The following is a 55,734-nucleotide window of genomic DNA, read 5'->3' on the forward strand; positions in this document are numbered from 1 at the left end:
CCAGCTCGTGCGGCACAGACGGCGTTCGGATTCTCCCTGACGAAGAGTCACCCCGGGGTCTGCCTACCCAATACCGAATGGTTGGTAGGTATTCACAAATCTAAGATCGCCGGAAGGCCTTGTCAAGTCGTCCACGATCCCCGCCCACCGCCGGCCCGCCCACCGCCGGCCCGCCCACCGCCGGCCCGCCCACCGTCTGCTCTGCCACCGTCTGCTCTGCGGTCGTCTGCTCAGCGGTCGATGGCGTAGACGAGGGACTCCTGGACCATGCCGAGCCACTCGTAGATGCTGCTGAGCAGCGGGGCCTCGTCGGCGTCGAGGTGCTGTTCGCCGTCGGGGGAGATCTGCAGACGCTCGGCAAGCGTGAGCCGAAGGTCGGTGAGCGTGCGGAGCCAGGACTGCACGCCGACGTCGTCGAGGGCGATCGGCATCGGCGGAACCTCGAAGCGGTCGTCCAGGAAGGGCAGCGACGGTTCGTCGGCGATCTTATCGAGGGGTTCCTCGCCGAGTGAGGCGAGCAGGACGCGGGCGTTCGCGAGCTTGCCGTCGAGGAGATCCCCGGAGGTGAACCGGCGGAACTCTGCCGAGGCTTCGGCGTCGTCAGGGTAGGCGTCCGGCAGCAGGCGTCTCAGCGCGGGATCGGCGCTGGTCCCGAGGGCATGGGTCTCCGCGGCGAGCAGGAGCTCGATCAGCTGGCTCGCGGCGAGCCGGAGCAGCCCGAGCTCGACCGATTCGAAGCTCGCGGACACCGTTCCGGCCGGGTCACGGGTGAAGAGCATCAGGAGTCCTCGCGCGAGAGCGTCGCCCAGAGCCCGAAGCCGTGCATCGCCTCGACGTGGCGCTCCATCGACTCCCGGTTCCCGGTGGAGACAATGGCCTTGCCGGAGTTGTGCACCCGCAGCATCAGGCGTTCGGCCTCCTCGGGGGCGACCCCGAAGTAGCTGCGGAACACGTAGGACACATAGGACATCAGGTTGACCGGGTCGTCCCACACGATGGTGACCCAGGGGCGGTCGAGGGAGACGGCTTCACGCAGGTCCGATTTTTCAGAAGTCTTCGGCACCGGTTAAGCCTCACACGCCGGGGTCATTCCCGCCACCAAGACCGGAAACTCATGCACTCGCTCTGTTTTCCGGCGCATGGTGCGGGCGCCCGGCCGCATGCCCGAGCGACGCGACGACGAGGGTGATCACGGCAGAGAGGGCGACGCCCCAGCCGATGTGCACCGAGAGCAGCAGGGCCCCGACGGCGGCGCCGGCGCAGATCAGCAGGATCGCGGCCACCCGGCGGAACCAGGGCTGGCCCTTTCCTCCGCCGAGCCTCGAGTCGGCGGCCAGTCCCGTGATCGTCGACGTCACGACGACCGTCGTGACGTCCTTGACCCCGATGTGCCGGGCGACCCCGGCCTGGAGTCCCATCATCGCGGCGAGGAGGCTCGTGATCACCAGGTCGAAGGGCTGTGGCGGATGCCCGCCCCCGAGGAACAGGGCGATCGCCAGTCCCGCCATGATCACGCCCTGCACCGCGAACAGCACCGTCGCGTGGGTCGTCCAGCCGATCGCAACGGGCCGCAGCACCCGCCCGCCGACGGCGGCCCCGAGCATGAAGGTGAACAGGGCGAGCAGCGGGCCGAGCACAGGCAGGTTGCTCGCGCCGGCGAGGGCCATCCCGAGGATGACGACGTTCCCCGTCATGTTGCCGGTGAACACCTTGTCGAGCCCAAGGTACCCGACGGCATCCGCCAGGCCGGTGGAGAACGTCAGCGCGAGCATGAGGCCGAGGTGGAGGTTCGCGGGATGGCGGCGGAGCTTCTCGAGCACGGGTGATCCTTCGGGACGGGGACTGCTGCAATTGTTTCCTGGAGGTAAAACTCATGTCGATCGTGTCAACAGTGACCTGAAACGTACCGGCTGGTCGAATGGCACGCAAACGGGAGATAGCCTCGATCGCGAGGCACCAATAGTGTGAAGAACCACGTTCTTGTTTCCGTGTTCCTGGAAGGCGCTCCCATGTCGCACGTCGTATTGCAGCCCGGCATGGGGAGCATCGCGCCCGGGCACTACCTTCCGGCCACCCCCCAGACCGTGCTGTGGGGACGCCTGCCCTGCGCAGCGGATGCCGCGGTGTTCTCGATCGGATCCGGTGACACAGTCACGATCGACACTCTCAGCCACGAGGGACTGCTCGAGGACCAGGGTCGGGACCCGCTCGCCTTCTTCGGCGGCCACGGCATCGCAGCGGGCGATGTGCTGGCGGATGCCGTCGCGCTCGCCGCAAGCAACTACCCGCGGGATGCTGAGGCGGACGGCCCGCACGTCGTGACCGGGCCGATCGAGGTGCGCGGGGCGCTGCCGGGCGACCTGCTCCGGATGACCCTGCTCGAGGCGACTCCCCGGGTGCCGTACGGCGTCATCTCGAGTCGCCACGGTCGCGGGGCGCTCCCCGGCGAGTACCCCGTCGGACCGGGGACGGTCTCCGTGTTCACCGAGGTCGACACCGATCCCGACTTCGGGACGGAAGCCGGGGCGCTCTTCGGCACCCTCCCGCTCGTTCCCGGTGGCGACCGGGTCGTGCGCTTCCCGCTCGACCCGTTCCTCGGCATCATGGGCGTCGGCGTCGCGGGAGACGCCCGGCCGCACTCCGTCCCGCCGGGCGCGCACGGCGGCAACCTCGACATCAGCCTGCTCACCGTCGGCAGCGCGCTCTACCTGCCCGTGCAGGTGCCTGGCGCGCTCGCCTACGTCGGCGACCCGCACTTCGCCCAGGGCGATGGCGAGGTGGCGCTGACCGCACTCGAGGCCAGCCTGCGGGTGCGCATCCGCTTCGACGTCATTCCGGCGGTCGAGGCGGCTGCACTCTTCGGCGAACTGACCGGACCGCTCGCCGAGACGGGCGAGTTCCTCGTGCCGACCGGCCTCGACCCCGACCTCGACGAAGCGATGCGGGCCTGTGTGCGCGCCGCGATCGCCCTGCTCGGGGCGCGGTACGGCATGGACCCGACCCTCGCGTACGCCTACCTGAGCGCGGCGACCGACTTCAACATCTCCCAGGTCGTCGACCGTGTCACGGGCGTGCACGGCCGTATCCGGACGGCGGACTTCGGTGCCTGAGCGCACCCTCGCACCCCACCTCGTGCCGACCTCGGTCACGGGCGAGCTGCCGGCCGGCCTGCTCAGCGCATTCGAGGACTACGAGGCCGCGCTCGCCGCCAATGACCTCGGGGCCCTCGCCGGGTTCTTCGTGCCCGGACCGCACACGCTCCGCGGCGACGCGGCCGGCCTGCTCGTCGGGAGTGATGCGATCGCCGGGTTCCGCGCCGGCCGTCCCGGTGTCGTGCGGCGCAGCATCCGCTCGTTGCACGTGCGCGCCATCGGGACAGACCACGCCCTGATCGTCTCGGAGAACGAGCCGTTCGCCGGCGGGGCCGGGCTCGTGACCCAGCTGTGGAGCCGGACAGCCGCGGGCTGGCGGATCGAGACCGCGCAGGTCGCAGCGTCCGCTCCCGCGATCGACCGCAGCATCTGGCGGGTGGCCGGCACGCCGCTCGTCGCCGGCGAGGCCGGCGGGACCCTCGCGGGCGTTCGGGTCGCGGTCAAGGACCTCTTCGACGTGGCCGGGTTCGCGGTCGGGGCGGGGAACCCGTCCTACCTCGAGAGCGCGACACCCGCGACCGCGAGCGCGCCCTCGCTGACCGCACTCCTCCGGGCAGGGGCCAGCGTGATCGGCATCGCGCAGACCGACGAGTTCGCGTACAGCATCGCCGGGGCCAACGTGCATTCGGGCACGCCCCCGAATCCGCGCGTTCCGGGTGGGCTTCCGGGCGGTTCGTCAAGCGGGCCGGCCGCCGCCGTCGCTCTCGGCCAGGCCGACCTCGCCCTCGCCACCGACACCGCAGGGTCGATCAGGGTGCCGGCCTCGTACCAGGGGCTCTGGGGGCTGCGCACGAGCCATGGCGCCGTCAGCCGCGACGGGGTCCTGCCGCTCGCGCCCTCATTCGACACGGTCGGCTGGCTCGCGAGGGGCCAGGAGGTGCTCAGGACCGCCGCAGCGGCCTCGCTCGACACCGACCGGCAGCTGCCGGTGCTCGCCCGGTTCGCCGTGTGCGCCCAGACCGTCTTCGCCGCGGACGAGGGCGTCCAGGCCGCGTTCGTCGACGCGGTCGACCGCCTCGAGAGGAGCGGACACATGTCCGCGGTCGAGATCATCTCCCTCGACCCGCTCGCCGACCTGTTCGAGACCTTCCGCACCGTGCAGGCGGCCGAGGCCTGGCGGGCCCACGGCGACTGGGTCGACGCCCACCCCGGGACGCTCGGCCCCGACGTGCGCTCCCGTTTCGCGTTCGCCTCCCTCATCGACGAGGACGAAGCCGCCGGGCACCGGATCGACCTCGCCGAGGCCAGGGAACGGCTCGACGCGGCCCTCGACGGCCGGATCCTGCTGCTGCCCTCCGCCTCGTCGACCGCGCCGGCCCGCACCGCGTCAGGGGCCAGGATCGAAGCGATCCGCACCGCGACACTCTCACTGACCTGCCTCGCCGCGATCGGCGGATACCCCGCCGTGTCCCTTCCCGGCCTCTCCGTCGCAGGGGCGCCGCTCGGGCTCAGCCTCGTCGGGCCGCGGCACAGCGACCTCGCGCTGCTCGACCATGCCGCAGGCCTTTCCCAGGGGCTGGCCGCCGAAGTCGCGGCGGATGTCGGGACCGGCACGGCGGGGATCGTGGGTAACACCGTGGAAACGCTCCGTGCCTAAGCTGATGATGTGACGTATCCGCTGCAGTCGACCCCCGTTCCGAGCCTTCCGATCAACCCGCCGCAGCGCCTGCTGATGGGGCCGGGGCCGATCAACGCGGATCCCCGGGTGCTGCGCGCCATGTCCGCGCAGCTCGTCGGCCAGTACGACCCGGCGATGACGGGCTACATGACCGAAACGATGGGCCTGTACCGCGACGTATTCCGCACCGGTAATGAACAGACCCTCGTGATCGACGGCACCGCGCGCGCCGGGATCGAGGCCGCCCTCGTCTCGCTGATCCAGCCGGGCGACCGCGTGCTCGTGCCCATCTTCGGGCGCTTCGGGCACCTCCTCCGCGAGATCGCCGAACGCGTCGGCGCCGAGGTGCACGTGCGCGAGGTGCCGTGGGGCACCGTGTTCACGCCCGCCGCGATCGAACAGGCGATCATCGAGACCCGGCCGGCGCTGCTCGCGATCGTGCACGGCGACACCTCGACGACCCTCGCCCAGCCGCTCGACGAGCTCGGCGACATCTGCGCCAGGCACGGCGTGCTCTTCTACACCGACGCGACGGCCTCGCTCGGCGGCAACACCTTCGAAGCGGATGCCTGGGGCCTCGACGCCGTGACCGCCGGCCTGCAGAAGTGCCTCGCCGGGCCATCCGGTTCTGCGCCGGCAACGTTCTCGGCCCGCGCCGTCGACGTGATCGAATCCCGCCGGAGCATCGAGGCCGGGATCCGCGAACCCGGGGACGCGGTGCTGTCCAACCGGATCCGCTCGAACTACTTCGATCTCGCGATGCTCTTCGACTACTGGGGTCCCCGTCGGCTCAACCACCACACCGAGGCGACGACCGCCCTCTACGGCGCCCGGGAGTGCGCGCGCCTCCTGGTCGAGGAGGGGCTGGCGGACGCCGTCGCCCGGCACCGGCTGCACGGCTCGGCGATGCTCGCGGGAGTGCACGGGCTGGGGCTTTCCGTCTTCGGCGACCCGGCCCACCGGATGAACAACGTCGTCGCGGTCGAGATTCCGGACGGCGTCAACGGTGACGCGGTGCGCGGCTCCCTGCTCGAGGACTTCGGCATCGAGATCGGTACCTCCTTCGGTCCGCTGCACGGCAAGGTCTGGCGGATCGGCGTGATGGGCTACAACGCCCGCAAGGACACCGTGCTGACCACCCTTGCGGCGCTCGAACAGGTGCTCCGGCGCGCGGGGGCATCCGTCACGGGCGGCGGGGGAGTCGGCGCGGCCTGGGACCTGTACGCCGACGCGGACCGTGCCGGTGCCGACGCCTCCGGGGCCGCCGCCGACGCAGCTGCGGTGCTCTCATGACGGCGGCGGTGCCGACGGTGTCGGATGCCGACGCGGCCGTGATCCTCGCCCGGTGCGAGGAACTCGCCCGGCACTCGTCCCTCACCGACGGGATCGAGCGGACCTACCTCTCCGCGGAGCACGCCGCCGTCAACTACCGCGTCGCCGGCTGGATGGCCGCTGCCGGACTCACGACCTGGCAGGATGCCGCGGGCAACCAGTGCGCACGGCTCTCCGGCCGCACCCGCGGGCTTCCGGCCCTGATGCTCGGCTCCCACCTCGACACCGTGCGCGCGGCGGGCCGCTACGACGGCATCCTCGGCGTGCTCGTGGCCATCACGGTCGCCGGGCGGATCGCCGCCTCCGGCCGCCCGCTGCCGTTCGCCCTCGAGATCGCCGCATTCGGCGACGAGGAGGGCACCCGCTTCGGCACGACCCTGCTCGGCAGCCGGGCCGTCGCCGGCACCTGGCTCGAGTCCTGGTGGGACCTGCGCGACGCGAGCGGCACGAGCCTCCGCGAGGCATTCGCCGCCTTCGGGCTCGACCCCGCCAAGGTCGGCGACGCCGCCCGCGCCCCACAGGAACTCGTCGGCTACCTCGAGGCCCACATCGAGCAGGGGCCCGTGCTCGAGGAGGAGAACCGCGCCCTCGGCGTCGTGACCGGGATCGCAGGGGCCCGTCGTTTCCTGTTGACGGTCACCGGGTCCGCCGGGCACTCCGGGACCCCGTGGCCCCGCCGCCGCGACGCCCTCGCCGGGGCCGCGGAGTGCATCACCACGATCGAACGCATCGCCCGCGCCGAGGGTCTCACCGCCACCGTCGGCCACCTGAGGGTGTTTCCGGACGCCGTCAACGTCATCCCAGGGAAGGTCGAGTTCAGCCTCGACCTGCGTGCGCCGGACGACGCCGACCGCGACAGGGGCTGGACCCTGATCGAGGACACCCTCACCGACGTCTGCGCCACGCGCGCCCTGCACCTCGACAGCAACCAGGTTCACGAGGCGGCTGCCGTGGCCTGCTCGCCGCGGTTGCGTGCGGCGATTGCGGCGGGCATCCGCTCGACCGAAGCTGGCGCGGAGGCCCCGGCCGAGCCGGCCCCGCGCGAGCTGCCCTCGATCGCCGGTCACGACGCGATGGCGATCGCCGCGATCACCGACGTCGGCATGCTCTTCGTGCGCTGTGCCGGCGGCATCAGTCACCACCCGGACGAGTCGGTCACCGCGGCCGACGTCGCCCTCGCCGTTGACGCCCTCGAGGCCGCCGTCCGAGCCCTCGCCGCAGACTACCCGGCCCGGTAGTCACCTCGCCGCGGTCACGCCTCTGGCACGCCGGGGAGCGTGTCGACGTCGGCGCCCGTCGTGAGGTCGCCGCACTCGACCGGGAGCACGCCGTGGGCGAGCAGAAAGGGCCGCGCCCCGGTGTCGCCGGTGAGCTGCGCCCGCAGCGGTTCCCAGTGCGCGCGCCCGATCAGCACCGGATGCCCCGGCCGGCCGCCGAAAACGGCCTGCCTCAGGCTATCCGGGGTCACGCCCGCGTCAGCGTCGAGCACCCGCGCGACCGTTGCGGCGTCGAGGTCGGGGACGTCCACGGGAACGACCGCAACGGCGCCCACGGCTCCGGCGAGACCGAGGACCGTGTCGATCCCCGCGTGCAGTGAGGCCGACAGCCCTTCGGCCCAGTCGGCGGCATGAACGACGAGCGTCGCGCGGTCGGGGCCGGCAACCGCAGGGGCCGCCGCGTCGATCAGACCCGCCTCGGTGAGCAGCGCGGCGGCCGCGGCACCCTCGGCTCCGAGCACGACGACGACGGGGGAGCAACCCGCCGAGCGGAGCACGCGGACGGTCCGTACGAGCCACGGCACACCGTCGGCCCCGCGCACGAGCGCCTTCGGTTGCCCGAACCGGGAACCGGCCCCCGCTGCCAGCACAAGCCCCGCGACCGGGGCTTTCCCGGCATCCGCCCGGTCGCGCGCTGCGTCTGCATTCACCATGCCCGCCATCGTATGCGCTCTCGCCACGGGCACTCTAGGCTGGACCAGGACGAGGGGAACTGCCATGAAGAGGATGTCGACACCTGAGCTTCGCGAGGCGCTCCTGACCTGCCTGGCCGTACCCCGCTGGGTCGACGAGGTCGCGTCGCAGTCACCGTTCGATTCGGCAGCCGCCCTGCTCGCCGCCGCCCGCACGGCCGCGACACCGCTGAGCCGAAGCGAGATCGACGAAGCGCTGTCCGCGCACCCGCGGATCGGCGAGACCCCGCGGGGAGACTCGCAGGCCGCGCGGTTCTCCCGCAGCGAGCAGTCATCCGCCGACGCCGCAGACTCCACCCTCGCCGCGGCCATCGCCGAGGGCAACCGGGCGTACGAGGAGCGGTTCGGCCGGGTCTTCCTGATCCGCGCATCCGGCCGGTCGCGCACCGAGATCCTCGCCGAACTGCACCGGCGCCTCGCGCTCGACGACGCCGCCGAGTTGAAGATCGTCGGCACCGAACTGCGCGACATCGCCCTGCTCCGGCTGGCCACGCTCGCCGGAACCGTCGCAGAACGCCTCGCCGCCGAGCGGGCCGCCCGGAACGGCGCCGCCGACTCGCCGGACTCCGAGGATCTCGTCGCGAGCGTGGTCGCCGACGTCGTCGCCGCGACGGCGGCCGCCGGCACCACGACCGCTCCGGCGACCCCTTCCGCCGCCGCGACCGCCGCCGCGACCGCGACTCCCCGAAGCCGCATCACGACCCACGTCCTCGACGCCGTGTCCGGCCGGCCCGCAGCCGGGGTTCCCGTCGAGCTCGAGCGGAAGCTCGAGACCGGCTGGCACGTGCTCGCGAACGCCGGCACGGATGCCGACGGCCGGGTCTCCATGCTCGGTCCCGTCGATCTCCCCGCCGGTCGGTACCGCCTCACCTTCGACACCGGGCGCTACTTCGCCGGAACCGGCCAGCCGACCCTGTACCCGGAAGTCTCGGTGACCATCGACCTGACCGACCCGGCCGAGCACTATCACGTGCCGCTGTTGCTCAGCCCCTTCGCGTACTCGACGTACCGCGGCAGCTGACCCGAGCGGCTGACCGAGGCGTCTGCCCGCCCCTGACCGGCCAAAGTCATCCGGGACGACCGCCGGATGAGAGACTGGCGGGGTCGGTGTCCTCACTCGTTCGCACGTGCGGTGATGCGTGCCGAAGTTCGGCCCGACCAGTGTTTCAGGAGGTGCTCGTGTCCAGGATCCGGGAACGACTGCCGGTCTCACCGGCCAACACCCTCATCGCATGCGCCATACTGATCGGTGCCGTCATCGCTGCGCTTCAGGGCAACGTGGCCGGCGCGTTCGCCCTCCTCGGGGCCGCGGTGTTCTGGGTCGGCGTCGCCCGCTATGCCCGCCGGGCCACCGCACGGGACAGGGACCGGATCGGCACCTTCGAATACCGCGACGCTCGTGACCGGGCACTCGGGAGCCGGGCATTCGCAGGTGTCGGAGTGGTGGCGCTGGCCTGGTCCGGACTCGACGTGATCGGGATGGTCGCGACCGGCCACAACGACGGGACGGCGACCATTCGTTTCCTCGTGCTCATTGCCGCGTTCTCGATCGCGCTCGCGAATGCCCTCGAGAAGGAGCACCCCGAGCCCTGATCGGCGCCGGGAGCTCGGTGCCGCGGGGCGGGGCCGCGCTACTCGGGGGCGAGCACGCGGCGTCCACGCACGAACACTCCCGTGATCGCGGGCTGGCGGAGCGCGAGCAGCAGGGCGAAGAGGGTCTGGTCCGTGGCCATCCGCTCGTCGTCTGCCCGGATGCCACGGTTCAGGACGGTCGCAAGCGGCTCCCAGCGGTCCGGTTCGATGAGCAGGAAGTCGGCGTCCTTGCCCACGTCGAAGTTGCCGAACCTGGCCTCCATGTCGAGGGCGCGGGCGCCGGCAAGGGTGCCGGTGAAGAGCAGCGCGGCGGGGTCGAGCGAGAGACCGGCGTCGCCCGGCTCCGACAGGTGTACCTTGAAGCAGTCGTTGAGCACCCGCGAGACCAGCCACTCGTCGCCGGCGCCGATGTCCGAGCCGATCGCGACGTTCACGCCGAACGAGGTCGTACGCAGCCACGGCATCGTCCCGGAACCGAGGAACTGCTGCGAGGTCGGGCAGTGCGCCACCGAGGTGCCGGTCTCGGCGAGCCTGGCGAGCTCGGCATCCTCGCAGTGCACGGCATGGGCGAGGATGCTGCGCCGACCGAGCAGGCTCGACCCGCCCCGCTTCGACCCCGGCAGGAACAGCCCGTCGTAGGTGTCGAGGTAGGTGTCGACCCCGTACACCGCCTTCACGGCGTCGATCTCGCCGGTGCCGGGCCGGTTGTTCTCGTTGAGGTGCGAGTGGAAGTACACGCCGCGCTCGCGCGCGTCGTCGTAGAGTTCGCCGAGGCCGGCGAGGGTCTTCGGGGTCACCGAGAGGCTGAACCGGGGCACGACCGCGACCTGCAGCAGCGCCGTCGCGGGGTCGCCGGTGTCGACGGCGTGCCAGCGATCGATCTCGGCCCCGATCAGGTCGAGGGCCTCGGCCTCGCCGGTCAGGAGCGCGCCGGCAGGGCCCGACCCGACGGTCTGCACCCCGCGGCCGCTGACCAGGCGGAGCCCGGCGGCCTGGCTCTCGGCGAAAAGTGCATCCTGGGCGTGCGGGAACGCCGACCCGAAGACGAGGGCGCTCGTGGTGCCGGCCGCGACCCGTCGCCGGGTGAAGTCGCGGGCGATGCGCGCCGCGAACTCGGGGTCGCGCAGCCGGGTCTCGGCGGGGAACACGCAGTTGTCGAGCCACTCGAGCAGCTGGCCGCCGCCGTAGGCGTCGGTCGAGTAGGTCTGCGGGTAGTGCAGGTGGGTGTCGACGAAGCCGGGCAGGATGAACCCGCCGCGGTTGTCCGTCACCGGGTGGTCGCGGAACGCGGCCGGAAGAGCGGCGAATGGCCCGACCCAGGCGATTCTGCCGTCCGCACCGGTGACGAGGGCGCCGTCGGGCAGGGAGACGAGGTGCTCCCGGGCGTCGGCGACCACCGGGGATCCCGCGATGTGGAAGACGTGACCGCGATAGACGTGGGCGGTCGGCGCGGGAACGGCCGACGGATCGGGGGAGGCCGCAGACGCCGGCGCGGGGGTGCTCATCACAGCCATCGTACGGGCGGACCCGCAACGAAAATGACCACCTAGACGAGCCCCGTGTACGAGTCCCAGGCGGATCCTGCGTCCGCGGCGTCGTCGTGCAGCACGGTCGCCTGGATCAGCCCGTACGGGCGGTCGGCCGCGTGGTACACCTCGTTGTCGTTGGCCACGCCGAAGGGGGAGAGGTCGTAGAGGAAGTGGTGCTTGTTCGGGGCGGACAGGCGCACCTCGGCGACCACGGGAAAGGCCTCGAGCACGGCCCGGCCCATCTCGTAGAGGGTCTGCTGCAGGGCCAGGGAGTGCACGGTCGCGAACTGGGTGACGAGCACCTGCTTGATGCCGTCGTAGGTGGCCTCCCAGTCGACATCCGTCGTCGAAAAACGCCAGCCGGCCGTGAGCGAGGTCGCCATCACCCGGTCGGAGGTCGGCTGCAGGAGCGTGTACGGATCCTGCATGAAGCCGGCGAACTCGGAGCCCGTCGACTTGAGGATCACGAGGTCCTTGAGCCCGCCGACCACCCAGGTGCGCCGGTCAGCGCCCCTGCCCTCGACCGTGATCGCCGCCGTGCGCACCTCCTGGCCGCGCCGCACCCAGGTGTGGTCGTGCTCACTGCCGTCGATGAGAACCCGTTGCCAGGCGAACTCCTCGATCTCGACCCTGGCGGTGTGCACGGGCTCGACCGTGTCGACGAAGTGGGCGGCGAGGTCGAGGCCGTAGTTCTCGATCGAGAGCAGCCCCTTCTCTTTCGCGAAGGAGTATGCGGTCTGCTTCTGGGTGTCGGTCGGCAGCACGTTCAGCTGGTCGCCCGCGAGGTGCGCACTGGCGAAGTCGCCGCGGAGCGCGGTCGAGACGCTGATGTCGTGGATCTCGTGCCGGGGGGAGTCGCGGTAGATGCGCACAACCCGGTTTTCCGCTTTTCCGTACCGGTTGGGTCCGAGGATGATCGACATCGGGTGGTGCTCCTTCTGGTGGGTGGGGAAGGGTGGGGATTCAGAGCGTGGGGGCCGGGCGCGTGGGGGCCGGGCGCGTGGGGGCCGGGCGCGTGGGCGCCGGGCGGCGGAGCAGGGCGCCCCGGGGAGGGTGTTCCGGGCGGGCGGATGCCGCGGGCGACGTGATCCCGTTACCCGCCCCGGTGTCGTGCACGAGCGCGCCGGCGAGCCAGGTGCCGTGCACCCGTCCCCTGAGCGTCGCGCCGTCGAACGCGCTCACCGGGTTCTTGTGCTGCAGGGCGCCGACGTCGACCGTGAACGACTCCTCCGGCGCGAAGGAGACGAGGTCGGCATCCGCCCCCGGCCGGATGATCCCCTTGCCGGTGAGCCCCGCGAAGCGCGCCGTCGCGGTCGACATCCAGCCGATCACCCGGTCGAGGCCGATCCCGGCCGCGCCGGCGGCCGTCCAGACCGCGGGCAGGCTCAGCTCGAGGCCGGAGATCCCGCCCCAGGCGAGGCCGAAGTCGCCACCGTGGCCGAGCTTGAGCTCCCGGGTCGCTGGCGAGTGGTCGGAGGCGACGAGGTCGATCGTGCCGTCGAGCAGGCCGGCCCAGAGCAGCTCGCGGTTGGCGGCGTCCCGGATCGGCGGGCAGCACTTGAAGGCCGTCGCTCCGTCCGGGATCTGTTCCGCGGCGAAGGACAGGTAGTGCGGGCAGGTCTCGACCGTGATCGGCAGTCCCTCTGCCCGTGCCGCCCGCAGCCGCGGCAGCGCGGCGCCCGCCGAAAGGTGCAGGATGTGCGCGCTCACGCCCGTGCGGCGGACCGCGTCGATCACGCGGTCGATCGCGCTCGCTTCGGCCTGCGGCGGGCGGCTCGCGAGGAAGCCGGCGTAGGAGCGCCCGGTGGCCGGCGGGGCCGCGTCGAGTTCGGCGGGGTCTTCGGCGTGCACGAGCAGCAGGCCGCCGAATGCGGAGATCTCGGCGGCGGCCGCGAGGAGTTCCGCGGAGGAGAGCGCGGGGAACTCCTCGACGCCGGAGGGGGAGAGGAAGGCCTTGAACCCGAATACACCGGCTGAGTGCAGCTCGCGCAGGGTGCCGAGGTTGCCGGGGACCGCCCCGCCCCAGAAGCCGACGTTGACGCTCGCCTGCGGGCCGGCGGCCGCACGCTTGAGGTCGAGGCCGCTGACCGTCGTCGTCGGCGGGATGCTGTTGAGCGGCATGTCGATCACCGTCGTGACCCCGCCGGCCGCGGCGGCGCGGGTGGCGCTCGCGAAGCCCTCCCAGTCCGTGCGACCTGGCTCGTTGACGTGCACGTGGGTGTCGACGAGACCGGGCAGAAGCACGCGCCCGCTCGGCAGGCGGATGTCCGTGGCCGCCCCGTCGGACAGGCCGGAGTCAGCGATCGGCCGGGTCTCGACAGGTTCGTCGATCGGCAGGATCGCGGTGACGATCCCGCCCGTGATCGTCACCGCCCCGCGCACGAAGCCGGCAGGCGTGAGCACGGCGTCCGCCCGGATCACCCGGTCGACTCGTTCGCGCATCTGTCCTCCTGCCTGCTGGAATCTCAGGCCGTGACGCTGGCCAGATGGTCTAGCAAACACCCTGGTGAGGACCGCGGGGTGCCAATCGGGACTCTTGAAACGCGATCGTCACACGCCGGACGGTTGTCCGTAATACGGGCCCCGCCGCGCCTCCCTGGCAGGGTTCTGCGGGACCGGTTTCGCGGGCCGGACCGGCCTCCGGTCCCGGCTAGGCCGGGTTCGCCGCGAGGAAGGCGTCGATCTCGGAGAGGTACCCCTGTCGGTCGGCGTCGGACAACCAGCTCGCCTCGAAGGAGTTCCGGGCCAGCTGGACGAGCTCGTCCCTGCCGATGCCGGCCTGCCGGGCGAATGCCGTATAGGTGTCGGCGACATAAGCCCCGAAGTACGCGGGGTCGTCGGAGTTGAGGGTGACGAGCACGCCGAGGCCGAGCAGCTCGACGATCTCCCTCGCCTTCATGTCCGAGGTCACGAAACTGTTCGAGACCGGGCAGCAGGTCAGGCCGATCCGGCGTTCCCGGACGAGGGCGACGAGCGCCGGGTCCTCGAGGATGTTCGTGCCGTGGTCGATCCGGTCGACCCTGACCTCGCCGAGCACCTGGCGGATGTTCTCGATGCTGCCGACCTGGTCGATGTCGCAGTGCATCGTGAGCCTGAGGCCGGCCTCACGGGCGAGCCGGAAGACCTCGGCGAACTTCGCCGGGGGATTGCCGCGCTCGTCGGAGTCGAGCCCGACGCCGACGATCAGGTCGCGGTAGGGCAGGGCGGCCAGCAGGGTCTCGTGGGCGCTCTCGGCGGATGCGTCACGCAGGAAACAGAGGATCAGCTCGGCGGAGAGACCGTAACCGGCCGCATCCGCTGCAGCACGGTGCAGTCCGGTGATCACGGTCTCGAAGGGCACGCCGCGCGTCGTGTGCGCCTGCGGGTCGAAGAAGGCCTCGACGTGGCGGACCCCGTCTGCGGAGGCGCGACGGAAGTACGCGGTGGCGAGGTCGTAGAAGTCCTGCTCGGTGATCAGCACGTTCATCGCGGGGTAGTACACCGCGAGGAAGCTTGCGAGGGAGTCGAAGGCATAGCTCGCGCGCACCTCCTCGACCGTCGACTGGCCGATATCGACACCGTTGCGCGTGGCGAGGGCGAGTTTGAGGTCGGGTTCGAGGGTGCCTTCGAGGTGCACATGCAGCTCTGCTTTGGGCAATCCGGACACAAACGCGGCAGTAGGCTCAGTAACGGACGGCATCGGGGCTCCTTTTCGGGCGGACGCCGTGACCGTATCACGCGGCAGATGCACTTTTCCTCCCGCGACGGGTACCCAGCATGCTGCAACACGACGGAAACACTGTCGAGGTCGCAGCGTCATCTGCGGGGCCTAAATTCAGGGAACCCGCACGTGTGCCGCACAGCATTACACAGCAGCCGTCTTCCCTGACGGCACCCCCCCAACGGCACCCCACGAGCATCATCGAGAGGAACAGCTTCATGACCCGGACCCAAGGTTTAACAGCACACCGTTCACCGGCAGGGCGTCCCGCCCGTCGCATCCTGCAGGGAATCGCCGCTGCGGCAGCCGTGACCATCGCGCTCACCTCCTGCGCGACGAGTTCCACGCCGGCAGCCTCGGCTTCCGGTGCGCCCGCGTCCTTCGGCACCGCGAGCATCCAGCTGTCCTGGATCAAGAACACCGAGTTCATGGGTGAGTTCCTCGCCGACTCCAACGGCGACTTCACCAAGGCCGGCTTCGATTCCGTCGACCTCATCGCCGGCCCGGCATCCGCTGAAGCCGGCGTCATCTCCGGCACGGTCGACCTCGGCATCGGCAACGCGATCTCCACCGGAACCGTCATCGCGAACGAAGGCGCCCCGATCAAGATCATCGGCGCCACGTACCAGAAGAACCCGTTCTCGATCCTCTCGCTCGCCAAGGTGGGCAACATCAAGACCCTCGCCGACCTCAAGGGCAAGAAGATCGGCGTGCAGGCGAGCAACCAGAGCCTCTGGGACGCGTTCCTCAAGGTCAACAACATCGACCCGACCTCGCTGACCACCGTCCCCGTCGAGTACGACCCGACCCCGCTCTTCAACGGCGAGGTCGACGGCTGGTTCTCCTACCTCACCAACGAGGGCATCGACGCAGACCTCAAGGGCCTCGGCCCGGTCAACCTGCCGCTCGCCGACAACGGGCTCCCGTTCGTAGCGGAGACCTTCACGGCCTCCGACAAGGAGATCTCGGGTGACCGCGCGAAACTCAAGGGCCTCCTGATCGCCGAGATCAAGGGCTGGGCCGCCGCCATCAAGGACCCGGCCGCCTCCGCCAAGCTCACGATCGACAAGTATGGGGCAGACCTCGGCCTCACGATCGAGAAGGAGACGAAGCAGGCCACGATCCAGTCGACCGACCTCATCGTCAGCGACGACACCGTCAAGAACGGCCTCTTCACCATCAGCGATAAGCTGCAGCAGGAGAGCATCAAGACGCTCGCTGCCGCCGGTGTCACCATCACGGCCGACAAGCTCTTCGACATGAGCCTGCTGTCCGAGGTCTACGCGGAGAACCCCGACCTGGTCAACTACGCCAAGTAGGCGGTTCCTCTTCAAGCACGACAGCACCACCAGCAGTACGCAGGCACACCGAAACGAGGCCGCCCCGAAAGCGGCCGACGACGCCCAGTAAAGGAACGCACCCTGTGAGTACGACCGATGCCGGTGTCCAGAGCAACGCTCTGGGCACCGGCCTCCACATTTCCGGGCTCCACAAGGTCTTCACCGTGGGCCGGAAGGAAGTCTCCGCGCTCGAGGACGCGACCCTGCACACCGACAAGGGCAGTTTCCTGTCGCTGCTCGGCCCGTCCGGCTGCGGGAAGTCCACGATCCTGCGCATCCTCGCCGGCCTCGAGGAGCCCACGAGCGGCACCGCTAAGGTCGACGGCAAGACGCCCGCCGAGCTGCGCAGCGGCCACGAACTCGGCATCGCCTTCCAGGACGCCGCGCTGCTGCCCTGGCGCAGCGTGCGCGGCAACATCAAGCTTCCCTTCGAGGTCGCACGGATGCCCGTCGACGAGGACTACGTCTCCGAACTGATCAACCTGGTCGGCCTCAAGGCCTTCGAACACGCCAAACCCGCGCAGCTCTCCGGCGGAATGCGGCAGCGGGTGTCCATCGCCCGGTCGCTCGTGCTGAAGCCCTCCGTTCTGCTGCTCGACGAACCCTTCGGCGCCCTCGACGACATGACCCGCCAACGCCTCAACATCGAACTCCTCAGGATCTGGACCGAGAAGCCCGCGACCACGATGATGGTCACGCACGGCATCTCGGAGGCCATCTTCCTCTCGGACCAGGTCGCGGTGATGAGCCCCCGACCCGGCCGCATCAAGGAGGTCATCGACATCGACCTGCCCCGTCCGCGGCATCCGGACATGATGCGCTCCCACGAATTCCACGCCCTGCACGACCGCGCCTCCGAACTGCTCTTCAGCCCCGACGCCCTCTCCGTGGCGGAGACGGACTGATGCGCGGTCTCGCCTCGTTCCGCACGCTCCCGGCCTGGGCGACCGGGCTGATCGGCGTCGTCGTCGTCATCGTCCTGTGGTGGCTCGGCGCCGCCACGATTTTCCGCGGCATCGGCACCGTACCCGGCGGGGCGATCCCGACACCGGGCGCCGTCGTCGCCCAGCTCGTCTCGGACGGGTGGGCGTTCTACCTGTCCCACGTGTCGATCACCGTGGGTGAGGCGATCGTCGGCTTCCTCTGGGGCAATGCGGCCGCGCTCGTCCTCGCCGGCCTCGTGCTCGTCGTTCCCCGGATCGAGAAGGTCGCGCTGCAGATCGCGGTCATCACGTACTGCATCCCGATCGTCGCGATCGGCCCGATCGCCTACATCGTGATCGGCGCCCCGCGCGGCGGTGAGCTTTCCGGCACCGCGATCTTCCTCGCGGCCATGTCCGTGTTCTTCACGACCGTCGTCGGTTCCCTCGTCGGTCTCAAGGCCGCGACCCCCGCGAGTCTCGACCTCGTCACCGTCTACGGCGGCGGACGGTTCATGCAGCTCCGCAAGGTGCGGCTGATGGCCGGGCTGCCGAGCGTGCTCTCCGCCCTGCAGATCGCGGCCCCCGCCGCGCTGCTCGGCGCGATCCTCGGCGAATACCTCGGCGGCGTCGACCGTGGCCTCGGCATCGCGATGCTCGCGGCCGGGTCCGCGGCGAACGTCGACAGGGTCTGGGGGCTCGCGCTCGTCGCCGGTCTCCTCGCCGGTCTCGGCTACAGCCTCTTCGGACTGATCAGCAAGCTCGCGACACCCTGGCTGACTGGACGGAGCTCCTGATGGCCCTCGAGACCATGTCGGCGGCCCGCCCGCCGAGCGCAGCGAAGGTCGCCCGCGGCCTCGGCGCCGTCATCGGGCGCGCCGCGCTCACCGGCCTGATCACCCTCGTCATCGTCCTCGTCGCCTGGCAGGGCCTGATCCTGCTTCTCGGGGTGTCCCCGTTCATCGCCAAGGGACCCCTTGACGTCTGGAACTGGCTGTTCACCGTTCCGAACGCCGCCGTCAACCGCACGACGATCCTGACCAACCTCACCGTCACCCTCGGGGATGCCTTCCTCGGCTTCGTCGCTGGCCTCGTCGTCGCCCTCGTGCTTGCGATCGCGTTCACGCTCTCCCGCGGTATCGAGAGCGCGCTGATGCCGATCGCGCTGCTGTTGCGCTCGGTGCCTCTCGTCGCCCTCGTGCCGGTGATCAGCCTGATCACCGGGCGCGGACCGAGCCTCGTCGTCGTGATGGGCGCGATCGTGGTGCTGTTCCCCGCGCTCGTGAACATCGCGTTCGGGCTGCGGTCGTCGTCGCCGCAGATCAACGACGTCATCGCGGTCTACGGCGGCAACGCCTTCACGGCGCTCCGCAAGGTCGCGCTGCCGAGCTCGCTGCCGTCGTTCTTCGCGGCCGTCAAGATCTCGATCCCCGGCGCGATCACCGGCGCGCTCCTCGCCGAATGGCTCTCGACCGGACAGGGCCTCGGCCACGGCATCGTGATCGCCGTCGCCCAGGTGAAGAACTACGAGGTGTGGGCATCCGTCGTGGCGATCACGCTTGTGTCGATCGTGCTGTACGGCGTCGCGCAGCTCGTGGAGAACCTCGTGCTGCGCCGGATGGGCATGGAGAGCAGCACCGGGGCCTAGCCTCGCGCTCGGCGGTTGCGACAGCCGTAGTGGGCGCATCGGCGCGGGACTACTGTTCCTGGCATGGAGACGTCACAGAACCGTAAGCCGATGGGCAGTCTCAAGACTCCGACCCCGGTGCTCAAAGCACTGGCCGCCCAGCTCGGGCATCCGAGCGGGTGGCGAGGGCGGCTGGTGGGGCGGATGCTCAACCGACGCAACCGGGGAATCATCCGCGCCGCCGTGGACGCACTCGAGGCCACGCCGGATGCCCGGCTCGCCGATGTCGGTTTCGGCGGCGGTGTCGGGATCGAGCTGCTGCTCGACACGGTCGGACCGGACGGGCACGTCGCCGGAGTCGACCAGTCGGAAACGATGGTCGATGCCGCGCATCGGAGGTTCCGCGACGACCTCACCGCCGGTCGGCTGTCGCTGTTCGAGGCGTCGATGGAGTACCTCCCGCTCGCGGATGCGAGCCTCGACGGGGTGATCACCCTCAACACGTTCTACTTCCTGCCTGACCTCGGCCGGGCGGCGGCCGAGTTCGCGCGCGTGCTCCGGCCCGGCGGCCGTCTCGTGGTGGGCGTTTTCGACCCGGCCGCGATGCAGCGGATGCCCGTGGTCGAGCACGGCTTCCGGGTGCGTCCCACCGAGGAGATCACCTCCGCCCTCGAGGCCGCGGGCCTCGTGCAGACCCGGCATCTCCGTGTCGGACACGGCCCGGACGCGTACCACCTGCTGCTCGCATCGCCTGCCCCCGCCCGCGCGTAGCGAGGGGTACCTTTCCGGTCGAGGGGTACCCGTGCACCGGGCGCTCTCGACCGGAAAGGTGACTCTCAGGGGTGCATCAGACGCCAGATGCGGTCTCGGGACATCGGCAGCTCGTACGGGCGGATGCCGATCGCGTCACGGACCGCGTTCGCGAGCGCAGGAGCGACCGGGTTGTACGGCGACTCGCTCATCGACTTGGCGCCATAGGGGCCGAGGTCGTCACTCGTCTCCGCGAAGTACACCTCGGTGACGGGCAGGTCCGCGAGCAGGGGCACGTGGTAGTTGCGCATCACGCTCGTCGTCACGGTGCCCGCGCCGTCGAGCTGGACCTCTTCGTAGAGCGCCGTGCCGATCGCCTGGGCCACACCGCCCTCGATCTGGCCGCGGCACTGCGCCGGGTTCATCACGACGCCGGCATCCGCGGACTGGATCGACTGCAGGATCCGCACCTCGCCGGTGAGGGTGCTCACGGCGACCCGGAAGGCCTGCACGTTGAAGGCGACCGAACGCACGGCGCCCTCCTCGGAGCTCGTGCCGCGGAGAACGGTGCCGGCCGCCGCGCGCGCGGCGAGGTCGGTGAGGGAAACGACGGTGCTGCCGCAGCGGAGGCCGTCGGGCTCGAGGAGCCAAGCGTCGGCGGGGGCGCCGGGGTGGGCATCCGTCGCCGCCTGCCGGAGCACGGCCGCGAGTGCGGTCGCCGCACCCAGCACGGCCTTGCCGGCGACGACGATGCCGGCCGAGCCGAACGCGCCGGTGTCGTAGCCGATCGTGTCGGTGTCGGACTGCAGGATGTCGATCCGGTCGGGGCTCGTGCCGAGCGCGGTCGCGGCGAGCTGGGTGTGCACGGTCGTGGTGCCGTTGCCGAACTCGGCGGTCCCGACGCGCACGGCGTAGCGGCCGTCGCTACCCAGAGTGACGGATGCCTGGGCGAAGTGTCCGCGCGGCGGGATCGTCGCGATCATCGCGGTCGCCATGCCCTCGCCGACCCGCCACTCGGGTCCGTCGGGTACGGGCGTGTCATTGCCGCGGGCGAGGGCGGCCTCGGCGAGGTCGAGGCACTGGTCGAGCCCATAGCTGCCGAAGATCAGGTCCTCGCCCTCGACGTGGGTGACGACGAGCGGGTCGCCCGGACGCACCGAGTTGAGCCGGCGCAGGTCGAAGGGGCTCATGCCGAGGTCGCGGGCGAGGTCGTCGAGCGCCGATTCGACACCGAAGATGACCTGGCCGAGACCGTAACCGCGGAAGGCGCCGGACGGGAGGTTGTTCGTGTAGACGCTGCGGGCATCCACCCGCTTGTTGGGCACGGAGTACAGGCTCACCGACTCGGAGCTGCCGTGGTACATGACGCCGGGCCCGTGGTTGCCATAGGCGCCGGTGTCGCTCAGCAGGTCGAGGGCGAGCGCGGTGAGGCGACCGTCGTCGGTCGCGCCGAGAGTGACGCCGACCCGCATCGGATGCCGGGTGGGCGCGACCCGGAACTCGTCGGCGCGGCTGAACTCGTACTGCACCGGGCGCCCGGTCGCGAGAACCGCGAGGGTGACGAGGTCCTCGGTGAGGATCTCCTGTTTGCCGCCGAACCCGCCGCCGACGCGGGCGGTGAAGACGCGGACCGCGGCCGGGTCGAGGTCGAAGACGCGGCAGATCTCGCGCTGCACGAGAAACGGCACCTGGGAGCTCGTCCGCAGCACGAGCCGCTGCTCGGGGGTGCCGGCGTGTTCGAGCCAGCCGATCGTGCCGTGGGTCTCGAGGTGGGTGTGGGCGACCCGCTGGGTCTGCCAGGTGCCCGTGACCAGGTGGGTCGCCTCGCCGAGGCCGGCCTCAAGGTCGCCGTACTCGCCGTGCAGCTCGGCCACGAGGTTGCGGGAGGGATCGGCGACGCGGCTCGCCGCGGCATCCTTTTCGCCGTGCACGAGGGGAGCGCCGGGCTCGGCGGCGCGGGCCGGGTCGAAGACGGCGGGGAGCAGGTCGTACTCGACGTCGATCAGGCGACAGGCGGCCTCGGCGATCGCGACGGTGTCCGCGACGACGGCCGCGACCCGCTGGCCGCGGAACCGGAGCACCCGGTCGAAGACGAGGGTGTCGTCGGGGTCGTCGTTGCGGTCCTCGTGCCGGGCCGTCGAGAACAGGGTCGCGGGAGAGTCGGAGTGGGTGAGCACGGCACGCACTCCGGGCAGGTCGGCGGCTCGCCCGGTGTCGATCGAACGGATGCTGGCATGCGCGTGCGGACTCTGCAGCACGCTCACGTGCAGCAGGCCGGGCACCGCGACGTCGAGCGTGTACGGTTCGAGTCCGCTCACGACCCGCTCGCTCGCCGGGGCGTGCGTGGAGGCGCCGACGTAGCCGCGGGCCGGCGTGGGCGTCGCGCGGGCGCCGGTGCGGACTACGGGACCGAGGCCGTCGGGCGGAAGGGTGCACGGGGCCGAACCGTCGGCCGGGGTGTGCCGCCCGCGGACGGCGTCATCGATCGCCCGGTAGCCCGTGCACCGGCAGATGTTGCCCTTGAGCAGGCGCGGCAGGTCCTCGAGGTCGTGCTCGGTGAGCGTGGACGCGGTCACGACCATGCCCGGGGTGCAGAAGCCGCACTGGAAGCCGGCGTGGTCGACGAAGCGCTGCTGCACGGGCGCGAGGTCACCCGGCGTGCCGAGGCCGGCGGCGGTCGTGATCGCGGCGCCCTCGGCGCGGAAAGCCGGGTAGATGCAGGAGTGCACCGGGGTGCCGTCGACGAGCACCGAACAGGCGCCGCAGTCGCCGGTGTCGCAGCCCTTCTTCACCTCGAAGTGCTCGAGTTCGCGCAGGAAGGTGCGCAGGCACTGCCCGGGCGCTGCCGCGGCGTCGACCCACTGGCCGTTGATCTCGAACCTCACGGGCGGGCCTCGCTTCCGGTCGCGGGAGTCTCTGCCGATATCGCAGCTGGAACGGTTTCCGGGCCCTCGAGCTGCTGGCGGATCTCCTCGGCGAGCACGGCGCTGACCGCGGCGCGCCAGTCGGCCGCGCCGTGGGCATCCGTGAACCAGGCGTCGATGCCGTCGACGCCGGCACGGAGCGCGGACGCGGTCGGCAGGGTTGCGTAGCGCAGCTGCACCGGCCGGAGGGTCGCGGCCGTGACGGTGAGGGTGAAACGGCCGTCCCGGTCGAGGCGGCCGATGACGACGGCGCCCGAGCGGCCGATGGGGGAGAGTGCGATCTTGCGGAACGCGGTGCGGGCGCGCAGCGACGCGTCCGGGATGTGGATGGAGCGCAGCACGTCCCCGGTGCGCAACACGGTGGTCATGTCGCCGGTGACGAAGCCGGCGGCGGGAAGGCGCTCGTCGCTCCCGTCGCGGCGCCAGACGAGCACCTCGGCGTCGAGGGCCGCGGCGAGGCTCGTCATCGGGCCGGCGGGGAGGGCGGTAGCGAGGTTGCCGCCGACGGTTGCGACGTTCCAGACCTTGAATGAACCGTAGAGAGCGGTGCAGCATTCGAAGAGCAGCGGATGCGCGGTCCAGCCCGGCCGGGTCGGGAGCGCGGCGAGCTGGGCAACGGTGCACGTCGCGGCGATCTCGAGGCCCTCAGGGGTCACGGTCAGCGCGGGCCAGCCGAACGACTGCAGGTCGACGAGGCCGGTGAGGTGAACCCTGGGATCGGCGAACAGCTCGGAACCGCCCGCGAGGGGAGCGACCGTTTCGCCGAGCAATCCCAGGTCGGCGCGCTCGCGGGCGGGCGTGATCGTCACAACGGTAGTGAGGTCCATTGCTGCTCCAGTCGTCCCGGGCCGAGTATCCAGTCAACCGCATTTCCGGGTCGGTTTCGTCCACGGTACCCTCCCCATCCGGGGGTGCGCCGCCGGGGTCGTGCAGCGCTCGTCAGTGGTCGCGGCCGTGGAGCTGGTCGATGAGGTGGGGAAGCACGTCGTCGAGCACGGCGAGACCGTCGCGCACGCCGCCGGTCGAGCCGGGCAGGTTCACGACCACGGTGCGACCGCGGGCGACGCCGACGTATCCGCGGGAGAGCAGGGCGAGCGGGGTGGATGCCGCGCCCCGGCGACGGAGCTCCTCCGCGAGTCCCGGGATGAGCCGGTCGAGGTGCGGCAGCGTCTGCTCGGGCGTCTCGTCGTGCGGGCTCACGCCGGTGCCGCCGGTCGTGATCACGAGATCGCAGCGCGCGGCGATCGCGGCGCCGAGGGCCTGGCCGACACGGTCGCCGTCCGGCACGACGTGGAGGGCGTCCACGGTCCAGCCCCTGTCGACGAGCCAGGCGTCGATGACCGGCCCGGTGCGGTCAGGATAGATGCCGGCCGCAGCGCGGGTCGACGCGACGATGATCTGCGCGACGCGCGGCGTCGCATCCGTCGGGGTGTTCGTCGTCATGTCCCCAGTGTGCCGCACGGACAGCCGATCGAAGCGGAACGGGCAGCGAATCCGTAGATGAGGGAATATAGTGCTGCTTATGTCGCAAATACGGATTCGCGAGGCCGCCGGGTTCCTCGGCGTGAGCGACGACACCGTGCGTCGCTGGATCGACAACGAGGTGCTGCCGGCCACGACGGATGCCGCCGGCCGCATGGTCGTCGACGGCGTCGACCTCGCCCGCCTCGCTACCGAACACGCCGCCGTGCCGACCGACCCGTCCGGCACGGCGAGCTCGGCCCGCAACCGGTTCGTCGGACTCGTCACGCGCGTCGTGAGCGACCCGGTGATGTCCCAGGTCGAGCTGCAGTGCGGGCCGCACCGCGTCGTCTCCCTGATGAGCACAGAGGCCGTGCGGGAACTCGGCCTCGTGCCCGGGTCCGTCGCGGTCGCCGTCGTGAAGGCCACGACCGTGATCGTCGAAATCCCCCAGGAGCATTCGTGAGCACTCGCCGTCACCCCGCTCGACGTCACCCCGCTCGCCGTTACGTTCTTGCCTCGCTTGCCGTCCTGGCCGTCGCCGCGCTGACGACGGCGTGTGCCGGCCCGGCCGGGGCCGGCGCGTCCGCGTCCGCGTCCGCCGCGGCATCCGCTGCGTCGACGGGTGCCGCGAGCCGTGCGCCGGAGACCCTGACCGTCTTCGCTGCGGCCTCCCTGAAGAAGACCTTCACCGAGCTCGCGACCGAGTTCGAGGCCGCGAACCCCGGCGTGACCGTTGCGCTGAACTTCGCCGGTTCTGCCGACCTCGTCACCCAGATCACCGAGGGCGCCCCCGCCGACGTCTTCGCCTCTGCCGACACGAAGAACATGGCCAAGCTCACCGATGCCGGCCTCGTCGCAGACGCCCCGACGGTGTTCGCGACCAACACCCTCGAGATCGCCGTACCGCCGGGCAACCCGGCCGGCGTCACGAGCTTCGCCGACCTCGCGAACCCCGCCACCAAGGTCGTCATCTGCGCCGCCCAGGTGCCCTGCGGCGCCGCGACCACCACGATCGAGAAGGCGACCGGCGTGACCCTGATGCCCGTCAGCGAAGAGAACGCCGTCACCGACGTGCTCGGCAAGGTCTCCTCCGGTGAAGCGGATGCCGGCCTCGTCTACGTCACGGACATCGCCGGAGCGGGTACGAGCGTCCTCGGCATCCCGTTTCCCGAATCCGGCTCGGCCGTGAACTCGTATCCGATCGGCGTCGTCGCCACGAGCCCGCACCGCGACCTCGGGACCCTGTTCGCGGACTTCGTGACCGGACCGACCGGGCAGAAGGTGCTCGCGGCCGCCGGCTTCGGCACCCCGTGAGCGTCACATGACACGGGCCAGCGGCGGGGCGGCGGTCTCTCTGCGCGGCACGGCGCGGGAGAATGCCGAGGTGCTCGGTGTGCCGCGCTGGATCGTCGCTGTCGCTGCCGTCGGCGCGCTCTTCATCGTGCTGCCGATCGTCGGGATGACCGCCAGGGTCGACTGGGCGAACTTCGGCGCGTTCGTCACCTCGCCGTCCGCGATCGCGGCACTGCTGCTCAGCCTCCGCACGGCCACGGCGAGCACGGCGCTCTGCCTGCTGCTCGGGGTGCCGATGGCGGTCGTGCTCGCCCGGAGTCGGTTCCGCGGCCAGCGCTTCGTGCGGGCGTTCGTGCTGCTGCCGCTCGTGCTGCCTCCCGTCGTCGGCGGCATCGCCTTGCTCTCGACATTCGGCCGCCGCGGGCTGCTCGGCCAGACCTTCGAAGTGCTCGGAATCCAGATCGCGTTCTCGACGACGGCCGTCGTTCTCGCGCAGGCGTTCGTCGCGCTGCCGTTCCTCGTGCTCAGTGTCGAGGCGACGCTGCGGGCCTCTGGCGCGCGATACGAGGCCGTCGCCGCGACCCTCGGCGCCGCCCCGAACACCGTGTTCTGGCGGGTGACCCTACCGCTCGTCGTGCCCGGGCTCGTCTCGGGGGCCGTGCTCGCCTTCGCGCGGGCGCTCGGCGAGTTCGGTGCGACCCTGACCTTCGCGGGCAGCCTCGAGGGTGTCACCCGCACGCTGCCGCTCGAGATCTACCTGCAGCGCGAGACGGATCCGGATGCCGCCGTCGCGCTCGCGCTCGTCCTCGTCGTGGTCGCCGTCGTCGTGATGGTGGCGACCCACCGGCCGCGAGGGCTCTCGTGACCTTCGAGTTCGAGGCGGTCCTCGCACGCCGAAACCTCGATGTCGCGTTCAGCGTGCAGCCGGGGGAGACCGTCGCGCTCCTCGGCTCCAACGGGGCAGGGAAGTCGACCGTCGTGCAGATCAGCGCGGGCCTGCTGCGACCCGATTCCGGCCGCGCGAGCCTCGCCGGCCACGTCCTCTTCGACCTGCCCTCGGCATCCGCTGCACCCGGCGGACGCACCGGCACCGTCTCCCGCGCCGGCACCTGGACTCCGCCGCACTCCCGCGGCACCGTGCTCCTCGCCCAGGAGCCGCTCCTGTTCCCGCACCTGTCCGTGCGCGACAACGTCGCCTTCGGCCCGCGGAGCGCAGGTGCCCCCCGCGCCAGGGCGCGTGAGCTCGCCGAGGAATGGCTCGTCGCCGCGGACGTCGCCGACCTCGCCGACCGCAAGCCCGGCGCCCTCTCGGGCGGCCAGGCGCAGCGGGTCGCCGTCGCGCGCGCCCTCGCCGCCCGGCCGCGCCTCCTGCTGCTCGACGAGCCGATGACCTCCCTCGACGTCGCAGCCGTGCCGGCCCAACGCCAGCTGCTGCACCGGATGCTGTCCGACCGTTCCGTGATCCTGGTCACCCATGATCCGCTCGACGCCCTCGCCCTCGCCGACCGGGTCATCGTGCTCGAGGACGGCCGGATCGTCGAGGCCGGCCCCACCCGCGAGGTCTTCGCGAACCCTCGCGCCGCATTCACCCGCGCCCTGACCTTCGGCCTCACCCCTGGGACGGCCGAATCCCGCGAAGACGGCTTAACCTAGGAGCATGACGCTTTCCGCCCCATCGTTCCGTCGTGCCGCCGCCGTGGCGCTGACCGAGGACGAGGTCGCTCGCATCCGCAACGACTTCCCGATCCTCGAGCAGCGCATCAACGGGCATCCGCTCAACTATCTGGACTCCGGGGCCACCTCGCAGAACCCGATCAGCGTGATGGAAGCCGAGCAGGAGTACTACGAGCAACGCAACGCGGCCGTGCACCGCGGCGCTCACACCCTCGCGTTCGCGGCGACCGAGGTCTTCGAGAGCGCCAGGGAGACCGTGGCCGCCTTCATCGGCGCGCAGCCCGACGAACTCGTCTGGACTTCGAACGCGACCGAGGGAGTCAACCTCGTCGCGTACGCGATCTCCAACGCCTCACTCGGCCTCGGCGGCCCGGATGCCGCCCGGTTCCGCATCGGGGCCGGCGACGAGATCGTCGTGACCGAGATGGAACACCACGCCAACCTGATCCCGTGGCAGCAGCTCGCCCTGCGCACCGGGGCGACCCTGCGCTTCATCCCCGTTATCGACGATGGCACCCTCGACCTCGCGGCCGCGGCAACGATCGTCGGCCCGCGCACCCGCCTGCTCGCGTTCACCCACGCGTCCAACGTCGTCGGCACGATCAATCCCGTGGCCGAGCTCGTCGAGCTCGCCCACCGCTTCGGCGCCCTCGTGCTGCTCGACGCCTGCCAGACCGTTCCGCACCTGCCGGTCGACGTTGCCGCGCTCGACGTGGACTTCGCCGTCTTCTCCGGGCACAAGATGCTCGGCCCGACCGGCATCGGAGCGCTCTTCGGCAAGGCAGAGCTGCTCGCCGGCCTGCCGCCGTTCCTGACCGGCGGTTCGATGATCACGACCGTCGACATGGAGCACGCCGAGTTCCTCGCGCCGCCGCAGCGCTTCGAGGCAGGCACCCAGCGCATCTCGCAGGCGATCGCCCTCGCCGCCGCCGTCGACTACCTGACCGAAACCGGCATGGACCGGATCGCCCTCCGTGAGGCCGAACTCGGCCAGCGCCTCGTGGCCGGGCTCGCCGAGATCCCCGGCGTTCGGGTGCTCGGCCCGGCCGCCGGCATCGACCGCATCGGCCTCGCCGCCTTCGACGTCGCCGGGGTGCACGCTCACGACGTCGGCCAGTTCCTCGACGAGGCCGGCATCGCCGTGCGGGTCGGCCACCACTGCGCCCAGCCGCTGCACCGCCGCCTCGGCATCACGGCGTCCACGCGCGCCAGCACCTACCTCTACACGACGACCGACGAGGTCGACCAGTTCCTGGCCGCCATGCACGAGGTCGCCCCCTTCTTTGGAGTGAAGCCATGAGTTCGAGCGAACTGCAGCAGCTGTACCAGCAGATCATCCTCGACCACGCCAAGTACCGGCACGGCGCGTCGTCCGAGCCGTTCGGCGTGTTCGACGCCGACGGTGCGCCGGGCCTGCGGCTCGCCGAGTCGCACCAGGTGAACACGACCTGCGGCGACGAGATCACCGTTCGCGTCGGCGTCCGCGCCGGCTCTGGTGCCGCAGCGGATGCCGCGGTGACGGATGCCGCCGGCCCTGCTCCCGTGATCGAACAGTTCGTCTGGCGGGGTGACGGCTGCTCGATCTCGATGGCGTCGGCATCCGTGCTCGCGGACACGATGACGGGACTGACCGTCTCCGAGGCGGAGGCACTCGTCACGACCTTCCGCGAGCTGCTCCGCTCGCGCGGCACGATCGAGCCCGACGAAGAGGTGCTCGGCGACGCCGCGGCCTTCGCCGGGGTCTCCAAGTACCCGGCCAGGGTCAAGTGCGCGATGCTGCCCTGGGTAGCGTTCGAGGCCGCCCTGATGCAGGTCGCCGCGGCATCCGCTGCCCCCGCGGCCCCGCTCGCCTAGCCGCGCCCGGCACGATCGGGTCGCCGTATCCCGGCTGATTCTCTCCCGCGAGAGTACGATTTTGGCCCTTAAGACCGAGTCTTAAGGGCCAAAAGTGCGCTCTCGCGGAGTCTCTGGGGCGCGCCGTGCGAGCGGCGCGCGGCGGGAGGGGGCGGGAGGGGCGCGGGTCAGGCGCGGGAGCGCGCGACCAGGCTGAGGACGGCGCTGTCGGCGGCCAGGTTCGGCAGGAGCGCGGCGCCGTCGAGACCGTTGGCCGTGGGAAAGCGGATGTCCGCGGCCGGCCAGACCAGGCGGAGATCGCGCTCGAAGCGGGTCGCGATCTCGGGTGAGCGGAGCACTCCGCCGAGCCCGCCGATCACGGGTGCGTCGACCACCGACTGGCCGACCCGTTCGAGTCCCGTGCGCACCGACAGGGCGAGCTCTGCGGACGCAGCGTCGCAGATCGCAGCGGCGACGGCATCCGTTGCCGCGAGGGCGGTGACCGAGCGCGACCACGCCGCGATCCGGCTCACCCGGGCGGGGTCTGCCTGCAGCTCGAGGTAGAGGGTTTCGAGGTTCGGGAATTCCTTTTGAACGGCATCGCGGAGGGCTGTCACTTGTCCGCGCCCGTCGTAGTCGCGCATGACCGCGTCGAGGGCGGCACGTCCGAGCCAGTAGCCGCTGCCGGCATCCGCGATCAGGTACCCCCAGCCGTCGACCCGGGCGACGGCGCCCACGCCGACCGCCAGAGTGACGACGCCGGTGCCGACGGCGATCACGGCACCGGGGGTGTCGCCGAGGGCGCCCAGGTACGAGGTCACCGAGTCGTGGGCGAGGAAGACGTCCTGAACGCCGAGCCCGTGGGTGAGATGGCGGAGTTCGGCGGCGTCGGCGTCGGACTGCGTGAAACCGGAGATGCCGGCGCTCAGGGTACGAATGCCAAGGTCGTCGGAGAGCCCGCTTTCGGTCGCGGCGACGGCCTTGACGACATCGGCGAGCTGGGGCATCAGCGCCCGGTCGGTGCGAATGCCGGCGAAGTCGAACGTGTCGTGGCGTCCGTCGGCCGAGCGGAGCAGGGCGCGGATGCCGGTCTGGCCGGCATCAATGGTGAGGGAGCGGGATACGTCGGTCATCGCGGGGCGTCCTTGGTCGTGGGGGCGAATCGAAACTGCGGTGCGACCAGCGAGGGTGTCGGTGCACAGTCCCTATCATTCCGTGTTGCCGTGCCCGGAGGGCAGTCCCCGCACGGCCAGTCCCGGAGCCGGACCTCGCAGACGGGCGTGCGCGCGACTCCGGGGTCGGCTAGCCTTCTGGTATCGCCGGTCCAACAGCCGGCCTCTGGGGGGAGAAATGTTGAACAACCTGACGGTCTGGCACGTGTTGATTCTGGTTGGCGGCTTCGTGGTGATGGCGGCTATCGCTGTGGCCATCATCGTCATCGCCATCCGGCTCGCGCGCCGCAAGTAGTTCGCTGTCAGCAGCCGGGGCCGGACGGGTTGGCCGTGCAGTCCTGGCCGACGAGGACCGTCGAGGCCGTGCTGACGACGACCGCGATCGGGGGCGCCGCGATCGTGAGCGTGCCCTGCACCGGACGCCACGGCTGACCGCCGGCGCGGTACTCAGCCGAGTACACGACCGACAGCACCACGGTGTGCCGGCCCGTTGACCTGAAGACGTGGCTGGTTGCGGTGTCCGAGAACTCCGGCACGCCGAGGGCGGCCCAGCTCGCGCCACCCGTCGCGGAGTCGATGGCCGCGCCGTCGCCGAGGTCCCAGTGGAACCGTGTCGGCGTGAAACGCACCTCGGCGGCGAACCCGAGCAACAGGCCCGTGCGCACATGCACGGATGCCTGGGCCAGGAAATTCGCCGGGAGCCCGGTGATCGCCCAGCCGTTGGGCTCCATGCCCTGGCCGGGTGCTGCCGCCGGGAAATTGACGAGATCACTGATGCGGACCACGAGATTCGGGTCGCAGAGCGGGCAGTTGACGGCGAACCCGTCCCGCACGAACGGCAGCCCCACAGTCGGTGTCGGGGTCGAGCCCGGAGCGCCCGCGCCACCCGTCCCGCTTGCACTACCCGTGCCGCCAGCCGTTCCCGAAGCAGCGCCTCCGGGTCCCGACCTTGAGTCGAATCCCGTGGACAAGTCCACGCCCCCGCCGTTCACGACCCCGGTCACAGGAGGTGGCGTTGGGGCCTGACAAGCTGTATTCGCGGAGTCCCAGACGCTGCAGAGGCTGTCGGTTGAGACGTTTTCAACGGCATTACCAGGCACAAACCACAGCGGCAGAAGGGTACTTACGGCTAACAGAAGTTTGTGCCAAGCCATGATTCAGATCTCAGTAGAAGGAGGCGCCGTTCGGATGCATCGAATAGAAAACTCACTTGAAGCGGATACCGAAGGGGGCGATTGGCGGGGGTCGTACTCGTGCCGGAAGCGTCGACGACGTTCGCGCCAGAAACATCCAGGCACAGATAGGTTGTGACCGTTCCCGCATCCAAATTTGCCGTTTGAAGCTTCAGGGAATCAAAACTGAACTCTCCAACGCCATGTTGTCCTTGATCTGCGAGCTTCTGGAGCGTTTCTAGATCGTGGCTGAGCCCCTCGCCGGTCGCAACAGCAGCCATGCGTTCCGGCGACTTCCCACCCTCGTGACCGACTGTCGTCGACAGCGCCAGATAGGCGGCGTAGGCGGTTCGCGCGGCCTCAAGGGCGTCGGCGTCTGAGGCGAAAGCGGGCGCATCCGCTGTCGGAGACGCAGACGGGCTCGCGAACGGCACCGGCGACGATGCGCACCCGGACAGGGCGATCAGACCGGCGGCGCACACGGCGGCACCCAGGGTTGTCATCGCCAGCCGGTACCTCGCGCGGATCCGCATGCGGTCACGTTAGAACACCTCGGGATATCCCGCTCGAGTTATCCACAGGGCAAGCAGACGCGTGCTTAGAGGATGCGCTCCTCGAGCCAGGCGGCCTGCCGCAGCCAGTGGTGCCCGGATCCGCCCTCGTGCTGGTTGAACGGGTAGACCTCGATGTCCGCCTCGCCCGCGTAGTGGTTGAGGGCGGCGAAGACCGTCGACGGCGGGCAGACCGGGTCCATCAGGGCGACGGAGAAGAGGGCGGGAGCGGTCGCGCGCTTGGCGAAGTTCACGCCGTCGAAGTAGGAAAGAGTCGTGAAGGTCTGCTCGACGAGGTCGCGGTGCACCGAGAGGTACCGCACGATCTCCTGGTACGGGTCCCCGTCGGTGATCTCGACGGCCCGCTCGAAGTGGCAGAGGAACGGCACCTCGGGCATGACCCCGATGAGCCCCTCGCTGAGGCCAGCGGCCGCGAGCGCGATGCCGCCGCCCTGGCTGCCGCCGCACACCGCAACGCGGGTCGGGTCGACCCGGTCGATCGTGCGCACGGCGTCGATCGCGCGCGCGGCATCCGTGAAGACCCGGCGGTAGTAGTAGTCGTGCGGCCGTTCGATGCCGCGGGTCACGAACCCGGGGGCGGACGGCCCGGTGCCGTTCGGGTCTGGCGTCTCGCCGCCGGAGCCCCAGACGCTGCCCTGGCCCCGCGTGTCCATGAACAGGTAGGCATAGCCCGCCGTCACCCACGCGAGGTTCTCGTGGGGGAGTCCGCGGCCTCCGCCGTAGCCGTTGTACTCGACGAAGGCCGGCAGCGGGCCGGTCGTGCCCGCCGGCACCAGGAACCAGGCGCGCACGGGCTGTCCCGCGAAACCGTTGAAGGTCATGTCGTAGACCTCGACCTGGCTGAGCGGGGAGTCGACCCGGGTCAAGTGCGGTTCGTCGGGAAAACGGCGGGCGTCCGCGAGGGTGTCCTCCCAGAACTCGTCGAAGTCGTCCGGCTCAGCGACGACCGGCCGGTAGTCGCGGAGCTCGGGCAGGCTGAGGTCGTAGCGGGACACGGAAAGCCTTTCGGTGAGGCACGGATGCGACCAGCCGCGCAGACACCTCGGCGACGATCGATCTCGTCCCCAGCCTAGTGTTGGCGCACTCCGCTCAACTCCGGCCCGCTGCCCGCTTCTTGTAATAATCCCGCCAGATCAGGCGGTGGATCGGAATCCACCGCGGGATGTCCCGCAGGCCAGGGATGAAGGGCACGAGCGTCAACAGCACGCTCAGCACGAGCATCAGGAGCACGACGAGCAGGTCGGCGTTGGGGGCGGAGGCGAACGGCTCGATCTGGTACCAGAAGGAGAACAGCCACAGCCAGGACTGACCGGGGGTGTTCCCGGTCTCGTTCATCATGCCCCACTGGTCGCCGGTGAGATGCGCCGCGGTCGCGAGGTCACCGAAGTAGGCTCCGTCGCCGAGGAACAGGATCGTGCGGGTGTAGTCGGAGTTGTAGAACGACTCCTGGGCGTTCAGCACGCCGTCGAGGGCGCCCTGGCTCGCCATTGTGAGGAGCGCATCCGTCAGGACCGGCACCGGGCCGTAGTCGCCGGTGGCGACCTGGGCCGGGTCACCATCGGGGGCGTTCGTGAGGGCATCCGTGTATGCGGCGGTCCAGTCGGCCTTCTCGGTGTCACTCCCGGCGTTCCACGCGTCGAGAGCGGCGCTCGGCGGAGCGTTGAGGGTCGTCAGCGGGGTGATCACGAGGTCCTGGGCCGTATCGATCGGCAGCTGCACGCCGGAGAAGCTCTGCAGGTCGAATGCCCCGATGGTCTGGGTCGCGTCGGCGGTGGTGTTGTACGGCGGGCCGTAACCGGCGGTCTCGCTCGTGCCGCCGAGCTCGGCGGTCGCGGTGGCCACGAAGTCGGCGGGCTGGGCCTGGGCCCAGGACTTGAGGGTGACACTCGGTTCGTCGGGCGAGCCGACGATCGCCGAGAGACCGACGATCACGAGCCCGACGACGACGAGGGCGACCGTGAGTTCCTTGAAGAGGTCGTACTCGCGCACGGTGCCGCGCCACGGGCGGCGCGCGAGGCCATCCCGGTCGGAACGGGACATGGTCGGGGCGCTCATCGGGTCGCCTCCGTCCGGTCCGTGCCGCTCAGCTGGGCGTCGGTTTCCGCCGCGTCGATCGGGGGGACGACCCCGTGCATCCGCACCAGGATCACGTGCAGCGCGACGACGGCTCCGACGGCGAGGGGAAGCAACACGATGTGGAACCCGAAGATCTGGCCGAGGTTGGCCACGTTGAACCACGCGCCGATGCCGGAGGCGTTGAGCGCATCCTTGCCCTCGAAGGCGATCCACTGGGAGTCGAAGTTGGTCTGCAGCAGGTAGCCGGTGAACGCCGCGACGATCGAGACGAGGAAGGCGCCCATCCCGGTGATCCAGGTGAGGGTGCGCCCACCGCGCCAGGCGGCCATCCAGTACTTGCCCCAGAGATGCACGACCATCGTCATGAAGAAGAGCTCGACGCTCCAGAGGTGCACGCTGTTCACGAAGTGCCCGAAGTCGGAGACGTGGTACCAGGCCGGGCCGTTCAGGCTCAGCACGACGCCGGAGACCACGATGAAGACGAGCGAGACGATCGCGCCCATTCCGAAGACGTAGATCCAGGATGCGACGTAGCTCGGTTGGTCCTGCGGCAGTAGCTTGTCGGCGGGCAGGTGCTTCAGCAGCCAGCCCCTGGCCTTCCCTGTCCAGGTGTAGTACTCCTCGACCGGTTCGGTCTTCCGTTCCTCACGGATGCTCATGGCCGTTTCTTCCCGCTCGGGAACGGCAGGAAGAGGGCCAGCACGAACAGCAGGATCATCACGAGGATCACGATGAGGTTGCCGAGCTGGATCTGGAAGGCACCAAAGCCGAGATAGATGCCCGGACTGTCCTGGGCTGCAAAATAGCTGATGAGCGGATGCATTACGGCTCCATTGCTCGGGATATCGGCCAGCCGTTGGGTGAATCCGAGCGGCTATGCCCCGATGGACCTCACGCTATTCCCGTTCGGCCGGAATCGCTCATCATTGGTCGCGGAAATGCCCTGAGACTCCGTTCAGGAACGCGCACCTGAGGACGGAGCGCGCACGCCCGTACTGTGTGCTCAGGCCGCCGACGCGGCGCCGAGCTCGGCGCGGAGGGACCAGTCCTGTCCCTCGAGGATGATCTGGGCGCAGCGGCCGGTCGTCGAGTTCACGACGATCGGCGCCATCAGGTTGACGGTCGTCCCGCCTTCGCGCGGGTTGGTCACGACGAGCACGAGAGCCTCATCGGCGCCGGCAAGGTCGAGGGAGCTGGCGTGCTCGTCGGTGATGACGGGGGAGTAGTCCGGCAGGTAGATCGAGGCGTCGAGCACGAAGAGCCGGGTATGCCGGTCCTCGGCGGACTGCAACGTGTACAGGCCGTCGGCTCCGGCGATCTCGGTGAGATCGAACTCGGTCAGCGGCGCGAGGCCGGGCGGTGGGGAGACGAATGTCAGGGAGGCGCTCACTGGAGGAAGTCCATCAGGGTGTGCTGCAATACCTTCGCGGTCACGGAGAGTGCAGCCTGGTAGCTGACCTCCTGGAGTTTGAGATCAAGGGCGGCCTGGGCGAGGTCCACGTCTTCGATCCCGGATCGTTGGGCCTCGAGCGTTCCGGCCTTGGTGACGAGGCCGGCGCCGGCGCTCTCGATCTGCGCCTGTCGTACGCCGTTGTCCGACTGCGCGGCGATGACCGTGGTCAGTCGGGTGTCGACGGTCGCGAGGTAGTCGCTCGCGGTCGCCGTCGGGGTCGCCCCGGCGGTTCCGGTCGTGGGGTCGAGGGCGTAGCTGATGTTGTCGATGAGAGTGAATACCGAATTCGTGTCGGGCCCGTAGATCTTCGATCCGTTGGAATCGACGCGGACGGTCGAGTCCGCGGCGACGCGGCGCTCGACGGTCGAACCAGAGGTGCCCGTGTAGGTCACCGTCGCCGGAATCGCCGGGGTCGCCCCGTTCGCCGGGATCGCCGCGGTCGTCTTGAAGGCCACGGCCTCGTCCGAGGTTCCGGCGAAGACGCTGCGACCGAGGTACTGGGTGTTCGCCTGGGTGAGCAGGTCCTGCTTGAGCCCCTGCAGCTGCGTGGCGAGGGCGCTCTTCGCGGTCTGCGAGAGCGAGCCGTTGCCGCCCTGCACGGTCAGGTCGCGCACCTGGTTCATGATGTTCGTGGTGGCGGAGAGCGCGGCATCCGCTGTCGTCAGCCAGCCGGTGCCATTGTCGACGTTGCGGGTGTACTGGGCGACCGCGGTCTGCTGGGCGCGCACCGCGAGCGAATCCGCGGCGCGCGTCGGGTCGTCCGAGGGGTTCTTCAGCGTCGTGAGCGAGGAGGCCTGCTCCTGCAGCTGGGTGAGCCTCGCGAGGTTGCTCTGCAGGCTGGTCTGCGCGGCGCGAATCTGCGTCTGTGTGGTGACACGGGAGATCATCGTCAGCGGCCCACCAATCCGGTCTTGTTGATGAGGACGTCGAGCATCTCGTCGACGGCGGTCATGACCCGGGCGGCGCCCTGGTACGCGTGCTGGAACATCAGAAGGCTCACGTTCTCCTCGTCGAGGTCGACGGATGCGTTGGACAGCTGGGCCTTGACCGCCGCGGTCGACGTGATGTCGGCCAGGGACGCGCCCTGGAGCTCGGACTTCGTGGTCACCGCGAGGCGGGTCACGACATTGGACCAGTCCGCGCTCGGTGAGGTGAAGGGGAGGTTCGTCGCGGGGTCGATGGCGGTGGCCTTGCCCGCGCCCAACTGCGAGACGGCGTCGGCGATCGTGCCGGCCGAGGTCACGGTGGTGGATCCGGTTGCGGCTGCAGCGGCGGTTACCGCGGCCCCGGCTGCGGTCAGCGCCGCCGAGAGGTCGGTTGCCGTCTTCGGCAGGACGCTCAGGCCGAGGGCAGCTGCCCCGGTGGTCGAGACTGTGAAGAAATTCCCGCCGGGAGTCGACGTGGGGTTGAAGACGGCGTTGACGCTCGTGGCGAGTGACGTCGCGAAGGCGTTGTAGGTGGCCGCGACGTCGGCGAGGGTCGATCCGGTTCCCTGGCCGTTCGCGTCGATGGTCGCCGGGCCGAGCAGCGAGAGCGCTCCGGCGAGTTCGCCGCCGTCGACCGAGACGGCCGTCGGCGGGGTCTTGCCGAGATCCCTGGTCCAGACGACCTGCACGGTGCCGGCCGTTCCGGTATTGGCTCCGGTTCCCGTCATCGAGGTGGCTCCGACGGCCGTCAGGCTCTGGGCCTGATCGCCGCTGACAAGGGCGTTCCCGCCGACGAAGATGCTGACCGTGCCGTCGGTCTGTTCGGAGACGACGCCGCCGGTGAGGGCGGCGATGGTCGTGGTGAGCGCGCTGCGCTTGTCGAGGAGTTCGTTGGCGGAGCCGCCCGCCGCGACCGTCATCCGGATCTGGGAGTTGAGTCCGGCGACCTGCGTGGCCGCGGCATTCACCTCGGAGACCATCGAAGTGACGCTCGAACGCTGGGAGGACCACTCGGTCGCGACGGCCTGGTAGTTGGACGCGATCTGGCCGGCCACGGCGTTGGCCTGGCTCAGCACGACGCCGGCCGGGGCCGCGTCGCCGACGCTGTTGGAGACGTCCTGCCAGCCGGCCCAGAACTTGGAGAGGGTCGCAGACAGCCCGCTCGTGCCCGGCTCGTTGGTGGCGGCCTCCACCGCGGAGAACGAGTTGGCGCGCACCGCCGAGAAGCCCGCGGCCGCGGCCGAAGCGCGCACCTGCGCGTCGAGGCTCGCGCTGCCGAGGCGGGCGATGCCGGTCACCGAGACGCCCTGGCCGGCGCCGACTCCGGAGGAGAAGAGACCGACGCGCGTCACGGCATCCACTGACGAGGTCGTCACGCGCTGGCGGGTGTACCCCTCGGTGCCGGCGTTGGCGATGTTCTGGCCGACGACGTCGAGGCCCTGGCGGGCGGCGACGAGGCCGGTGTATGCGGTGTTGAGTCCGCCGAATGTGCTCATGGGGTTCCCGTTAGAACGACTGGTCGAAGAGGCGGGCGGGCGGGGTGGACGCATCCGCTGTGCCGCGGGCGTCGTAGGTGTTCGTGTTCACACGGATATCGGCGAGCGTCTCCTGGCTGGAGCGTGCGGCCGAGCGGAGCAGGTGTTCGTTGGCGTCGCGGAGTTCCTTGATCTGGGCGGCGAGCTCGCCGAGGGCCTTGAGGTGCGCCGTCATGATCTCGGTCCAGGGACCGACGGGGGCGTGGGCGACGAGTTCGCGGAGCGTGGCGTCTTCGTTCGTTCCCCACTCTGCGGACATGGCGGCAACCTCGACGCTGCGGGCGAGACCGGCTTCCTGCACGTGGCCGAGCACTTGCTCGACCTCGCGGGTGCCCTGCTGGAGCCAGCGGGTCTTGCCGTTCGTCAGGAGGAGCTGTTCTTCGTCGAGCTTGAAGACGAGCAGTTCGAGGAGCTCCCGCTCGCGCCACAGGAGGGCCGAGAGTTCATTGGCGCCCACGATTTCCTCCACACGATTCCGGTCGGGCCGAGGGACGCACGACCGCGTCGACTCTGGCTTCAGATGGCACTATCGGCAGGGTTTTGCCGCACGTAAGCGATCCGTGTGCCCAGACTGGCAGGTGGCGGCTGGGAATGTCCACCTAAATGAGGACAACGCTTTCCCAAAAGTGGGGGTGGCAGGGCGTGTCCGAGCAGGTAAGCGTTTCCCGGTTGGGGGGTAGTAGCCCCCCCAGAGTGGGGGTGCCGCACGGCCCGTCTCAGGGGCGGCTGATTGTATGTTTGACACGCGGACAAAACACTTTGTGTTAAAGGGGCCCCGAACCCCTGTCCGATCAGTGAATTTGTCCCAGTGCTCACCCGGTACGAAGCGAAGTAATCCTGGCCCTGCCAGAGGTCTCTCGCTCAACATCCGTTCGTGAAACACAAGGGGGCTGCGACGTGAATCGCACAGAGCGCAATCGGTTGGTCACCGACAACCTGCCCCTCGTCGGATACCTGGTTTCCGAGGTCTGGGCCAAGGCTCGTCACCTCTCACGCGATGATCTCGCGTCTGCGGGCGCGCTCGCGCTCGTCACGAGCGCGGATGCTTTCAACCCCGACCTCGGGGTTCCCTTCGGCGCATTCGCCCGTCGTCGCATCATCGGGGCATTCGCCGACGAGATGCGCTCCAACGACTGGGCCACCCGCACCGCCCGTCGACGCATCAAGGAAACCCGCGCCGTTCAGGAAACCCTCGCCGCCGCCCTCGGCCGTGCCGCGAGCGTCGACGAGATCGCCGCCGCACTCGGCGTCGACCGTGAGACCGCGGCTGCAGGCCTCGCCGACAGCGAGCGCACCGTGATCGCCCTCGACGACACCACTGCCGAGTACATCCCGGCGAGCACCGTGCTGCCGGGGGAGTCGCTGCTTTCCGCCGAGCGCCTCGCGTACCTGCGCGCGGCCGTGCTCGCGCTCCCGCCCAAGATGCGCGAGATCATCGAGCAGGTCTACTTCGACGACCGCCCGGTCAAGGACATCGCCGCGGACCTGGGCATCACCCACTCGGCCGTGTCCCAGCAGCGCGCGGAGGCCATCCGCCTGCTGCGCGACGGCCTCGGCACCCACTACGCCGACGATGAAGCCGACTACGTGCCGGAGTCCCGCGTGGCGCCGGCCCGCCGCAGCGCCTACCTGGCCAGGCTCGCCGATCACGCGATGCTCGGCATCGTCAACGAGCGGATGCCCGCCGTCGCGACCGACCTTCCCCTCACGCAGCCGATCAGCTTGCCGGTGCCCTCGCGGACCGCCGCGATCGCCGCAGCGAAGTACGCCACCGCTGCGGGATCCTTCGGCGACCACGGCGTTTACCCGGCCTGGGAATCTTTCTCGCTCAACGGCTAACGCACGATCGGCCAAGGCCGATAGATCTCAGTGTCAGCCCATGGATGGGTAGACGCACCGACACCCACTCACGGAGGAATACATCATGGGTATGCAGATCAACACCAACATCGCGGCGAACAACACCTACCGCAACCTGACCGCTACACAGAACGACATGTCCAAGTCGCTCGAGAAGCTTTCCAGTGGTCTTCGCATCAACCGCGCATCGGACGACGCGGCCGGCCTCACGGTCTCCGAGGCACTCAAGTCCCAGGTCGGTGGCCTCACGGTCGCCAGCCGCAACGCCCAGGACGGCATCTCGGTCGTGCAGACGGCTGAAGGTTCCTTGAGCGAGGTGCAGTCGATTCTGCAGCGCGTTCGTGACCTCGCCGTCCAGGCCGGTAACGACTCGAACAACAAGGACTCCCGCACCGCGATCACGACCGAGGTCACTGCGCTGACCAAGGAACTGACGCGTATCGGTGACTCGACGAACTTCAACGGCACCCAGCTGCTGGACGGATCGAGCAAGGCACTGAGCTTCCAGGTCGGCGCCAACTCCGATGCCAGCAGCCAGATCAAGGTCGACCTGACGGGTGCGAACGTCAACACCATCGCAACTGCGATCGGTGCGACGAACGTTGGTTCGTCCTACACGGTCGGCGCAGCCGGCACCAACGACGCCGTGCAGTCCTTCGTCGTCACGAACCCGGACAAGTCGGTCTCGACGATCGCGACGGCGGCGCTGTCGACCGGCGGTGGTACTGCGCAGGAAGTGGCCGATGCACTCAACAAGGACACATCCTTCTCCGGCAGCTTGATTGCTACCGTCGACACCGCAGGCAAGCTCAACGTCAAGGCATTGAACGGTGGAGCGGTGGCCGTCGCGAACCCTTCCGCCGGGCTGACCGCGGGTGCCGGTGGACTTGCTGCTTCGGGTGGCCTGGACTTCAGCACCGCTGCTGGCGCTGCGGCGGCAATCAAGGTTGTCGACGCTCAGCTCACCAAGGTGTCGACCGCTCGTGCCGACCTCGGTGCGGTTCAGAACCGGTTCGAGAGCGTCGTCAAGACGCTTGCCGTCTCGACCGAGAACCTGACCGCTGCCGGATCCCGCATCCGCGACACCGACATGGCCGCTGAAATGGTCAAGTACACCCGCTCCAGCATCCTGGTGCAGGCCGGTACCGCCATGCTCGCTCAGGCGAACCAGGGCAACCAGGGCGTGCTCAAGCTCCTCCAGTAAATCGGATAGCCCAGGCAGTCGGGCAACCGACCGGTGAACTATGGCCGGCGGCGCGCGGGAGATGAACTGGACCTCATCCCTCGAACGCCGCCGGCCATTCCACGTTCCACCCGCAGCACGACCAGCAGCACAGAGTTTCACACCTAAGGAGGTGGAGGCATGACGAACGCGATCGACGGGCTCATCAGCGGCCTGGACACCACGACCCTGATCAACTCCCTGATGACCGTCGAGGCTCGTCCCCAGACGCTCCTCAAGGCATCCGTCGCCACCTCTCAAAAGCTCATCACCGCACTCCAGGGCCTCAACGGCCAGGTCGCAGCCCTCGCGACCCTCGCGACCACGGCTTCGAAGCCGGCGGCCACCGACCTCTACGCCGCTACGAGCAGTTCCACGAGCGTGACCACGGCCATTTCGACCGGGGCCAGTGCGGGCCAGATCGACGTTGTCGTCGGCGCCCTCGCCAAGACCCAGGTCGGCGTCTCCGCCGCCCTGACCGTTTGGCCGGCCAGCCCCGCGGCACTCACCGTCGTCGTGAACGGCGTCAGCACCGAAATCACCCCGGCATCCACGTCCCTTGACGATGTCGTCACCGCGGTCAATGCGGCCGGTGCCGGCGTCACCGCGACTAAGGTCGCGTCGGGCGTGGACGCGAGCGGGGCCGCGCAGTACCGCCTCCAGTTCACCGCCAGCGGCTCGGGACTGGCCGGCGCATTCTCGATCTACCAGGGCACCAAGGCTGAGGTCACGGCCAACACCGCGACGAACGTGCTCACCCAGACGGGCGCCGCCATCACGACCGCCGCGCAGGATGCGAGTCTCACTCTCTGGGCCGGCACCACGGCCGAACAGAAGATCACCTCGTCGACGAACACCTTCGCTGACCTGCTGCCCGGAGTCGCGATCACGGTCTCCGCGGTCTCAACCTCGGCCGCGACGATCAAGGTCGCTCGCGACGATGCCGCGATCAGCTCCCTCGCCTCGGGCCTTGTGAGCTCGCTCAACGGCATCTTCGCCCTCATCTCCACCCAGACCGTCGTGACGAACAGCACTAACGCGTCCGGCGCCGCCGTGATGTCGCCGGGTGTCTTCACCGGGGACAGCGGGGTTCGTGACGTGAGCCAGAAGCTGCTCACCGCGGCATCCGCCCCGATCAACGGGCACTCGCCGTCGGAGTACGGCATCAGCATCACGAAGACCGGCACGATGGAGTTCGACGCGGCGAAGTTCGCGACAGCCCTCGCCGCCGACCCGACGACGGTCAAGGCCGCCGTGCAGGAGATCGCGACCCGGGTCGCCGCTGCGGCGACCGCAGTGTCGGACAAGTACACCGGTGCGCTCACGAGCGAGATCACCGGGCAGCAGTCCTCTGTGAAGAACATGAGCACCCGGATCGACGCGTGGGACATCAGCCTGGCCACGCGACGCTCCACCCTGCAGGCCACGTATACGGCGCTCGAGGTCTCCCTCGCCGCTCTCAAAGCGCAGTCGAGCTGGCTCACCGCCCAGGTCGCTGCGATCCCGACCACTACTACTACGAGCGCTGGATGATGATGGCAATTATGAGCATGATGGGGAGCAACGCGCAGGCCCGCCGCGCACAGTTCAACCGCGAATCGATCCTGTCCGCCACGCCGGCGCGGCTCCTGACGATGCTGTACGACCGCCTGCTTTTGGATCTCAACCGCGCGCAGGCCGCACAGCTCAACCAGGACTGGCAGGTTGCTTCGGAGAACCTGCTGCACGCTCAGGCGATCGTCTCCGAACTGTCGTCCTCCCTCAACGTCGAGGCCTGGGACGGCGCCGAAGGCCTGTTCGCGATCTACGTGTACGTGCAGAACGCGCTGATGAGCTCGAACGTGCACCGGGACGTCAACCGCACGGTGGAGTGCATCGGACTGCTCGAGCCGCTGCGTCAGACCTGGCACGAAGCCGCCGAGCAGCTTCCCGCGCAGCCGATGGCTGCCCGGGTCGGAGGAGAGCTCGGTTATGCCTAGGCCGTCGGGATCGTATGAGGAGTGGCTGCGGGTGCTCGACGAGCTCGAGCGCAGCCTCGGCAGTGGTACCCGCAATGCGGTGCTCGCGATCGAGGGGGAGCGGTTCTCGACCGGCGTGCAGTGGCGCGCGCCTGAGCACCTGGGGCAGCTTCCCGTGCAGCTCGAGGAGCGTGCCCGGTTGCTCATCGCCGGCCAGCTCGAGTTGATCCGCGAGATCGAGGATGCGCGGCGCTCCGCCGGAGCACACCTGTCCGCCGTGCGCACCATCCTCACCGCCCAGCGCGCCAACGCGTCCGTCTATCTTGACGTCACCGGCTGATCGGACTCGTTGAGCGAGGCTTCTCCTCAACAGGTGCCTGATCAGAGGGAGTTTCCACAAGCCTGAGCCATGCTCAAAGAATGTCGGCGGTCCGTCGTAACGTGGGGGCATGACCGATCTTCCCCAGCCGCCCGCTTCACTCGATCAGCCGCATGGCGACCGGGTGCAGGGCGACCCGGTGCAGAGAGGCGTGCTCGGCGGGTTGCGGTCGATGGCTCATATCGTCACCGGGCTCGGTGGCTCGTCTGCCGCTGTCGACACGTTGAGCGATGACGCGGTGCTCGAAGGGCACGCATTGATTTCGGGAGCCCGGCGGGCACTCGACACCCAGGCAGCGTGGTTCGCCGCGACACTCGCCCGGCGGTCCCGGCCCGAACTCGGCGGCCAAGGCCTTGCGGCCCGGAAGGGGTTCCGGACCCCAGAAGATCTCCTGCAGAGTATTTCTGGGTCAAGCAAGGGCGACGTGGGCAAGCTGCTCGCGGTCGGCAGGCTGCTCGCCGAGGCCGACGCCGCTGAGAAGGCCGCCCGGGAAGCCGCCGAGGCTCAGAAGTTGCTGGACGAGACTCCGTTCCTCGACGGCGTCCCACCCCTCGACGGCGCGGCCCCGGGCCTGCCGCCGGTCGACCCGCCAGTGCCTGCGGCCGCGGTGCCGCCGTGGCACGCGCCGATCGGCCGGGCCCTGCGCGAGGGCTGGCTGAGCGTCGAGAAGGCAGACTCGCTCCGGAAAGGGCTCGGCGACCTGGACCGGGCGATCACCCCGGAGAAACTCGCCACGGCCCTGGCCCGGCTCCTCGCCGAGGCGCGCACGGTGAACGCTGACCAGTTATTCAAGCGGGCCCGGCGGGTGCGGGACGTGCTCGATGAGGCCGGCATCGCCGCCCGGGAGAAGGCCGTCTACGACGACCGGTCGTTGCGGTTCTGGCGACTCAACACGGGGCAGGTGCGCATGGTCGGGTTGTTCGCCCCGGAAGACGGCGAATACCTGATGAGTACCTACGACGCGATCACGAGTCCCCGCCGGGGCGGGGTCCGGTTCGTGGACAAGGTCCAGGCGGCCTGGTCGAAGCGGGTCCAGGACGACCCGCGCTCCACAGAACAACTCACCGCGGATGCGTTCCTGGCCCTGATGAAACTCGGCGTGAAAGCCGACCCGAAACGCATCGCCGGCAGTCGCAGCCCCGCCGTCCGCATGATCACCATCCGCCCCACCAGCGCCACACCCACCGGTTTCGCGCCCACGGGAACCACACCCACCGATGCCGCGCCGACCGAGGCCCCGTCACCCACAGCCGACGCTGCGGCGAACCCCAAAACCGCGGCACCCGCGCTCCAGCCGGGGGTGATCGAGGGGACCGCGGTGACGGTCTCGGCCGAGACGGTGGAACGGAACCGGTGCGACAGCGGGCTCCTCGATGTCACCTTCGACGACCACGGCAGCGGCGTCGACCTCGGCCGGGAGCAACGCACCTTCAGCCCCTCCCAAAGGGTGGCCCTCGCCATTCGCGACGGCGGCTGCCGGTGGCCCGGCTGCGACCGACCACCCTCCTGGACCGAAACCCACCACATCCAACACTGGAAAGACGACACCGGCGAGACCAACCTCGACCAGGGCATCCTTCTCTGCAGGGCCGACCACCTGCGGCTCCACAACGAACACTGGCGCATCGCACGCGACGACACGGGCCGCTACTGGCTCACTCCGCCACCCGGTCTCGACCCCGAGCAGAGGCCCATCCTCCTCACGAGCAAGAGCGAGATACTTCGCGACGACGACTGACGGGAGCGGGCGGTCGGCGGGCCGAAACGGCCGCTGCACCCCCCTTTCGAGCCAAGCGCCTGACTCGTGGAAAGAAGACCTAACGCGGGCCCGAACCGGGCCGATAGCTAGAGACGAGCACGGATTGCTCGCACCAGGCCACGGATCGGCCGTTCAGTACATCTGACGACGAATCGGGTAACCGTGCTTGAATCCGTGACCTCCACCGCTCTCACGAGCGCACTGGCCGCACTGTCGCTGCGGCAGAGCACCATCGCGAGCAATATCGCCAACGTCAACACCCCCAACTACCACGCCAAGCAGGTCGCGTTCGAGTCCGCCCTCGCCAAGTCGGTCGCCGACGGCAGCGGAAGCACGGCCGCCACGACCACCGATTCCCTCGAACCGACCAACGTCAACGGCAACAACGTCAACCTCGACACCGAGACGCTCGCGAACACCTCGACCGTGCTCCGGTACCAGTTCGCTGCCCAGGCAATCAACATGCCGTTCAGCGCCGTGCGCGCCGCGATGAAGACCGCCTGATGAGCCTCGACGCGATCGGAATCGCCGGCTCCGGCCTCACCCTGCACCGCAAGTGGCTCGACGCGATCGCCGACAACATCGCGAACGTCAACACCGTCACGCCCACGAGCGGCAACGCCTTCCAGGCCCGCTACATCGTGGCTCAGGCCGGCGCGGGTGTGAACGGCGTCGAGGTCGCGGGCACCGCACAGGGCTCGGCAGCCGGCATCCTCGTCTCCGACCCGACCAACCCGCTCGCCGACGCCGCCGGCTACGTGCGCCACCCCGACATCGACCTCGGCGAGCAGATGGGCGACCTGATCATGGCCCAGCGCGGTTACCAGGCGAACGCGGCCGTCGTCGACCGCGCCAAGACAACCTACGAAGCAGCACTTCAGATCGGCCGTGCCTGATGACCATCGCATCCATCGGGGCGCTCGCGCTCCAGGCCAGCCAGGCCACCCAGAGTGTGCAGGCGACGCAATCCAGCCAGGCCACCACGGCCACAGACGGCTCGGGCTTCGGAACTGCCATGGCCGGCGCCGTCGACAACCTGCAGCAGCTGCAATCGACCGCGAACACCCAGGCCGTCGCCGCCGTGACCGGAAACCTCAACGACATCGCGAGCGCCACCATCGCCGCGACCCGCGCACAGGTGAGCCTCGAGCTCGTCGCCGCCGTGCGTAACAAGGGCGTCGACGCCTTCAACGAGATCATGAGGATGCAGGCCTGATGCCCCGCCAGATCAGTTCCTTCTTCCAGCGACTCGGACAGAACATCCGTGAGTTCACCATCGCGCAGCGCACGGTCGCCATCATCGGTGTCGCGGTGCTCGCACTCGGCATCGCCGCGCTCACGATGTGGGCCACGAAGCCCGCGTACACGCCCCTGTTCTCCGGGCTCGCCGGCGCCGACGCGAGCGCGATCGTCGACCAGCTCGCGACCGACAAGGTCGACTATCAGCTCAGCGACGGCGGCGCGACGATCCTCGTTCCGCAGGCGGATGTCTACGCCGAACGACTCAAGGCCGCCGCGGCCGGGCTGCCGACCTCGGACACCGGGGGATACTCGCTGCTCGACAAGATGGGCGTCACCGCGAGCGAGTTCCAGCAGTCGGTGACCTACAAGCGGGCCCTCGAGGGCGAGCTCGCCAACACGATCCAGGCCATGCAGGGCGTCAAGACCGCCTCTGTTCGGCTCGCGATCCCCAAGGACACCGTGTTCGTGTCCGAGAAGCAGGACCCGACGGCATCCGTCTTCGTCGCCACCCAGACCGGCGTGACCCTCTCAAGCGACCAGGTCCAGGCCATCGTGCACCTCACGAGTGCCTCGATCGACGGCATGAAGACCACCGACGTCGCCGTGATCGACTCCAAGGGCATCGTGCTCTCGGCCGTCGGCACCGGCGTCACCGGAACCGGCGCCGAGCAGTCCACCGACTACGAGCAGCGCGTGCGCGGCTCGGTCCAGGCCATGCTCGACAAGGTGCTCGGCGCCGGTAATGCGACCGTCGTCGTCGCCGCAGACATGAGCGCGCAGTCGGCTTCCCGCGTCGAGGAATCCTTCACCTCACCGACGAACGCTCCCGCACTCAACGAGGCCGTCAAGACCGAGACGTACACCGGCACCGGCGCCTCGGGAGCGGCCGGGGTGCTCGGCACCACGACCACGACGACGACACCGACGGGAACGAGCACCGACGGCTCCTTCACCTCGGCGGACACCACGAAGAACAACGCGGTCAACAAGGTCACCGAGACCCGCACGATCCCGGCCGGTGCCGTCAACCGCCAGACGATCTCGGTCGCGGTGAACAAGGACACGATCGGCAGCGTCAACGTCGCCGACGTGACCAGCCTGGTCTCCTCGGCCGCCGGCATCGACTCGACCCGCGGCGACGCCGTCACCGTCGAGGTCGTGAGCTTCAACGGCCAGGCCGCCGCAGACGCATCAGCGGCTCTCGCCCAGCAGGACGCCCAGACCTCGGCGGACCGGATGGGGGAGATCGTGCGCATCGGCATCATCACCGCCGGAATCCTGATCACTCTGATCCTCGGCATGCTGCTCTACGCCCGCCGCTCCCGCCGCCAGAGCCGCGAATCGATCGAGGTCGACGAGATGCTCCAGGTACGTCCGGCCCTCGCCCCCGCCGCGGTTCCGTTCGGCCTCAATACCCCGATCGCGCCGATCATGATCGACCCGAGCCCCACCGTCGCCTTCGGTGTTCCCGCCTTCACCCCGCCGGCCGCTTCCGAGCGGATGCGTGTTGAGATCGACGCCCTCGCCCAGCGCGACCCGAAGAAGACCGCAGAGTACCTCCGCGGTCTCATGGAAGACCGGCAGCCCGCATGATCGACCCCCAGGTCCCCCTGACCGGAACCCAGAAGGTCGCCATCGTGCTGATGAACATGGAGCACGACCGTGCGTCCGAGGTGATGAAGCAGTTCACCGAGGCCGAGGCCGCCGACATCGCCGCCGAGATGGTGCAGCTGCGCCGGGTCGACACCGAGGTCGCCGAGACCACGGTCCTCGAATTCCACGACCTCACCATGCGCGGCACACGCTCCCCTCGCGGAGGCCACGCCTACGCGGTCGGCCTGCTCGAGGCATCCTTCGGCGCAGAACGCGCCGCCGGCGTTATGAGCCGGGTGGCCTCCTCGATGGCCGGCAAAGCCTTCGAATTCCTCGACACCGCTGAACCGCTCCAGATCCTCACGCTCCTCGACGGTGAACTGCCGCAGACCATCGCCCTCGTCCTCGCCCACCTCCGTCCCGAACACGCCTCCGCCGTGATCGCCGGCCTCGAGGGCACCCTGCCCGCCGAGGTCGCCCAGTGCATCGCCGGAATGGGAACGGCGACCCCCGAAGCCATCCGCGTCGTGACCGACTCGCTCAAGGCCCGCGTCGGCGCCGTCACCGCCACCCGGGACTCCGTCGAGGTCGTCGGCGGCATCCAGCCGCTCGTCGAGATCATCAACCGGGCGGATGTCGCGACCGAGCGCTCCCTCCTCGAAGCCCTCGACGCCCGCGACCCGGTCCTGGCCGAACAGGTGCGCGCCCGGATGCTCACCTTCGCCGACATCGTCCGCCTCGAGGACCGCGACGTGCAGCAGGTTCTACGTGGCATCGACGCCGGTATCCTCGCGATCGCGATGAAGGGCTCCACCGACGGCGTCATTGAGATCATCCGCAAGAACCTCTCCGAACGCAACCGGGAGATCCTCGACGACGAGATCCGCGCGCTCGGGCCCGTCCGCGTCTCCCAGGTCGAGGAGGGACGTGCGACGATCGTGCGCGCCATCCGCGACCTCGAGGCCCAGGGCAGCATCACCGTGACCCGTGCGGACGAGGACGCTTATGTTGTCTAGCCCCGCCATCCCGTTCCGTCACGCAGAGCCCGTGCTCGTGGATGCGTCCGTAGCCACCGCAGGAACCGCGCCCGCAGCCGGAAAGGCGGCCACTCCGGTCGCCCGTGCGACCGCCGAGACCGCCGGCGACCCGCCGTTCTCCGCGATCTCCTTCCCGACCCTGCGTGCCGTGTCCGGCGACAGCACGGTCGAGGCCGCCCGGGTCCAGGGGCATGCTGCTGGATACACGGCGGGCATGCGGGCCGCCGCGAGCGACATTGCGGCGCAGGTCGCACGCCTCGAGGCCGACCACGCCGCCCGGGTGTCGCAGGTCCAGGCGCAGCTCGACCGCACGGTCGGGCTCCTGACCGCCGCGAGCCACGCGCTCGACGAGCGCACCCAGCCCGTCCTGCACGAGGCCGAAGGCACCCTGCTCGCCACGGCGCTCGACCTCGCGGAGGCCGTGATCGGCTACCAAATCAGTGACGGGCCGAGTGCGGCACGGCTGGCCCTGCGCCGTGCACTCGACCCCGCGTCGCCGACCCGGCCGAACGTGGTGCGCATGCACCCCGCAGACCTCGACGTGATCGACCCGGCCGTCCTCGCCGCGACCGGCGTGACGTTCCAGGCCGACCCGTCGCTCGCCCGCGGCGACGCCGTTTCCGAGTTCGCGGACGGTTTCCTCGACGCCCGGATCTCCACCGCGTTCGAGCGGGCCCGCGCCGCGCTCCTCGGGGGAACCCGATGACCCTCACCTGGGAACCGCGCCCCGTTGCACTCGCCCGCGCCCTCCGCGTCGCCCGCCCGGAGCGGGTCGGCGTGGTCTCGTCCATCGTCGGCCTCGGCCTCGAGGTCCGCGGGCTCAACTCGGCGATCGGCGACCTTGTCGCGATCGGGAACGACGCCGAGATCGACGCGGAGGTCGTCGCGACGACGCAGGACGGCATCCGCTGCATGCCGCTCGGCCGGATGACCGGGATCCGGGTCGGCGCACCGGTCCGGTCCGACGCGACCCCGCACCTCGTGCCCACCGGGAACGGCCTCTTCGGCCGTGTCATCGACGGGATGGGCCGCCCCATCGACGGCAAGGGCCCCCTCGTCGTCGAGGAATACGTCTCGATCGACCACGACAGCCCCTCCGCGATGCAGCGGTCGCGGATCACGACGCCGCTGCAGCTCGGCGTGCGCGTGCTCGACACCCTCACGAGCGTCGGCCGCGGCCAGCGCATGGGCCTCTTCGCCGGCTCCGGGGTCGGCAAGTCCTCACTCCTGTCGATGATCGCGCGCGGCACCGACGCGAAGGTCTCCGTGATCGCCCTCGTCGGGGAGCGAGGCCGCGAAGTCCGCGAATTCCTCGAGGACGACCTCGGTGCAGAGGGCCTCGCCCGGTCGATCGTCGTGGTGTCGACCTCGGACGAACCCGCCATGATGCGCCTGCGCGCCGCCTTCGTCGCGACCCGCATCGCCGAGTCCTTCCGCGACCAGGGCGCTGACGTCATGCTGATGATGGACTCGCTCACCCGCGTCGCGATGGCCCAGCGTGAGATCGGTCTCTCCGTCGGCGAACCTCCGGCAACCCGCGGCTACCCGCCATCGACGTTCTCCCTGATGGCGCGCCTCCTCGAGCGCGCGGGCACCGACCAGTCCGGCTCGATCACGGGCATCTACACCGTGCTCGTCGACGGCGACGACCACAACGAGCCCATCGCGGATGCCGCGCGCTCGATCCTCGACGGACACGTCGTCCTCGACCGCAAACTCGCCGTCCTCGGCCATTTCCCGAGCGTCGACGCCCTCGCCTCGATCTCCCGGGTGGCCTCCCGGGTCAACACCGCGGAACAGAACCGGCTCGCGGGAAACCTCCGCAAGGTGCTCGCCGCGCGGCGGAACGCCCAGGACCTCCTCGACGTCGGCGCGTACAAGCCGGGCACGAACCCGCTCGTCGACGCGGCCGTGGAGAACGAGGCCGCGATCAACGAATTCCTGCAGCAGCGGATGGACGACCAGACGTCCGCCCCGCTCGCGTGGGACCAGCTCACCCGGCTCACCCGGCTGTTCGGAGGCATCTGATGAAACGCGACTTCGCCCTCGCCGGACTCCTCCGGCTGCGCCACCTGCAGCAGGACGCCGCCGCCGGGGAACTGGCCGCGGCCAACGCCCTGCTGAACTCGAACGAGGCCAGGCGCGCCGAGGCATCCGCAGCCCTGACCGTGCTGCCCAGTGAGGCGACCGGCACAGCATCCCTCGCCGCGATCGCGGCCGGGCGCACCTCGGCGCAGAGCATGCTCGCCGACCTCGATGCGCTCGGCCGGGAATACCGGCAGACCGCTGAGACCGCGCACGCCGCCTTCACCGCGAAGCGTGCCGAGTCCGTCGGGCTCGAAAAGCTCGAGGGCCGCCACGGCCTGTTCGTCGCCGCGGAGGACCTGCGGGCGGAGCAGACCGTGCTCGACGAGATCGCGTCGACCGGGTGGCACCGCCGCAAGGCCGGAGGCACCCGATGACGATGGTCGACGCCCTGAGCCGGATCAGCACGATCCAGGCCACCCTCGCGCGATTCGACGCACTGAGCGCCGCGTCGGCGTCGACGGCAGCGGCCGCGGCCGCTGCCACAGCCACGACGACCACGACGGCCGACAGCACCGGAACCGCGGCGACCTTCGCCGACGCCCTCGCGGCGGCGGCCAGCTCGGCCACGACCGCGCCGAGCGGCGCGGGCGTCGCGACCGGCAGCGTGACCGGAACCGACATCGTCACTGCGGCGCAGAAGTACCTCGGCGTTCCCTACGTCTTCGGCGGCAAGAGCTCGAGCGGCATGGACTGCTCCGGGCTCGTGCAGAAGGTCTATGCCGACATGGGCATATCCGTTCCCCGCCTCGTTTCCGGGCAGATGAAGATCGGCACCGAGGTCGCGTCCCTCGCAGACGCGAAGCCGGGCGACCTGATCGTGACCGGCGGCGGAGAGCACATCCTGATCTACGCCGGAAACCACAAGGTCATCCACGCGCCCTACGAAGGCCGCACGGTCTGCGAGGTCGAGGCCTACATGAAGGACTCCGACATCGACACCATCCGCCGCGTGATCCCGGACGCCCCCGCGACGTCCAGCACCGCTTCGACGGCCTCGGCGACCGCTCTCACCGCGGCGAAGGCCGCCGCGACGTCCGGCACCGCCGACCTGCTCAGCGCCGCCCTCGCCTCGATGATGAAGAGCGCCTCCTGATGGCCGCCTCCTTCGGAAGCGCGGTGTCCGCGCACGCCTCCCTCGCCCGGGCCAACGCCCAGGCCCTGCTCGCACGCTCGGCGACGGAGACCCGGACCGGGAACGGCACGGGTTCCGGAGCGAACACGAGTGCGGGCAGCTTCGCCTCCGCGCTCGACACGGCCAGGGACGCCGGGACGACCCAGCGTCGCGAGGCCGCGAGTGCCTCCGTCGACGCGCAGGCCGTGACCGCACGGGCGGCCCAGGCGGCCCTGTCGCGCTCGGCCGCGGATGCCGCCGCTCGCGAGCGCATGGACGCTTCCGCAGCACGGTCCTCGGCGCAGGCCGCCGCCCGGACATCAGTCGACCGGACATCCGCCGCCCGGACGTCTGCGCTGCAGGACACCCGGGACTCCGCAGGGCAGTCCACACAGAAATCCGGAGACACGGCACGGGACGCCCAGGACGCGCGCGCGGTCCGGTCCGTGCAGATCGCCAGGGACGTGCGCTCGGCCCGGGCGGCACGCGGCGCCCGCACCGAGCGGGATGCCCAGGCGGAACCCGTGCCGTCGTCCGGCCGGGGATCGATGAGCACCGGGGTCTCTTCGGGTCAGTCTGCAGTCGGAGCGGCCGATGGTCCCGGATCGGCAGCGGCCCAGCAGGGTGCGAGTGACACGCAGGCGACCGTCATGCGTGACCTGCTCACGGCGGATTCGGCGTCCCTCTCGGCCGCTACCTCTGGCACGACAGCTGGCTCGACAGCAGCCTCGACTTCGGGCGCGGCGCCCGGCGACAGCTCGGCTGTCGGCCCGGTTTCCTCACGCTCGGTCTCTTCCGGTTCGACGTCCGCTGATTCCGCGGCAGCCGGTTCCGCGACGCTCGGCCGGGCACTGCCCGGCGCCGTCACCGCGGAAGCGCAGGCTCCGGTCGGCGCAGCACAGGCGGCTGGTTCACCGTCGAATTCGACAACAGCAACGGCGACGACCGCCGGGTCTCCGGTCGATTCCTCGTCACCGGTCGGTGCCCTCGGGAACCAGGCGGCCGCCGCCGTGATCGGAACGACCACCGGCGGTGCCGGCGTCACCGCCCCTGCTGTCCAGGCCCCGACTCCCGGCGCAGCCACCGACGGGACGGACGCAACGAACGGTCAGGCGGGTCCGACCGGAGCGGCGGCCGCAGGGTCCGCCGCCGGCCTCACAGACCTGGCCGGCCGCGCATCCGCCGCAGCCACCCGGACCGCTGGCGCTCCCGGCGCCGCGAACTCGAGCCTCCCGACCACGGCGCCCATCGACTCGCGCGCCGCCGCGTCGGTCAGCCTCGATTCGGTCAGCAACGCCTCGAACGGCAACGGCTCTGACAGCAGCGGTTCAGCCAATACCGGTTCAGACAGTGCCGGCGCAGGCGGCTCGCGCGGGGGAGCGGTCGCCGACTCTGGCGCCGCATTCCGATCGGCAACGGCAACGGCCGCAGGCACTGCTTTCGCTTCTGCCGCGACTCCCGTGACTCCCACCGATCCGACAAGCGTGGGCACCGCATTCCCGGCCGCCCCGCACACGGTCGCTGCGAGTTCGACTGTCGCCGCGGCATCCGCTGCCGGCGCCTCGGCCGCGACACCGGGAGCGGCGCAGCTCGCCGACCTGCCGTTCGCCGGCCAGGTCGGCCGCGGCCTCGCGAGCCTGATCGGCGCCGCGAACGGCGAGCACGCGATGACCATCACCGTGAACCCCGACAATCTGGGTCCCGTGATCGTGCGGGCGCACATCGGCGGCAGTGCGATTCGGGTGGAACTGTTCGCCCCGACCGATCTCGGGCGGGATGCCCTGCGCGCGATCCTGCCGGAGCTGCGGCGCGACCTCGCCCAGGGCGGCACGGACACGCGGCTCGACCTGTCCGGGAACTCCCAGCCCGACGATTCCCGCGCTGCGGGCTCCGGTACCTTCGGCGCTCCCGGCCGGCAGGAGGCCAGGACCAGTCCGGATCCCGGATCCGTGCGGGCACCCGACCAACCGGGCGACGCCCGGGAGTCCGGCACGGCGGTCCGACCGCCGTTCCGGGACGAACCCCTCGGCTACCGCCCCTCCGTCGATGTGCTGGCCTGAATGACAGCCCAACGGATGACCGCCCAGAACCTGTTCCAGAACACGACCACAAGAACCACGAGAAGCACGAGAAGAGAGAACCCATGACGATCGAAGCCATCGTGGCCGCATCGGCAGCCGGAGCAACGGGAGCCGCGACCGCGACCGCCGGCGTGTACAGCGCGTCGACCACCACGCGCACGCCGAGCCAGAGCCTCGACTCCGAGGCCTTCATGAAGCTCCTCGTCACGCAGCTGAAGAACCAGGACCCGAGTTCGCCGATGGACTCCAACCAGATGATCAGCCAGACGACGCAGCTCTCCATGATGGAGAAGCTCACGGCCCTGTCGACGACCTCCGACGAGAGCTTCTCGCTCCAGATGCGCATCGCGGCCGCCTCCCTGGTCGGGCAGAACGTGACATACACGGATGCCGCCGGCACCTCGGTCACGGGAGTCGCCTCCGCCGTGTCCTACGCCGGATCGGTGCCGCAGGTCACGGTCGGGGGAGTGAGCGTCAAGCTCGACGCGATTTCCGGGGTCACGACCCCGGCGACCACGACCACTCCGGTCGTCGCGACCACCACGACCTGACGCCCGGCGCGTCCCGCCCGGCCGTACTCCACCACACGCTTTCCACCCATACCGTTTCGAAAGGCAGCATCCCATGCTTCGTTCCCTGTATTCCGGAATCTCCGGCCTTCGCGCGCACCAGACCATGCTGGATGTCACCGCGAACAACATCGCCAACGTCAACACGACGGCGTTCAAGTCTTCCTCGGCGCAGTTCCAGGACACCCTGTCCCAGCTGACCCACGGCGCGGGCTCCCCGCAGACCGTTGTCGGCGGCACCAACCCGGCCCAGGTCGGCCTCGGCGTGCAGGTCGCCGGCATCTCCACCAACTTCGCCCAGGGCTCCACCCAGTCGACCGGTCGCGCAACCGACATGATGATCTCCGGCGACGGTTTCTTCGTGACCCAGCTCGCCGGCGAAACCCTCTTCAGCCGCGCGGGCGCCTTCGACTTCGACGCGCAGGGCCGCCTCGTGTCACCGTCCGGCGCGCTCGTGCAGGGTTGGAACGCCGACGCGAAGGGCACGGTCAACCAGGGCGGAGCGCTGGGCACCATCACCCTGCCACTCACCACAATTCAGCCGCCATTGGCTTCGGCAACGGCCACAGTGACCGGAAACCTGCCTTCGGATGCGGCTGACGGTACAACCCTGAGCCGGGAATTCACGGCCTATGACAAGACCGGCGCCGCGAGTCAGGTCTCACTCAACTTCACGTACAGCGCAGCGGCCCCGGCCAAGTGGACCGTCACTTCTCCCAACTCGACGAGCAGCACGATGCTCACCTTCGCGGATGGGTCACTGACCTCGACTGCGAACAGCCTGCCGGTCACCGTCAACGGTGTCACTGTCGCCGTCGACCTGGGCACGATCACGGGCGCCGCCAACCTCAGTTCGTTGACTGCCGCGAGCACCGACGGCCACGCCGCAGGTTCGCTCACGTCGTTCACCCTCGGCAAGGACGGCACCCTGACCGGGCTGTTCAGCAACGGCAAGCAGCAGTCGATCGGCCGGATCGCCCTCGCGACCTTCACCAACCCCGGTGGCCTCGAGAAGGCCGGATCGTCCGAGTACCGGTCGACCACGAACTCGGGCACCGCTGTCCTCGGTGCCGCCGGATCCGCCGGAATGGGCACCCTCACGAGCGGTTCCCTCGAGATGTCGAACGTCGACCTCTCCCAGGAGTTCACGAACCTCATCGTCGCCCAGCGCGGCTTCCAGGCCAACGCCCGCATCATCACGACCTCCGACG

At 70.0% G+C, this 55,734-nt stretch carries 57 protein-coding genes and 1 pseudogene (1 of these 58 running past the window's edge); 36 read left to right on the plus strand and 22 right to left on the minus strand.

Features of this window, described 5'->3' with window-relative positions; genetic code table 11:
- Window positions 1-230: 230 nt before the first annotated feature.
- The 3 genes from E3O39_RS13790 to E3O39_RS13800 are packed head-to-tail and all read right to left on the minus strand — an operon-like array spanning window position 231 to window position 1,820.
- Window positions 231-779 carry a DUF2017 family protein gene (locus E3O39_RS13790; protein ID WP_134448917.1) on the minus strand — a complete coding sequence of 183 codons (549 nt, stop codon included), beginning with the start codon at window positions 777-779 and terminating at the stop codon, window positions 231-233.
- Window positions 779-1,063, minus strand: coding sequence for an ATP-dependent Clp protease adapter ClpS (gene clpS / locus E3O39_RS13795; protein ID WP_241975459.1), 285 nt, complete (start codon window positions 1,061-1,063; stop codon window positions 779-781). The genes E3O39_RS13790 and clpS overlap by 1 nt, the downstream gene beginning before the upstream one ends.
- A gap of 49 nt (window positions 1,064-1,112) precedes the next feature.
- On the minus strand, window positions 1,113-1,820 hold the full coding sequence (locus tag E3O39_RS13800) for a YoaK family protein (RefSeq protein ID WP_241975460.1): 708 nt from the start codon (window positions 1,818-1,820) through the stop codon (window positions 1,113-1,115).
- A 189-nt stretch (window positions 1,821-2,009) separates the two neighbouring features.
- On the opposite strand from E3O39_RS13800, the gene E3O39_RS13805 reads away from it, so the two are divergent.
- The 4 genes from E3O39_RS13805 to E3O39_RS13820 all read left to right on the plus strand — a co-directional run bounded on the left by E3O39_RS13805 (window position 2,010) and on the right by E3O39_RS13820 (window position 7,340).
- Window positions 2,010-3,110: an acetamidase/formamidase family protein gene (locus E3O39_RS13805; RefSeq protein ID WP_134448918.1), complete on the plus strand. Its 1,101-nt coding sequence runs from the start codon at window positions 2,010-2,012 to the stop codon at window positions 3,108-3,110.
- Window positions 3,103-4,749, plus strand: coding sequence for an AtzH-like domain-containing protein (locus E3O39_RS13810; protein ID WP_241985082.1), 1,647 nt, complete (start codon window positions 3,103-3,105; stop codon window positions 4,747-4,749). The genes E3O39_RS13805 and E3O39_RS13810 overlap by 8 nt, the downstream gene beginning before the upstream one ends.
- Window positions 4,750-4,824: 75 nt before the next feature.
- Window positions 4,825-6,063 (plus strand): alanine--glyoxylate aminotransferase family protein, encoded by a 1,239-nt coding sequence (locus tag E3O39_RS13815; protein WP_134448997.1) that lies wholly within the window; start codon window positions 4,825-4,827, stop codon window positions 6,061-6,063.
- Window positions 6,060-7,340, plus strand: a complete 1,281-nt coding sequence (locus E3O39_RS13820) for an allantoate amidohydrolase (RefSeq protein WP_134448919.1) — start codon at window positions 6,060-6,062, stop codon at window positions 7,338-7,340. Before E3O39_RS13815 ends, E3O39_RS13820 begins: the two co-directional genes overlap by 4 nt.
- 14 nt (window positions 7,341-7,354) lie before the next feature.
- Here E3O39_RS13820 and E3O39_RS13825 read toward each other — a convergent pair whose 3' ends face one another.
- Window positions 7,355-8,032, minus strand: a complete 678-nt coding sequence (locus tag E3O39_RS13825) for an NTP transferase domain-containing protein (RefSeq protein ID WP_241985083.1) — start codon at window positions 8,030-8,032, stop codon at window positions 7,355-7,357.
- A gap of 73 nt (window positions 8,033-8,105) precedes the next feature.
- Here E3O39_RS13825 and uraD point away from each other — a divergent pair.
- From uraD to E3O39_RS13840, 3 genes and pseudogenes are all read left to right on the plus strand, one after another.
- A pseudogene (uraD, locus tag E3O39_RS13830) lies at window positions 8,106-8,564 on the plus strand (2-oxo-4-hydroxy-4-carboxy-5-ureidoimidazoline decarboxylase); the annotation flags it as partial.
- 201 nt (window positions 8,565-8,765) lie between these two features.
- Window positions 8,766-9,092 carry a hydroxyisourate hydrolase gene (gene uraH / locus E3O39_RS13835; protein WP_134448999.1) on the plus strand — a complete coding sequence of 109 codons (327 nt, stop codon included), beginning with the start codon at window positions 8,766-8,768 and terminating at the stop codon, window positions 9,090-9,092.
- Window positions 9,093-9,250: 158 nt separating this feature from the next.
- On the plus strand, window positions 9,251-9,664 hold the full coding sequence (locus tag E3O39_RS13840; protein ID WP_134448920.1) for a hypothetical protein: 414 nt from the start codon (window positions 9,251-9,253) through the stop codon (window positions 9,662-9,664).
- Window positions 9,665-9,702: 38 nt separating this feature from the next.
- On the opposite strand, the gene E3O39_RS13845 is transcribed toward E3O39_RS13840, so the two are convergent.
- The 4 genes from E3O39_RS13845 to add all read right to left on the minus strand — a co-directional run bounded on the left by E3O39_RS13845 (window position 9,703) and on the right by add (window position 14,872).
- Window positions 9,703-11,169 carry an amidohydrolase family protein gene (locus E3O39_RS13845; RefSeq protein ID WP_134448921.1) on the minus strand — a complete coding sequence of 489 codons (1,467 nt, stop codon included), beginning with the start codon at window positions 11,167-11,169 and terminating at the stop codon, window positions 9,703-9,705.
- 41 nt (window positions 11,170-11,210) lie between these two features.
- Complete coding sequence (pucL, locus tag E3O39_RS13850) at window positions 11,211-12,116, minus strand: factor-independent urate hydroxylase (RefSeq protein WP_134448922.1); 906 nt, start codon at window positions 12,114-12,116, stop codon at window positions 11,211-11,213.
- Between the two features lie 40 nt (window positions 12,117-12,156).
- Window positions 12,157-13,635, minus strand: a complete 1,479-nt coding sequence (gene allB / locus E3O39_RS13855) for an allantoinase AllB (protein ID WP_134448923.1) — start codon at window positions 13,633-13,635, stop codon at window positions 12,157-12,159.
- A gap of 208 nt (window positions 13,636-13,843) precedes the next feature.
- Window positions 13,844-14,872, minus strand: coding sequence for an adenosine deaminase (gene add / locus E3O39_RS13860; protein ID WP_134448924.1), 1,029 nt, complete (start codon window positions 14,870-14,872; stop codon window positions 13,844-13,846).
- Between the two features lie 239 nt (window positions 14,873-15,111).
- Between add and E3O39_RS13865 the strand changes: the two genes are divergently transcribed.
- The 5 genes from E3O39_RS13865 to E3O39_RS13885 all read left to right on the plus strand — a co-directional run bounded on the left by E3O39_RS13865 (window position 15,112) and on the right by E3O39_RS13885 (window position 19,551).
- Window positions 15,112-16,212, plus strand: a complete 1,101-nt coding sequence (locus E3O39_RS13865; protein ID WP_134448925.1) for an ABC transporter substrate-binding protein — start codon at window positions 15,112-15,114, stop codon at window positions 16,210-16,212.
- Between the two features lie 104 nt (window positions 16,213-16,316).
- Window positions 16,317-17,138, plus strand: a complete 822-nt coding sequence (locus tag E3O39_RS13870; RefSeq protein WP_134448926.1) for an ABC transporter ATP-binding protein — start codon at window positions 16,317-16,319, stop codon at window positions 17,136-17,138.
- Entirely contained in the window at window positions 17,138-17,950 is an 813-nt protein-coding gene (locus E3O39_RS13875; RefSeq protein WP_134448927.1) for an ABC transporter permease, read from the plus strand. The genes E3O39_RS13870 and E3O39_RS13875 overlap by 1 nt, the downstream gene beginning before the upstream one ends.
- Complete coding sequence (locus E3O39_RS13880) at window positions 17,950-18,801, plus strand: ABC transporter permease (protein ID WP_241975463.1); 852 nt, start codon at window positions 17,950-17,952, stop codon at window positions 18,799-18,801. Before E3O39_RS13875 ends, E3O39_RS13880 begins: the two co-directional genes overlap by 1 nt.
- A 90-nt stretch (window positions 18,802-18,891) precedes the next feature.
- The gene (locus E3O39_RS13885) at window positions 18,892-19,551 is read left to right on the plus strand and encodes a class I SAM-dependent methyltransferase (protein WP_134449001.1); all 660 of its coding nucleotides are present in this window, start codon (window positions 18,892-18,894) and stop codon (window positions 19,549-19,551) included.
- Window positions 19,552-19,616: 65 nt separating this feature from the next.
- Here E3O39_RS13885 and E3O39_RS13890 read toward each other — a convergent pair whose 3' ends face one another.
- The 3 genes from E3O39_RS13890 to E3O39_RS13895 form a co-directional block, all read right to left on the minus strand.
- On the minus strand, window positions 19,617-22,415 hold the full coding sequence (locus tag E3O39_RS13890) for a molybdopterin cofactor-binding domain-containing protein (protein ID WP_166787361.1): 2,799 nt from the start codon (window positions 22,413-22,415) through the stop codon (window positions 19,617-19,619).
- A complete protein-coding gene (locus tag E3O39_RS19050) occupies window positions 22,412-23,281 on the minus strand; it encodes an FAD binding domain-containing protein (protein WP_166787362.1) in 870 nt (289 codons plus the stop codon). Before E3O39_RS19050 ends, E3O39_RS13890 begins: the two co-directional genes overlap by 4 nt.
- Window positions 23,282-23,393: 112 nt before the next feature.
- Window positions 23,394-23,897: a molybdenum cofactor biosynthesis protein B gene (locus E3O39_RS13895; protein ID WP_134448929.1), complete on the minus strand. Its 504-nt coding sequence runs from the start codon at window positions 23,895-23,897 to the stop codon at window positions 23,394-23,396.
- A gap of 79 nt (window positions 23,898-23,976) precedes the next feature.
- Here E3O39_RS13895 and E3O39_RS13900 point away from each other — a divergent pair, with 79 nt between their 5' ends.
- From E3O39_RS13900 to sufU, 6 genes are read left to right on the plus strand one after another with little or no spacing between them, the layout of a single operon-like run.
- Complete coding sequence (locus E3O39_RS13900) at window positions 23,977-24,381, plus strand: molybdopterin-binding protein (protein ID WP_134448930.1); 405 nt, start codon at window positions 23,977-23,979, stop codon at window positions 24,379-24,381.
- On the plus strand, window positions 24,378-25,232 hold the full coding sequence (gene modA, locus E3O39_RS13905) for a molybdate ABC transporter substrate-binding protein (RefSeq protein ID WP_241985084.1): 855 nt from the start codon (window positions 24,378-24,380) through the stop codon (window positions 25,230-25,232). The genes E3O39_RS13900 and modA overlap by 4 nt, the downstream gene beginning before the upstream one ends.
- Window positions 25,233-25,239: 7 nt before the next feature.
- Window positions 25,240-26,076: an ABC transporter permease gene (locus tag E3O39_RS13910; RefSeq protein WP_134448931.1), complete on the plus strand. Its 837-nt coding sequence runs from the start codon at window positions 25,240-25,242 to the stop codon at window positions 26,074-26,076.
- On the plus strand, window positions 26,073-26,864 hold the full coding sequence (locus tag E3O39_RS13915; protein ID WP_134448932.1) for an ATP-binding cassette domain-containing protein: 792 nt from the start codon (window positions 26,073-26,075) through the stop codon (window positions 26,862-26,864). Before E3O39_RS13910 ends, E3O39_RS13915 begins: the two co-directional genes overlap by 4 nt.
- Window positions 26,865-26,868: 4 nt before the next feature.
- Window positions 26,869-28,185, plus strand: a complete 1,317-nt coding sequence (locus tag E3O39_RS13920; RefSeq protein ID WP_134448933.1) for a SufS family cysteine desulfurase — start codon at window positions 26,869-26,871, stop codon at window positions 28,183-28,185.
- The gene (sufU, locus tag E3O39_RS13925; RefSeq protein WP_134448934.1) at window positions 28,182-28,739 is read left to right on the plus strand and encodes a Fe-S cluster assembly sulfur transfer protein SufU; all 558 of its coding nucleotides are present in this window, start codon (window positions 28,182-28,184) and stop codon (window positions 28,737-28,739) included. Before E3O39_RS13920 ends, sufU begins: the two co-directional genes overlap by 4 nt.
- Before the next feature lie 167 nt (window positions 28,740-28,906).
- Here the strand turns inward: sufU and E3O39_RS13930 are convergent, their stop codons facing one another.
- The 11 genes from E3O39_RS13930 to E3O39_RS13975 form a co-directional block, all read right to left on the minus strand.
- Entirely contained in the window at window positions 28,907-29,851 is a 945-nt protein-coding gene (locus E3O39_RS13930) for an N-acetylglucosamine kinase (RefSeq protein ID WP_134448935.1), read from the minus strand.
- Window positions 29,852-30,192: 341 nt separating this feature from the next.
- On the minus strand, window positions 30,193-30,738 hold the full coding sequence (locus tag E3O39_RS13935; protein WP_134448936.1) for a hypothetical protein: 546 nt from the start codon (window positions 30,736-30,738) through the stop codon (window positions 30,193-30,195).
- A 281-nt stretch (window positions 30,739-31,019) separates the two neighbouring features.
- Complete coding sequence (locus E3O39_RS13940) at window positions 31,020-31,595, minus strand: hypothetical protein (protein ID WP_134448937.1); 576 nt, start codon at window positions 31,593-31,595, stop codon at window positions 31,020-31,022.
- A 65-nt stretch (window positions 31,596-31,660) separates the two neighbouring features.
- The gene (locus E3O39_RS13945; RefSeq protein WP_134448938.1) at window positions 31,661-32,629 is read right to left on the minus strand and encodes an acetylxylan esterase; all 969 of its coding nucleotides are present in this window, start codon (window positions 32,627-32,629) and stop codon (window positions 31,661-31,663) included.
- A 94-nt stretch (window positions 32,630-32,723) separates the two neighbouring features.
- Window positions 32,724-33,689, minus strand: coding sequence for a hypothetical protein (locus E3O39_RS13950; RefSeq protein ID WP_241985085.1), 966 nt, complete (start codon window positions 33,687-33,689; stop codon window positions 32,724-32,726).
- Window positions 33,686-34,369 carry a cytochrome b N-terminal domain-containing protein gene (locus E3O39_RS13955; RefSeq protein ID WP_134448939.1) on the minus strand — a complete coding sequence of 228 codons (684 nt, stop codon included), beginning with the start codon at window positions 34,367-34,369 and terminating at the stop codon, window positions 33,686-33,688. The genes E3O39_RS13950 and E3O39_RS13955 overlap by 4 nt, the downstream gene beginning before the upstream one ends.
- Window positions 34,366-34,533 (minus strand): hypothetical protein, encoded by a 168-nt coding sequence (locus tag E3O39_RS19055; protein WP_166787363.1) that lies wholly within the window; start codon window positions 34,531-34,533, stop codon window positions 34,366-34,368. Before E3O39_RS19055 ends, E3O39_RS13955 begins: the two co-directional genes overlap by 4 nt.
- A gap of 180 nt (window positions 34,534-34,713) precedes the next feature.
- Window positions 34,714-35,100: a flagellar assembly protein FliW gene (locus E3O39_RS13960; RefSeq protein ID WP_134448940.1), complete on the minus strand. Its 387-nt coding sequence runs from the start codon at window positions 35,098-35,100 to the stop codon at window positions 34,714-34,716.
- The gene (flgL, locus tag E3O39_RS13965) at window positions 35,097-36,050 is read right to left on the minus strand and encodes a flagellar hook-associated protein FlgL (RefSeq protein WP_134448941.1); all 954 of its coding nucleotides are present in this window, start codon (window positions 36,048-36,050) and stop codon (window positions 35,097-35,099) included. Before flgL ends, E3O39_RS13960 begins: the two co-directional genes overlap by 4 nt.
- 2 nt (window positions 36,051-36,052) lie before the next feature.
- On the minus strand, window positions 36,053-37,585 hold the full coding sequence (gene flgK / locus E3O39_RS13970; RefSeq protein WP_134448942.1) for a flagellar hook-associated protein FlgK: 1,533 nt from the start codon (window positions 37,583-37,585) through the stop codon (window positions 36,053-36,055).
- Between the two features lie 10 nt (window positions 37,586-37,595).
- A complete protein-coding gene (locus tag E3O39_RS13975) occupies window positions 37,596-38,081 on the minus strand; it encodes a flagellar protein FlgN (protein WP_134448943.1) in 486 nt (161 codons plus the stop codon).
- 440 nt (window positions 38,082-38,521) lie between these two features.
- Here E3O39_RS13975 and E3O39_RS13980 point away from each other — a divergent pair, with 440 nt between their 5' ends.
- The 18 genes from E3O39_RS13980 to E3O39_RS14065 form a co-directional block, all read left to right on the plus strand.
- A complete protein-coding gene (locus E3O39_RS13980) occupies window positions 38,522-39,463 on the plus strand; it encodes a sigma-70 family RNA polymerase sigma factor (protein ID WP_134448944.1) in 942 nt (313 codons plus the stop codon).
- Window positions 39,464-39,548: 85 nt separating this feature from the next.
- Window positions 39,549-40,688: a flagellin gene (locus tag E3O39_RS13985; protein ID WP_134448945.1), complete on the plus strand. Its 1,140-nt coding sequence runs from the start codon at window positions 39,549-39,551 to the stop codon at window positions 40,686-40,688.
- Between the two features lie 159 nt (window positions 40,689-40,847).
- A complete protein-coding gene (gene fliD, locus E3O39_RS13990; protein ID WP_134448946.1) occupies window positions 40,848-42,239 on the plus strand; it encodes a flagellar filament capping protein FliD in 1,392 nt (463 codons plus the stop codon).
- Window positions 42,236-42,685, plus strand: coding sequence for a flagellar export chaperone FliS (gene fliS, locus E3O39_RS13995; RefSeq protein ID WP_338145018.1), 450 nt, complete (start codon window positions 42,236-42,238; stop codon window positions 42,683-42,685). Before fliD ends, fliS begins: the two co-directional genes overlap by 4 nt.
- Complete coding sequence (locus E3O39_RS14000) at window positions 42,678-43,004, plus strand: hypothetical protein (RefSeq protein ID WP_134448947.1); 327 nt, start codon at window positions 42,678-42,680, stop codon at window positions 43,002-43,004. Before fliS ends, E3O39_RS14000 begins: the two co-directional genes overlap by 8 nt.
- A gap of 109 nt (window positions 43,005-43,113) precedes the next feature.
- Complete coding sequence (locus E3O39_RS14005) at window positions 43,114-44,781, plus strand: HNH endonuclease signature motif containing protein (protein WP_134448948.1); 1,668 nt, start codon at window positions 43,114-43,116, stop codon at window positions 44,779-44,781.
- 183 nt (window positions 44,782-44,964) lie between these two features.
- On the plus strand, window positions 44,965-45,306 hold the full coding sequence (locus tag E3O39_RS14010) for a flagellar basal body protein (protein WP_134448949.1): 342 nt from the start codon (window positions 44,965-44,967) through the stop codon (window positions 45,304-45,306).
- Window positions 45,306-45,698: a flagellar basal body rod protein FlgC gene (locus E3O39_RS14015; RefSeq protein ID WP_134448950.1), complete on the plus strand. Its 393-nt coding sequence runs from the start codon at window positions 45,306-45,308 to the stop codon at window positions 45,696-45,698. Before E3O39_RS14010 ends, E3O39_RS14015 begins: the two co-directional genes overlap by 1 nt.
- A complete protein-coding gene (fliE, locus tag E3O39_RS14020; protein WP_134448951.1) occupies window positions 45,698-46,018 on the plus strand; it encodes a flagellar hook-basal body complex protein FliE in 321 nt (106 codons plus the stop codon). The genes E3O39_RS14015 and fliE overlap by 1 nt, the downstream gene beginning before the upstream one ends.
- Window positions 46,018-47,637: a flagellar basal-body MS-ring/collar protein FliF gene (gene fliF / locus E3O39_RS14025; RefSeq protein ID WP_134448952.1), complete on the plus strand. Its 1,620-nt coding sequence runs from the start codon at window positions 46,018-46,020 to the stop codon at window positions 47,635-47,637. Before fliE ends, fliF begins: the two co-directional genes overlap by 1 nt.
- On the plus strand, window positions 47,634-48,653 hold the full coding sequence (gene fliG / locus E3O39_RS14030) for a flagellar motor switch protein FliG (protein WP_134448953.1): 1,020 nt from the start codon (window positions 47,634-47,636) through the stop codon (window positions 48,651-48,653). Before fliF ends, fliG begins: the two co-directional genes overlap by 4 nt.
- Window positions 48,643-49,380 carry a FliH/SctL family protein gene (locus E3O39_RS14035; protein ID WP_134448954.1) on the plus strand — a complete coding sequence of 246 codons (738 nt, stop codon included), beginning with the start codon at window positions 48,643-48,645 and terminating at the stop codon, window positions 49,378-49,380. Before fliG ends, E3O39_RS14035 begins: the two co-directional genes overlap by 11 nt.
- Entirely contained in the window at window positions 49,377-50,702 is a 1,326-nt protein-coding gene (locus E3O39_RS14040) for a FliI/YscN family ATPase (protein ID WP_134448955.1), read from the plus strand. The genes E3O39_RS14035 and E3O39_RS14040 overlap by 4 nt, the downstream gene beginning before the upstream one ends.
- Complete coding sequence (locus tag E3O39_RS14045) at window positions 50,702-51,136, plus strand: flagellar FliJ family protein (RefSeq protein WP_134448956.1); 435 nt, start codon at window positions 50,702-50,704, stop codon at window positions 51,134-51,136. Before E3O39_RS14040 ends, E3O39_RS14045 begins: the two co-directional genes overlap by 1 nt.
- The gene (locus tag E3O39_RS14050; protein WP_134448957.1) at window positions 51,133-51,855 is read left to right on the plus strand and encodes a C40 family peptidase; all 723 of its coding nucleotides are present in this window, start codon (window positions 51,133-51,135) and stop codon (window positions 51,853-51,855) included. The genes E3O39_RS14045 and E3O39_RS14050 overlap by 4 nt, the downstream gene beginning before the upstream one ends.
- Window positions 51,855-53,933 carry a flagellar hook-length control protein FliK gene (locus E3O39_RS14055; RefSeq protein ID WP_134448958.1) on the plus strand — a complete coding sequence of 693 codons (2,079 nt, stop codon included), beginning with the start codon at window positions 51,855-51,857 and terminating at the stop codon, window positions 53,931-53,933. Before E3O39_RS14050 ends, E3O39_RS14055 begins: the two co-directional genes overlap by 1 nt.
- 83 nt (window positions 53,934-54,016) lie before the next feature.
- On the plus strand, window positions 54,017-54,505 hold the full coding sequence (locus E3O39_RS14060) for a flagellar hook assembly protein FlgD (protein ID WP_134448959.1): 489 nt from the start codon (window positions 54,017-54,019) through the stop codon (window positions 54,503-54,505).
- 73 nt (window positions 54,506-54,578) lie between these two features.
- Window positions 54,579-55,734 carry the 5' portion of a flagellar hook protein FlgE gene (locus tag E3O39_RS14065; protein WP_134448960.1) on the plus strand. 35 nt of this gene lie beyond the right edge of the window, so 1,156 of the gene's 1,191 nt are visible here — the first part of the coding sequence; the start codon lies at window positions 54,579-54,581; its stop codon lies beyond the right edge, outside the window.

The sequence above is a fragment of the Cryobacterium sp. MDB2-A-1 genome (assembly GCF_004402675.1).
GTDB lineage: Bacteria > Actinomycetota > Actinomycetes > Actinomycetales > Microbacteriaceae > Cryobacterium > Cryobacterium glucosi.

What these genes read in the sequence shown, in the direction of transcription:
- E3O39_RS13845 (WP_134448921.1), bottom strand. Translation starts at nt 11,169, where the DNA reads ATGAGCACCCCCGCGCCGGCGTCTGCGGCCTCCCCCGATCCGTCGGCC.
- E3O39_RS14050 (WP_134448957.1), top strand. Translation starts at nt 51,133, where the DNA reads ATGACGATGGTCGACGCCCTGAGCCGGATCAGCACGATCCAGGCCACC.
- E3O39_RS13900 (WP_134448930.1), top strand. Translation starts at nt 23,977, where the DNA reads ATGTCGCAAATACGGATTCGCGAGGCCGCCGGGTTCCTCGGCGTGAGC.
- E3O39_RS13940 (WP_134448937.1), bottom strand. Translation starts at nt 31,595, where the DNA reads ATGCGGATCCGCGCGAGGTACCGGCTGGCGATGACAACCCTGGGTGCC.
- E3O39_RS19050 (WP_166787362.1), bottom strand. Translation starts at nt 23,281, where the DNA reads ATGGACCTCACTACCGTTGTGACGATCACGCCCGCCCGCGAGCGCGCC.
- fliF (WP_134448952.1), top strand. Translation starts at nt 46,018, where the DNA reads ATGCCCCGCCAGATCAGTTCCTTCTTCCAGCGACTCGGACAGAACATC.
- fliG (WP_134448953.1), top strand. Translation starts at nt 47,634, where the DNA reads ATGATCGACCCCCAGGTCCCCCTGACCGGAACCCAGAAGGTCGCCATC.
- allB (WP_134448923.1), bottom strand. Translation starts at nt 13,635, where the DNA reads ATGCGCGAACGAGTCGACCGGGTGATCCGGGCGGACGCCGTGCTCACG.
- add (WP_134448924.1), bottom strand. Translation starts at nt 14,872, where the DNA reads ATGCCGTCCGTTACTGAGCCTACTGCCGCGTTTGTGTCCGGATTGCCC.
- sufU (WP_134448934.1), top strand. Translation starts at nt 28,182, where the DNA reads ATGAGTTCGAGCGAACTGCAGCAGCTGTACCAGCAGATCATCCTCGAC.
- E3O39_RS13805 (WP_134448918.1), top strand. Translation starts at nt 2,010, where the DNA reads ATGTCGCACGTCGTATTGCAGCCCGGCATGGGGAGCATCGCGCCCGGG.
- E3O39_RS14055 (WP_134448958.1), top strand. Translation starts at nt 51,855, where the DNA reads ATGGCCGCCTCCTTCGGAAGCGCGGTGTCCGCGCACGCCTCCCTCGCC.
- E3O39_RS19055 (WP_166787363.1), bottom strand. Translation starts at nt 34,533, where the DNA reads ATGCATCCGCTCATCAGCTATTTTGCAGCCCAGGACAGTCCGGGCATC.
- E3O39_RS13815 (WP_134448997.1), top strand. Translation starts at nt 4,825, where the DNA reads ATGGGGCCGGGGCCGATCAACGCGGATCCCCGGGTGCTGCGCGCCATG.
- E3O39_RS14000 (WP_134448947.1), top strand. Translation starts at nt 42,678, where the DNA reads ATGCCTAGGCCGTCGGGATCGTATGAGGAGTGGCTGCGGGTGCTCGAC.
- E3O39_RS13865 (WP_134448925.1), top strand. Translation starts at nt 15,112, where the DNA reads ATGACCCGGACCCAAGGTTTAACAGCACACCGTTCACCGGCAGGGCGT.
- E3O39_RS14060 (WP_134448959.1), top strand. Translation starts at nt 54,017, where the DNA reads ATGACGATCGAAGCCATCGTGGCCGCATCGGCAGCCGGAGCAACGGGA.
- E3O39_RS14045 (WP_134448956.1), top strand. Translation starts at nt 50,702, where the DNA reads ATGAAACGCGACTTCGCCCTCGCCGGACTCCTCCGGCTGCGCCACCTG.
- E3O39_RS13950 (WP_241985085.1), bottom strand. Translation starts at nt 33,689, where the DNA reads ATGAGCGCCCCGACCATGTCCCGTTCCGACCGGGATGGCCTCGCGCGC.
- E3O39_RS13895 (WP_134448929.1), bottom strand. Translation starts at nt 23,897, where the DNA reads ATGACGACGAACACCCCGACGGATGCGACGCCGCGCGTCGCGCAGATC.
- E3O39_RS13985 (WP_134448945.1), top strand. Translation starts at nt 39,549, where the DNA reads ATGGGTATGCAGATCAACACCAACATCGCGGCGAACAACACCTACCGC.
- E3O39_RS13955 (WP_134448939.1), bottom strand. Translation starts at nt 34,369, where the DNA reads ATGAGCATCCGTGAGGAACGGAAGACCGAACCGGTCGAGGAGTACTAC.
- E3O39_RS13885 (WP_134449001.1), top strand. Translation starts at nt 18,892, where the DNA reads ATGGGCAGTCTCAAGACTCCGACCCCGGTGCTCAAAGCACTGGCCGCC.
- flgK (WP_134448942.1), bottom strand. Translation starts at nt 37,585, where the DNA reads ATGAGCACATTCGGCGGACTCAACACCGCATACACCGGCCTCGTCGCC.
- E3O39_RS13880 (WP_241975463.1), top strand. Translation starts at nt 17,950, where the DNA reads ATGGCCCTCGAGACCATGTCGGCGGCCCGCCCGCCGAGCGCAGCGAAG.
- E3O39_RS13820 (WP_134448919.1), top strand. Translation starts at nt 6,060, where the DNA reads ATGACGGCGGCGGTGCCGACGGTGTCGGATGCCGACGCGGCCGTGATC.
- E3O39_RS13930 (WP_134448935.1), bottom strand. Translation starts at nt 29,851, where the DNA reads ATGACCGACGTATCCCGCTCCCTCACCATTGATGCCGGCCAGACCGGC.
- E3O39_RS13910 (WP_134448931.1), top strand. Translation starts at nt 25,240, where the DNA reads ATGACACGGGCCAGCGGCGGGGCGGCGGTCTCTCTGCGCGGCACGGCG.
- E3O39_RS13825 (WP_241985083.1), bottom strand. Translation starts at nt 8,032, where the DNA reads ATGGTGAATGCAGACGCAGCGCGCGACCGGGCGGATGCCGGGAAAGCC.
- E3O39_RS14040 (WP_134448955.1), top strand. Translation starts at nt 49,377, where the DNA reads ATGACCCTCACCTGGGAACCGCGCCCCGTTGCACTCGCCCGCGCCCTC.
- fliE (WP_134448951.1), top strand. Translation starts at nt 45,698, where the DNA reads ATGACCATCGCATCCATCGGGGCGCTCGCGCTCCAGGCCAGCCAGGCC.
- flgL (WP_134448941.1), bottom strand. Translation starts at nt 36,050, where the DNA reads ATGATCTCCCGTGTCACCACACAGACGCAGATTCGCGCCGCGCAGACC.
- E3O39_RS13875 (WP_134448927.1), top strand. Translation starts at nt 17,138, where the DNA reads ATGCGCGGTCTCGCCTCGTTCCGCACGCTCCCGGCCTGGGCGACCGGG.
- fliD (WP_134448946.1), top strand. Translation starts at nt 40,848, where the DNA reads ATGACGAACGCGATCGACGGGCTCATCAGCGGCCTGGACACCACGACC.
- fliS (WP_338145018.1), top strand. Translation starts at nt 42,236, where the DNA reads ATGATGATGGCAATTATGAGCATGATGGGGAGCAACGCGCAGGCCCGC.
- E3O39_RS14035 (WP_134448954.1), top strand. Translation starts at nt 48,643, where the DNA reads ATGTTGTCTAGCCCCGCCATCCCGTTCCGTCACGCAGAGCCCGTGCTC.
- E3O39_RS13790 (WP_134448917.1), bottom strand. Translation starts at nt 779, where the DNA reads ATGCTCTTCACCCGTGACCCGGCCGGAACGGTGTCCGCGAGCTTCGAA.
- E3O39_RS14015 (WP_134448950.1), top strand. Translation starts at nt 45,306, where the DNA reads ATGAGCCTCGACGCGATCGGAATCGCCGGCTCCGGCCTCACCCTGCAC.
- E3O39_RS13920 (WP_134448933.1), top strand. Translation starts at nt 26,869, where the DNA reads ATGACGCTTTCCGCCCCATCGTTCCGTCGTGCCGCCGCCGTGGCGCTG.
- pucL (WP_134448922.1), bottom strand. Translation starts at nt 12,116, where the DNA reads ATGTCGATCATCCTCGGACCCAACCGGTACGGAAAAGCGGAAAACCGG.
- E3O39_RS14005 (WP_134448948.1), top strand. Translation starts at nt 43,114, where the DNA reads ATGACCGATCTTCCCCAGCCGCCCGCTTCACTCGATCAGCCGCATGGC.